Origin of the sequence: Rhodococcus sp. IEGM 1306 (genome assembly GCF_036541985.1) — a bacterium.
Taxonomy (GTDB): Bacteria; Actinomycetota; Actinomycetes; order Mycobacteriales; family Mycobacteriaceae; genus Rhodococcus_F; species Rhodococcus_F qingshengii.
In genome coordinates, this window is record NZ_JAZHFF010000001.1 from 740,712 (window position 1) to 797,563 (window position 56,852).

The following is a 56,852-nucleotide window of genomic DNA, read 5'->3' on the forward strand; positions in this document are numbered from 1 at the left end:
GGCGCATACATTCATCGCGCTCGGTATCGGGCGTGGCGCACGGGTTGCGTTGCTGGTCAACAACTCTCTTGCCAGCGAGCCTGTCGATTTTGCGTGTGTCAAAGCCGGCATCAACAGGGTTCCGCTCAACTCGCGACTCTCGCTCGACGAGCACGCACGAATGCTCGAGGACACCGACACCTCGCACGTCGTTTTCGGTACTGACCTTGCCGGCCGAGCTGCTGAACTGTCCGCCAGGTTCCCGGATCGGACGTTCGTCGGGCTGGAAACAGGTGCGGAGGGGCAGCTTTCGCTGTTGGATCGAGCACAGGGCATGTCTTCGGCCACTCCGGACGTCGAGGTAGATCCCGACGACGTGATCCTGACGCTGTTCACTTCCGGGACCACGGGAACGCTGAAGGCCGCGCAGCACACTCAGCGCAGCTACGCCGGAATCTGCCGCAATGTTCTGCTCAATCTGCTTCCGGCGACTCAGGACGACACGATGTTGCACGCAGCATCACTGATTCACGCCAGCGGTGTCTTCGTGCTTCCGTTCTGGCTCCGTGGCGGTAAGACCGTCATCCTCCCCGGTTTCGACCCGTCGACCTTCTTGGACTCGATAACCGAGCATCGGGCTACGGCAATCAATCTGGTGCCGACGATGATTCAGATGCTCCTCGAACGCCCTGATTTTGCGAGCGCAGACATCTCGAGTCTGAAATCCGTGATCTACGGTGCGTCGCCGATGCCGCTGGCCACCATCGAACGGGCGATGCAGGCGTGGGGGCAACACCGTTTTCTCCAGTACTACGGGCAGACCGAGGCACCGCTGTGTATTGCAGTCTTACGGCCCGAAGATCACACGGAAGATCGCCTGCTGTCCTGTGGTCAGCCGGCCATCGACGTCGAGATCAGGCTGCTCGACGGTGAGGGAAACGAAGTGCCCCAGGGAGAACCGGGTGAAATCGTGATCCGATCGCCATCGGCGATCGCCGGATACTTCAATGCACCGGAACTGAATGCGGAGACCTTCACCGAAGACGGCTGGGTTCACACCCGTGACATCGGTCAGTTCGACGCCGAAGGATTCTTGTTCTTGAAGGACCGAGCTTCGGACATGATCATCAGCGGCGGATACAACGTCTACCCCCGTGAAGTCGAGGATGCACTCCTGACGCATCCGTCTGTCCGTGAGGTCGCCGTGGTGGGTACCGCCGACGCCAAGTGGGTGGAGGCGGTCACGGCTGTGGTGGTACTCGAGGACGGGACCGTCGAAAACGACGTACTGCAAGCATCATTGGTCGCGCACGTCAGCGAGCGACTGGCGTCGTACAAGAAGCCGCGTCGGGTTGTTTTCGCAGAATCCATACCGAAGACGGCCGTCGGCAAGCTCAATCGGAAGGCGCTGCGAGACGAACTCCGCGACGCTATCTAACTCCGCGAGTGCGGAATTGAACGCTGATTCTCGGCCCGAGGGCCCGCGCACTCTTCGGGACACAGTGTTCCCACGTGCGTTGGCAGGATCCGCCCATGACGAGTAGATCTCCGTGTCCGAGATTGAAGCGGATGGATTCGCCGCCCCCACGAGGGCGCAATAGGAGCGGGCGAGCCGCACCGAGAGACAGGATGGCCACCATCGTGTCCTCGGTGCGACTTCGTCCCGTATCGTCCCCGTGCCAGGCAACGCTGTCGGAACCGTCGCGATAGAAACAGAGACCCGACGTGGCGAATGGTTCGCCGAGTTCGTCGAAGTAGTGACTGCTCAGCGCGTCTTTGGCTTCGGTGAGAAGTGCGTCCGGCAGTGGTTGATTCTCTGCGTAGAAACACACCAGACGAGGGACGTCGACAACGCGGTCGTACATCTGACGCCGTTCGGAACGCCACGGCACCGTAGCTTCCAGATTGTCGAACACGGCCTCCGATCCGGTCAGCCAGGCCGGGCGATGGTCGACCCATGCGCCGGCGGTGAGGATACGTCTCTGCACCGTGCCCTCGAGATCGCCCAAAGAGACGCCCAGGTCACCGTTGTCGAACAGAGACGGTTGCATCGTGGCGGTCATAGACTCCACCGTACACCGAAATCGAACATATGTTCCCATGAAATTTGATTGCAGTGCTGGACGGCTGTTCATCCTTGCTGGGTGATGTCCGGCGGCGTGAACCTTTGAATACTGTTCTCACGCTATTTCGCCGAAGAAGGGGATGTCATGACTGCTTCGCACCAATCTCATGCGAACCACCCTGTCCGACAAGGCTTTGCCATCGGGACCACGGTGGCGGCAGCATGCCTGCTCTTCGTCGCGGGAATCGTCGCGTTGCTGCAGGGCATCGCGGCTCTCGCGGACAACGATCTGCTGATCGTCGGAGTCAATTACACCTTCGAATTCGATGTCACGACATGGGGTTGGATCCACATCGTGCTCGGAATCATCGGCATCGCGGTGTCGCTGGGATTGTTCGTCGGCATGGCGTGGGCCCGCGGGATGGCATTCGTCATCGCGGCACTTTCGATCGTGGCGAATTTCCTGTGGATGCCGTACTACCCGCTGTGGTCGATCGTGATCATCGCCCTCGACGTCGCTGTGATCTGGGCCGTCACGACCTGGCGACCTGACGAGGTGTGATCCTCTGACCGAAAGTGAGTGGTTCACCTGCGGTAGGTGAACCACTCACTTCGCTGTGTCCGGGCCTCCACGGTTGGCCTCATCCCTACGCGGCGTCAGCGCCGTTTCGGTGACTCGCGATCCTGGTTCTCGCGCGGACGCATGTCCTTCGTCGATCGGTGTGGGAAGCCATGGATCATCGAGCAAGAGATCCAGCAGATCACTACCGTTGCGATTCCGAGTCCGATCGACGCGAATGGTTCCTGCGTAGCCAGCCAGACGCTCAGTCCGATTGCCGTCCCGACGATCAGAATCAGGATGGTGTCGAGTCGTGTCGTTTGCATCGAAATCATCGCCTGGCACAGATAGTTTCTGGCGGCCCGCTGGTTTTGGCGGCCCGCCGCCCGGCGAGTGACAGCCGGGGGCAGACCTTGCGCGGCTGACCCCTCGCTCTGGAAATCGCCGCCGCAAGTGATCAATACCCGCGAAATTCGTCTGCGAAACTCCACACAGGAAGAACAGGACCTTATGCCTCAAGGCCCGACATGCCGGGCCTTGACTATGACGTAGCGTCATAGTTAATGCTGTTCGTATGCGAATCAGCGACGTGGCCAGTGCGGCAGGCACCACTCCGCGGACCGTTCGGCACTATCACCGACTGGGGTTGCTGGCCGAGCCGAGACGACTGTCCAACGGTTACAGAACTTACGAACTTCCCGATCTGGTCAGGCTGATGCGCATTCGTTGGCTCACCGCCGCCGGCGTTCCACTCGGATCCATTGCCGCGATGATCGAACCGACGCCGATCGATGCACGAGAACCGGACGACTTCGCCGAAGATCTTTCCTCCTTGATCGCGGAGATAGACCGGAAACAACGAGTCCTCGCAGACCAGCGAGTGCGCCTCCAGGAAATGCTCTCGGCGCGTGGCGCCGGCCGGGTGGTCTCGCCGCTTCCGGTGGAGTTGCTGTCTGCGTTCGACGAGTTGATCGCGTCGTCCCCGACGGATTCGGTTCGGCGTCTGTTCGAGCGTGAACGCGACATGTGGGAATTGGTGGCGATCTCGGGAGCAGCGCCACACGAACTGTTCTCCACGGCTGCGCGATTGCTGTCCGACGAGGGCGACCGGAAGAGAATTGTCGATCTGTACCGTCGTTTCGCCGCTCTGGCTGGGCGCGAGGTAGCCGAGGTTGTAGACGAGATCGCGTACTTGTCGGACGAACTGGAGGAATCACTGGACGGGGTGCTCGGCGATGTGTACGCAGACGGAGACTCCGCAGGCGTGGGATTCTCGGTTGGGATCGCGGATCTGGTGCCTGATCCAGCGCAACGTGAAGTGGTCGCGCGCGTCGCAACACGTCTCATGTCAGGCGGTACGGCGTGATCCGATCACTGTGGTTGCTCTCGACGGGTCGGAGAGACGGAGGTTCCAGTGATACAGCGACTTTCGGCTACGCGAGGGGGACCATGTCGATACCGGTGGCATTTGTTGCGGCGAGTGTGATCGAGGCCGTGGCGATTCACTTCCTGGTGCCGTGGCAGTGGCTTCGCGTCGTGCTGCTCGTTGCAACGGTGTTGTCGCTGATTGCGATTGGCGGTTGGCTTGCCGGACGCGTCGTGCACCCGCATCTCGTGTCCGCTCGAACGGTGGTGTTTCGTTCCGGCACGGGCATTCGAGTCGAGGTGGACCGATCACGGATTTCGCGGGCGAGCATGGTCCGAAGATTCGGTGAGACAGCAAATGCGATTGTCGACGATCGCTTGGTTCTGCCGGGGCCCGACGGCACTGTCGTGGATGTCGACTTCGATCAACCGCTCTCGGTCACGCTCCCGAAACGGCTCTCGAAGGCCACTCCCACCACGATCGGTGGGCTGCGGTTGCATGTCGACCAACCCGGCGAATTCTGTGCAGCGTTGTCGCGGGACTGAACTCGCAAAGATCGTCTGGAGTCGGTCAGAGCGGAGACCTAGATGGAAGACCTTCAGGGAATCGGCTCGACAACCAGCCACTGCACCGTGCCACCGACATTCCATAGTGCGTCGGGGTTGTCGAGCGAGGCCGCGTACGTTGTCGCGGCTTGGTCGCCGGCGATCTCACCGCTCTCGCCCGACGGCGGGTTGGGCTCGAGGAATTCGGAGGGGTGCGGGCCTGGCCATGCAGGCACGTCGAACGGGGAAATGCTGGTGTCGATGAGGCCAGGTCGATGCACGGTCACCCGGTCGGGAACTTGCTTGGTTTCCGCCGCCACGGCGATGCCTGGTCCTTCGGCAGCTTCGCCGTCGCCGCCACCGCAGCCTGCCACTGCAAGAACAAGTCCCGTGATTGCCACACCCACTACCGCATGACGTATCCGCACCGTTTTCTCCTAGCCGGGGCTCACCCCGTTCGAACTCCACTATTGCATCTCGCCAACTCCGCGGGATGCGTCTTTCGATAAATGTGGGAAACGCACTGAATGTGCTCGACAGGAGAATTGGATTGTACTGTGAGCCATGCCGACCCTGCTTCGACGTGCAATCAAGATCGGCGCGGTAGCGCTGGCAACGATTGTGGTGGCGGCCTACCTGTATCTGGCCTTCACTTATCGCAGCGCTGATGTCTTTGCGCCGCCAGGGCGCATCGAGTCTCTCGGCCGGACCTACCTGATCAGCAATTTCCCGCCGCGCACTCGTGAAGATCTCGAACAGCGATTCGCGCAGGGCCATCGTGAGCAGTACACCTTGGAACAAGTGAGTTCCGTATTTCCGTGGCGCGCTGTCTACCAGTGGCAGAACGACCAGATCCGCGGCCAGGCGACGTCGAGCGCGTACCTGAAATGGGGCGAGACGTACATCAGCTATTCGCTTTCGGGTGGCCCATGATTCTGCGTAGACCGAGTCGAACTCACATCGCTTCGTCTGCTGTCGCTCGTCGGGCTACTGCTGCACCGGACTGAGCCTGCCACCGTTCTTCGATGCGGCCGTACCGCCACACGAGGAGGGCGATCAGCCAGGTGACAACAAAGAGTCCGACGATGATGAAGCCCATCGCGCCGAGATCCAAGTTCCCGATTGCGCCGAGAATCCCGTCGTGGATGTCGAGTTTGTCGGTGAAGATCGAGATGATTTCCTGGGACCCGATCAGCAGGGCGACTGCCACCGAGAGTCCGGTGATCACCATGTTGTAGTAGATCTTTCGGACCGGCTGAGCAAATGCCCAACCGTAGGCGAAATTCATGAACGATCCGTCGATCGAGTCGAAAAGCGACATCCCGGCGCAGAAGAGGATCGGCAGAACGAGGATCGAATACCACGGGAGCCCTGTCGCCGCCGCGCCGCCGGCGATCACCAACAGCCCGACTTCGGTGACGGTGTCGAATCCCAATCCGAACAGCAGACCGACCGGGTACATGTGCCAGGGCTTGCGAACCATCTTCATCACCGGGCCCAGAATCTTGTTCAGGGCGCCGCGGCTGTCGAGTTCCTTCTCGAGTTGTTCCTCGTCGAAGGTTCCGGCCTTGTACTTCGTGTACACCCGATGAATTCCGATGAGAGAGAAAAGATTCAGGAGGCCGATCAAGATCAGGAACGTTCCGGAAATGGTTGTGCCGAACAAGCCGGTCCACTTTTCCAGATCGGAGTTGTCGTCGGAAAGGCTGGTGGCAAGTTGCCGCACACCCAACGCCAGAAGTGCGACGAGAACAAAGACGATGGTGGAGTGTCCGAGTGAAAACCAGAAACCGACGGACATCGGTTTCTTGCCGTCCGCCACCAACTTCCGAGTGGTGTTGTCGATGGCGGCGATGTGATCGGCGTCGAAAGCATGGCGCATGCCGAGCGTGTACGCCGTGACACCGAGTCCGATGCCGAAGACACTGCCTTCGATCGTGTAGTGGCCGGGGACAACCAGACCGAGAAGAACTGCCCACCCGACGACGTTGAGTGCAACGACGGTGACGGTCATTCCGATGATGCTTCGACGCTGGCCTCGATCCAGACTGTGCCAAGCGCCGGCGATTCGGGTGCCCGTCGTGGTCATTGTCGTGGACATCGAACCTCACCGATCTTTCAGTCGCGGCCGGCGGCCACGCTACTGAAATCGTATAAGTGTTCAACTGTTCAGATAAGCGCCTGGAGGTTACAAATTGCCCATTCGGGAGTAAAGATATTTTGCTCGTCGATGGGAAATGCTCAGGCGAACACGGTATTGACCAGCGCGACGTAGATCGTCGTTCCGACGACGATGCTCAGGACGGCATTCTTTCGCCAGAGGTGCGCGGCGATCGTGGCGCACACTGCAATCAGTTCGGGTAGGCCATGAGAAGGGGCGGTGATCGACACCCCTTTGAGTGAATACATGACGAGAATCAACATGACGCCTGCCGGCATGTAGATGCCGAGGTAGCCGACCAGGGCGGAGGAGCGCAGCGGCATGAGCGCGGCGAAGGGGATTGCGCGCAGCGCGAAGGTGACCACGGCCATGACTGCGACCGCCGCAAAGATGTACGAGGTGTCAGGCATCGATCTTCGCCTTTCGTGAGTCGTAGACAAAGCGCCCGATCAGGAAGAGCACGAAGGCGCCCATCGCAATTGGCAGCATGTGGTCCGGCGCTGCGAGCCGGGCGACCAGAGCGCAGGTGACCGCGGCGACCGGCACCGCGAATCCGTTTTGTGCGCGAATCGCTTCGATCGAGAGGACGACGAACAACGCCGTCAGGGCGAAGTCGAGGCCGACGATCGAATCCGGAATCCACTGTCCTGCCGTCGCGCCCAGGATCGCGCCACCGATCCAGTAGCCGTGCAGGTACAGCTGGGAGTAGACGATGACGCGTCCGGTGAGTGCCTTGGGATCGGCAGTTACCGACATCGCATAGGCCTCGTCGGTCAGCGCGAACATGCTGTAGAAGCGGGCGAAGGGGTTGCGAATCTTTTCCAGCGGAAAACTCAAGGCGTAGAACACATGTCGAAAGTTGACCAGCAGTGCGGTCAGAGCGACGTACGGCAGCGGTGTCATGGCCGCGACCATTCCGACCGCGAGAAACTCCAGCGATCCTGCGTAGATCAGCGAGGTGAAAGCGACTGCCCACCAAGGGCTGAGCCCTTGTTGGACCACAAGAACGCCAAGTGCGATCCCGAGTGGGAGCAGGCCGAATCCAACCGGTAGCGACAGCTGGAAGGCGTGCCGCCACGCCGGGGTTCGCGGTGGGAGTTCGACGGCCGGTGCGGCCGTCGACGATGCTGGTTCGATCACGACGCAAATCTATAACAAAGATCGAGGTGATCGATTGCTCAGAATGCCCACATATTGAACAGTGCGCAATAATAGTGCGATGGATGCCATGGATGACGCAATTTTGTTTCACCTACGCCAGGACTCGAGTTTGACCAACACCGAGTTGGCGGATCTGGTGGGTCTGACACCCTCACCTTGCCTGCGTCGGGTGAAGAAGCTCGAAGCCGACGGAATCATTACCGGGTACCGGGCGATCGTCAGTCAGGAAGCGCTCGGTCGAGGATTTCAGGTGATCGTCACCGCCGAGATCGGAGTCAACGACCAGGCCACCATCGAGGACTTCGAATCCCAGGTCGCCGCCTTCGACGAAGTGATCGAATGTCGGCGGTTGTTCGGAATTCCCGACTACTTCATTCGGGTCGCGGTGAAAGATCTCGCGACGTATGAGAACTTCATGGTCACCAAGCTCAGCGGGCTTCCGGCTGTCTCGCGGGTGACATCGTTGATCACCATGAAGACCATCAAGAGCGTCGACTGACTCCCGGGCTCGGCTGAACCTTCACTAGGTGTCGGTGGTCGGCGTTAACGTCGGAACATGGGATACGAATTTCAAGTCACAGTAGATTCGGCACATCCGCACGAACAGGCGAAGTGGTGGGCCGCAGCACTCGGGTGGGCAGCGGAGCCCAGCGACGAAGACTTCATCAGGGGCCTCGTCGCCGCTGGTCACGCCAAGGAATCCGACACCACGACATTCGAGGGAGTCCTCGTCTGGCGCGAAGGTGCGGCCATCAGCGATCCGGAGCATCCCGAACGTCCCCGCGTTCTGTTCCAACTGGTTCCGGAATCGAAGACGGTGAAGAACCGGCTCCATTTCGACATACGAGTGGGCGACAAGCGCGAGGATGTCGCAGCGCACCTCGAGACGGTGGGGGCGACGATCCTGCACCGAGGTGCGCAGGGGCCGAGCGTGTGGATCACGATGACCGATCCCGAAGGAAACGAGTTCTGCGTCAGCTAGCGGTACGAACTCGGAGTGTCGCCGGTCCATCGTTTGAAGGCCCGACGGAAGGCGCTGGGCTCGGAGAACCCCAATCGCGCCGAGAGTACTTCGACGGATTCTCCGCGCCGCAAACCAGCGATGGCTACGTCGCGGAGCACTTCCTCGCGTAGTTGATTGAGTGATGTTCCGTCACGCCGCAGCAGTCGACGCAGATGGGGAACGCTGATCGAGAGCATCTCCGCGATCTCCTCGGCCGTGGAGGTTCGCCCCTTCACCCCGAGTTCCAGGACCCGTCGTACCTGCGCCGACGCAGTGCTGTCGTAATCACGTTCGGACATGAGCTGAATCGGAGATTCTCGGAGGTACTCCTCCAACGTCTCCTCGGTTTGGATGATCGGTGCACGCATGGCCGAGTTGTCGAACTCCAGTGCCGCGCGCTTCGCGCCGAAGGTGACCGGCGCTCCGAAGATGTAGTCGTAGTCCTGCGCCAACCGTGCATCCGGTGCCGAGTACGGAAACTCGACCGCCCGAAGTCGGACGCGCTTTCCGATCAACCATGCGGAAAATCGGTGCAGCAAGATCAGGACGAAATCGGTTGTGACACGTTCTGCGACATCAGGTTCGGCGACGCCTTCGCGAGCTCGGACAGCGAAACTCACCCGAGTGCTTTCCTCGCCCTTCTCGATCGACAGTGGGGCCAGAGCCGGTAGCGCACGGATCACGTCGGACATTCGAGCGAAGGCCGATCCGAGATCAGGGCAATGGATCAACGTCAGGCAGATCAATCGGAAAGTGCCACGGGGGACCGGGGCGGATCCGAGGCCGAACAATTCGTCGTCGGTGATCTGCCAGGTGGATTGGATGAACGTGGTGACCTGAGTCGGGGTCAGCCGGGCGCGCGGGTCGGACAGTGTCTCGAGGTCGATCCCGGCAGCGCGCAGTGCACCCGACAAGTCGACGTCGTTGTCCGGCGAGAACGCGAGATAGCGGTGGACGAATGCGGTCGGGATGGTCCGCGCTGTCATGGGTGCGCTGCTCCTTGGAGCAGGTGGAGACGGCGTGCAGCTTCGGACAGAATGTGGTCCTGCTTGCAGAAGGCGAAGCGCACCAGGTGCTTCCAATCGTCGCGGTTGTCCGCGAACACGTCGACCGGAACGGCCGCGACGCCGATCCGCTCGGGCAGTGCGCGGCAGAAATCTCCCGCATCGGTTTCGCCCAACGGTCTGATGTCGGCAAGGAGGAAGTACGTGCCGCCACCGGAATGCACCGTGAAACCGGCCTCGGTCAGAGCTTTACCGAGCACGTCGCGTTTGCCTTGCAAGCTCTGTCGAAGTTCGACGACCCACGGCTGTTCGTTGGTGAGCGCGTAGGCAACGGCCGGTTGGAACGGTGCACCGGCAACAAATGACATGAACTGCTTGGCGGCACGGACTCCGTCGATGAGTTCGCGCGGGCCGATCGCCCAGCCGGTTTTCCAGCCGGTGACATTGAAAGTCTTTGCGGCACTGGACACCGTGACAGTGCGCTTACGCATGCCCGGGAGCGACGCCATCGGTGTGTGGGTGAGGCCGTCGAAGACCAAGTGCTCGTAGACCTCGTCGCTCAACACGATCAGGTCGCGTTCGCACGCGAGTTCGGCGATCGCTCGAAGTTCGTGATCGGTGAATACGGTGCCGGTGGGGTTGTGAGGACTGTTGACGATCAGCATCTTCGTCTTGGCGGTGATCGCGCCGCGCAATGCATCGAGATCGACCGCAAATCCGTCTCCCGCGGTTACCAACGGAACTGTGCGACGTACAGCGCCTGCCAACGCGACGGATGCAGCGTAGGAGTCGTAGTACGGCTCGATCAGCACTACTTCTTCGCCGGGTTCGACCAGTCCGAGAATCGCAGCACTGATCGCCTCGGTGGCGCCGACGGTGACCAGAACTTCGGAGTCGGGATCACTGTCGAGTCCGTAGCGGATGCGCCGATCCTCCGCGATGGCCTGACGCAAGACGGGCATGCCCGGACCGGGCGGGTATTGATTGACGCCCTCGGCGATGGCTCGGCGCGCTACCTCGAGCATGGCCGCAGGACCGTCGGTATCCGGAAAGCCCTGACCGAGGTTGACCGCGTCGTGAAGTGTGGCCAACGCTGTCATCTCGGCGAAGATCGTGGATGCGAACGGCTGCAGACGCGAGACGGTGCGGTTGCGGGGCGTCGAAGGCATCTTTGCAGCTTAGTCGGCTGACACCGCATCCTCACATCCGCTCGGACGCGGTGCTTGTCACGTTTGAATCGCCGCCATCGTCCAACTCTGTAGAGAGCATCGAATCCGGTGCCCCAGAACATACGGAGGCTTGCCATGACTCGCATTCCCGCAGTGACACCGTCAGAAGCCAGTCCGTTGATCAAAGTGGCATACAAATTCGCCGCCAGGCAGTACGACGAAGTCCCCGAGCCCTTTGCCGTCCTGGCCAACCATCGGAAATTGTTCGTAGCGGCTGCCCGCCACGAAATGGCTGTGCAGAAGGCGTCGAAGGTGCTGCCGTCGAACATTCGTGAACTGGCCGTCTATCGCGTCGCCTGGACTGTCGGCTGCTCGTGGTGTGTCGACTTCGGGACGATGCTCTCGCGCTTGGACGGTTTGGACATCGACAAGTTGAAAGAGATCGCGAACTACCGGGATTCATCGAAGTACAGCGAAGACGAGCGGGCCGCGATCGCCTACGCCGACGCCATGACCGGTGACCCCCATGGGGAGAACGGGGTGACGGACGAACAGGTCGCGGATCTCGAGCGCAGGTTCGGGCGAGCGGGCGTCGTGGAACTGACCTATCAGATCGGGCTCGAAAACATGCGCGCCCGGATGTATTCGGCGTTGGGGATTACCGAGCAGGGGTTCAGCACCGACTCCTGCCGTGTGCCCTGGGCAGAAGAATGATGCGCTGATTCGTCTACGGCAACTATCGACAATGCTCCGCAGATACGTGATCATGATTGACTAGTTCACGCATCTGCGGAGCATTCCGGCTTGTTAGGTCCGCACTTGCGACCTACGATCACCTGGTGCCCAACATTCGAATCCGCGAAGCTGCCGGCCTGCTCGGTGTCAGTGACGACACCGTCCGGCGGTGGGTCGACGGTGGGCTTCTCACCGCGACGACGGACGACTCCGGCCGCAAGGTCATCGACGGTGCCGAGTTGGCGGGCTTCGCCCGGTCCAACGCCGGACCCGCACCGGCCGATCCGCTCACGGGTGCGAGTTCGGCCCGCAACCGGTTCGCCGGCCTCGTCACCAAGGTCGTCACCGACAAGGTGATGGCTCAGGTCGAAATGCAGTGTGGGCCCTTCACTGTCGTCTCGTTGATGAGTACCGACGCGGTTCGGGAGCTCGGACTCGAGGTCGGGAGTATCGGAGTCGCAATCGTGAAGGCCACCACGGTCATCGTGGAAACGCCGTAGTTTTTGAACATACTGGAGGAAATTCGTGAAGCGTGTAGTCGGACTTGTTGCAGCAGGTGCCTTTTCGCTTGCCCTGGTGACCGGTTGTAGTTCCTCCGACAATTCTTCGTCGGAGACGTCGTCGGCCGCTCCGACCACAACCACTTCGAGTGAGAGTGCCACGGGAAGTATCACCGTCTTCGCGGCGGCGTCACTCAAGAACAGCTTCACCGAACTCGGCAAGGAATTCGAGTCCGAGAACCCCGGTTCATCGGTCACTTTCAGCTTTGCCGGGTCCTCGGACCTCGTCGCTCAGATCACTCAGGGCGCACCGGCTGACGTGTTCGCCTCGGCTGACGCCGCCAACATGACCAAGGCCACCGACGCCGGCGTCGTCGCGGGGTCGCCCTCGGACTTCGCGAGCAACACCTTGACGATTGTTGTGCCGCCGGGCAATCCGAAGGGCATCGCGTCGTTCGCCGATCTGGCAAAGGAGGGGACGCAACTGGTGATCTGCGCTCCGCAGGTCCCTTGTGGCGCGGCTACGAAGAAGGTCGAGACGGCCACAGGCGAGACCCTCTCGCCCGTCAGCGAAGAATCGTCGGTGACCGACGTTCTCAACAAGGTGACGTCCGGGCAGGCCGATGCCGGCATCGTTTACGTCACCGACGCGAAGTCCGCTGGTGACAAGGTTCAGACCGTCGCGTTCCCGGAAGCCACCACGGTGGTCAACCTGTACCAGATTGCGGTGCTGAAGGATTCGAAGAATTCGGAAACGGCAACGAAGTTCGTCGATCTCGTGAAGGGCCCCAAGGGCTTGGCAGTTCTGGGTGACGCGGGATTCGCTGCTCCGTGACACGCCTACGACCGTCAGCCCGAGCCCCGCTCGGGTTGCCGGTATGGATTTACCTTCCCGCGCTGATCGGCGGGGCGTTTGTCATCGCGCCCTTGGCGGCGATGCTGGCCACCGTGCAGTGGTCGCAGTTCTGGGAACTCGTGACTTCCGAATCGTCGGTTGCCGCGTTGAAACTGAGTTTGAAGACAGCAGCGATGAGCACGCTGCTGTGCATCCTGTTCGGGGTACCGATGGCCGCGGTGTTGGCGCGCAGTCATTTTCGGGGACTGTCCGTTCTTCGATCCTTGATTCTGCTCCCGCTGGTTCTGCCGCCAGTGGTGGGCGGTATCGCGTTGCTGTACACGTTCGGGCGCAAAGGGTTGATCGGTGAGCAGTTGGAAGTGCTCGGCATCCAGATAGCATTCTCGACAACCGCGGTGGTCCTGGCGCAGACGTTTGTCGCGCTACCGTTCCTCGTCGTCAGCCTCGAAGGTGCGCTACGCACTGCGGGCACACGATACGAGGCTGTAGCCTCGACGCTCGGAGCCCGCCCGACCACCGTGCTTCGCCGGGTGACTTTGCCGCTGGTGCTTCCCGGTCTGGTGTCAGGGGCAGTGCTGGCTTTCGCTCGCGCACTGGGGGAGTTCGGTGCAACGCTGACGTTCGCGGGAAGTCTGCAAGGGGTCACGCGTACCCTGCCGTTGGAAATCTATCTCCAGCGTGAGACCGATCCGGATGCAGCGGTAGCGCTTTCGCTGGTGTTGGTCGTAGTCGCGGTGGTCATCGTGGTTGCGGTGCGTGGACGCGGATCGGCGGGTTCGTTGTGAGTGGCCTCCACGTCGACATCGAGATTCCGGAGCGCGATGTCGTTGCGACGTTCGACGTCGCGGCCGGTGAGGTGACCGCTGTCCTCGGACCGAACGGCGCAGGCAAGTCGACGGTACTGGCGGCGGTTGCCGGACTACATCACCCGCGGCGTGGGTTGATCGAACTGAATTCTCGCGTTCTCACCGATACCGGTAGGGGAGTCGCGTTGGCGCCGCATCGGCGCGGCACTGCTCTACTCGCGCAAGAGGCACTTCTCTTTCCCCACCTCAGTGCGGCCGCGAACGTGGCGTTCGCGCCGCGCAGTGCAGGGCGGTCGCGTCGCGATTCCGCCGATTCCGCGCGCCACTGGCTCGACGCAGTCGACGCCGCCGAATTGGCTGACCGCAAGCCGTCACAGCTCTCCGGCGGTCAAGCGCAACGGGTCGCAGTGGCGAGGGCATTGGCTGCTGAACCCGAACTACTCCTGCTCGACGAACCGATGTCTGCGCTCGACGTCGCCTCCGCCCCGGCATTGCGGTCGTTGCTGCGTAGAGTGCTCCGAACAGGAGATCGCACGGCCGTGCTCGTCACGCACGATGCTCTGGATGCGCTGGCCCTTGCCGACACCGTTGTCGTGCTGGACGGCGGCCGGGTCGTCGAACGTGGTGACGTACGAACAGTTCTGACTCGCCCGCGTAGTGCATTTGCAGCACGCATCGCAGGGATCAACTTGCGCAGCGGCACGATGGCCGGAGACGGAATGCTCAGAAGTCCGGTCGGGGTGGATATCGCGGGCCAGACGGAGACCGACCTACCGGCCGGCAGTGCCGCCGTGGCAGTCTTCGAGCCGCGAGCAGTGTCGGTCTACCTGGATCCGCCTCACGGGAGCCCACGAAACGCGTTTGCGGTCACGATCGCGGAGATCGAAAATCGAGGCGATGTCGTCCGAGTCCGAGCCGAGGACGAAGCCGGCCAGCCGGGCTTGTCTGCCGACATCACGGCGAGCGCAGCGGCCGAGCTCGATCTGGTTCCGGGATCGGCCGCTACGTTTGTGGTCAAGGCCACCGAGACGCTGATCTATGCGCAGGGCGCAGGCTCGTAGACGTCCTCTACGACCGAATCCGCATAGAGGGCTGCAATTTCGGACGCGTACTTCTCGGCTATCGGCTTGCGCCTGAGCTTCATCGTCGGTGTCAGCTCGTCGCCGCCTGGCTCCCAGAACGTGGTGAGTACGTGAAACCGCTTGATCTGCTCGGCCCTCGACAGACGCGAGTTTCCCTCGGCGACAGCAGTTGCAACGATGTCGACGATCCGAGCGTCCTTGGCGAGTACCGCGGCCTCGGCCGCAAGTCCCAGTGAGCGTGCCGCTCCGACCGCGGCGTCGGCGCTGAGAGTGATCAACGCTGTGTTGAACTTTCGGCCGTCTCCGATTGCCACGACCTCACCGATCAACGACGACGACGTCTTCACTGCGGTCTCGATGGCAGCGGGGGACATGTTCTTTCCCGACGCATTGATGATCAGCTCCTTCTTGCGATCGATCACCGTGAGGTATCCGTCTGCGTCGGCCGTGACGATGTCTCCGGTCGAAAGCCAACCGTCTGCACTGATCGCTTCGGCTGTTTTTGCCGGTTTGCCGCGGTACCCCTTCATGACCAACGGTCCTCGAACCAGTAGCTCACCGTCCGCCTCGATGCGCATTTCCATGCCTGGAAGCAACTTTCCGACCGTTCCCAGCTTGGTCGGCTCGGCCGGTGCGGTGCTCGCAATGCATGTCAGCTCGGACATTCCCCAGATCTCCGAGATCGGAACTCCCAGGGCTGCAAAGAATGCCAAGGTGTCCGGCGGAATCGGTGCGGCGCCAGAGATGGCCCACTTCAGTTCGGCAAAACCGAGTTTCGCACGCAGAGCGGAGAGGACCATTGCATCGGCTCGGGCGTAGTCCGCTTCCAGTTCGGCGGGGACTGTTTCACCGGCTCGCAAGTGTGCGAGCCGAGTGCGACCGACGTCGAGTGCCCACTGCAATGCCGCTCGCCGCGCGTCGTCCGGTTCGTTGGCGACGGCCGATTCGACTGCAACCTTCAGCTTTTCCCACACACGGGGGACGCTGCCCCAGATCGTGGGGCGACAGTCCGGAAGCGCAGCCGCTACCTGGCTCGGATCCGGCACGACAGTGATCTGGGTGCCGAACACCATTTGCATGTACAGGCAGGTGAGCCGATCGGCGATGTGCGCCGACGGCATGTACGAGGTGATGCGGTCACCGAACTCGACGGGGAGTACAGCACTGACGGCGGTGGTTTCGAACAACAGACAGGCATGAGTCGTCTCGACGCCCTTGGGGTTGCCGGTCGTGCCGGAGGTGTAGATCAACGTGGCGACGTCGTTCGGTTTCACCGCACGCCAGGTGCTCTCGAAATCGAAATCGGCGGCAGCAGAGGACTTCATCTGCTCCAGCGTCAGGGTGCCGGACTGCTGGGCAGACGGTTGCGCGTCGACGACCACGATCGTGTCGAGTGTGGCACCGGAGCGGCGAACGGTATCCACGTACTGGGCCTCGCAGACGAGCACTCGCGCACCGGAATTGGCGAGGATGTACTGGATGGCTTCGGGTGCCGACGTGTTGTAGATGGAGAAGGATGTCGCGCCGAGGTGTTGGGCGCCGACGTCGATCGGGTAGAACTCGATGCGGTTACTCATCATCAATGCAACCGTATCGCCATGTCCCACGCCGATTCCGGCCAATCCCGCGGCAACATCGCGAACCTGTTCGCCGTACGCGCGCCACGTCAGTGTTCGCGCATCGCCGATGTCTCGCAAAGCCACCGCGTCGGGCGCTACCGCCGACACTCGCTGGAAGGCTGCACACAACGTAGTCATGATGTTCTCCTGGATGCCTTTGGCAGGGCTGATGCATTCGTCGGGGCCGCAGCGGTGGTTCTGTCTTCGAGTTCGCGGATCAGGTCGTGTGCCTGTTTGTCTTTTGCCAGGTAACCGTCGGCAAGGACATTGATGAATCCGCGTCCCCACGCCCAGGGTTCCCAGGCAGCGGGGGCAAGGGTCCGGGCGGCGCGGCGCGCGATCGCGTCGGCGATCACGGTGGCGGCACGGTCCGGGGAGATTCGATGACGGAGGGGACCGGGTAGTCGAGCGTCGAGTTTGCGGCCGATCTCGTCGTCGTCGAGTGTGGCGCGTGCAAGTTGTGTATCCACCATCCCGAAGTACGCGATGCCGGCAGTAGCGCCGTAGCCGGCAACCTCGAGACGCAGCGCCCGGCCGAGCGCTTCGACCCCAGCCTTGCTGATCATGTACGAAGCGCCGCCCAAACCGGGGGCGAACGACGCCGCCGATGACACGACGACGATGTGCCCACTGTTGCGGATCACCTCGTCGATGGTCGGATGCACGGTGTTGAAGACGCCGGTGAGATTGACGTCGAGCACACGATCGAAGGCGTCGGGATCGATCTGGCGCAATGTTGCCGGGGGAGGGGTGATTCCGGCGTTGGCCACTACGACGTCGATTCTGCCCAGCTGCTCGATGATCGTTTGCACGGCTGCGGTCATGCCGTCCCGATCTCGGACATCGGCCGTCACCGTCACGACTCGCTGTGACTCGAATGAGCGCTCGGCCGTTGCCAATGAACTCTCGTTGACGTCGACCAGTGCCACGGCGGCCCCACGCCGGTGGAGAGTGCGCGCCAGCGCTGCACCGATACCGTCGCCTCCACCGGTGATCAGTACGACCTTCCCGGCGACGTCGTAGTCGATTCGGCGTCCGGGCAGTGGAATGCCCAGATCGCGGACTGTTCCCGCAATTGCGGACAAGCGTCCCGTCATTGCTTCAGTGCCTTCCGTGTAGCGCGCGGATGAGAACCTTGACCAGCCAGTCGATTCGGGCGGTCCTTCGAAACGTCGTCAGTGGTAGGGGCGAACGGAATCGTTGCCGAGTCGTCGAACGAGCGTAGGTGAACTCCTTCAGACCATCTGGGCCGTGAACGCGTCCGAAACCAGATGCTCCGACCCCACCCAGTGGCAGGTTGGGAACCGCGGCATACATCACGTAAGAGTTCACCGACGCTCCTCCGGATCGGAGCCGATCGGCAACAGCCGCTCCGTCCTTGCCGAACACGCTTGCTCCCAATGCGTATGGCGACGCATTGACCAACTCCACCGCCTCGTCCATCGAGGCGACCTTGGTGATCGTCATCGTCGGGCCGAAAGTTTCCTCCGTGACGGCGAGGCTGTCTTCGGGGACGTCGACCATGATGGTCGGTTGCACGTACTGGCCGGAGATCGAGCCGAGCCCTCCGAGAACGACACGTCCACCCCGCGACATCGCGTCGTCGATGTGGCGCCGGATTACAGCCACTTGCGAGGGCATGGTGATCGGACCGATCTTGTCTTCGGCACCCGGACCCGCATGAACTCGGGCAGCCAAAGTGATTGTCTTGTCGATAAACTCGCCGTAGACATGTTCGTGCACGTATACACGCTCGACGCCCAGACAGGTTTGACCGGAGTTGGACAATGCTCCCCACACCGCAGCATCCGCGGCGGCACCGACATTTCCGTCGGCATCAAGGATGAGCGCGTCCTTACCACCACATTCCATCAATACCGGTGTGAGGGTCTCGGCGCACGCTGCCATGACTTTCTTGCCCGTCGCGGTCGATCCGGTGAACCCGATCTTGTCGACACCGGCCAGGCACAGTGCCGCGCCGACCGAACCATCGCCCGTGACGACCTGCAGCACAGGATGTTCAGGGACGACCTCGGCGAAGGCGCGGCCCAACCATTGCCCGACTGCCGGTGCGAACTCACTCGGCTTGTAGACCACGGCGTTGCCTGCAGCCAGCGAGAACGAGAGCGAACCGAGTGGGGTGAAGACCGGATAGTTCCACGGACCGATCACACCGATCACCCCGAGAGGTCGATACTCCACCGAGGCGGCCTGATTGACCGTCAACAAACTGGAGCGGACGCTGCGCCTGCCCAATACCTTTCGGGCATTCTTCGACGCCCACGCGAGATGTTCTAGTGCCATGGCGATTTCGAGCATCGCGTCAGGGTGCGGCTTGCCCATGTCCCGGTGCACGACGTCGGCGAGTTCGGATGCGCGACGAGCGATGATTCCTCGCCACCGATCCAGTCGACGAGCGCGTTGCTCGAATGTCAGTTCTGCCCACCATTCGGAAGCAGTACGGGCGTCGCGCACTGCCTGTGTCACCGTGTCGTCGGACGCCTGTGTGGTCGTGTCGATCTCGGTCGCCGTCATCGTGGAGTTCCTTGAAGTGTGTGGTGGACGGCGCCGTCGGCCCAGCCGCGGGTGACGCGTTGGAGGATCGGTCGGGACAGAGTCAGAATGGGGGCGAACCACGGCTGCGCTTGCACAGCGAACGTCCAGGTGAGGCGGCTGCCAGTCGAAGTCGGTTCCAACACCAGATCTTCAGCGAAGCGTTTGAACCCCGGAAGTGACGCCGACTCCACGTAGAACGACATCCGGCGCCCCTCGTCCCAGCGGAAGAATCGCTCGTTCAGTGCAGCAAAAGCGCCGGCTCGCACGGTTCGCGTAGTCCCGACGCCGAATGGTCTGTCCGAGGTCCAGTCGGCTCCGGTGATCCCGTGCGCCCACGACGTGAGCGCTCCGTCCGAGGTCAACGTCTGCCACAAGCTTTCACATGTCGCTTCGGATTCGATCCGGTGAGTGATCACCAGCGGAGCGGAGCGGATGAAGGCTGCGTCGGCCGCAGAAAGAGAGAATTTTCCCTTCACAGGTCCACCACCAAAGGCCCACCGGTGGAACGTGATCGACAGGTCAACATCGAACCAGTACGTTCGGATTCGGTGAGGAGGGTGTCTCGATGCTCGACGGTCCCGGAGAGCACCCGGACCTTGCATGTACCGCAGAAGCCCTGTTGGCATGAATACGCTACTCCGGGAAGTACGCGTCGTATTGCAGCCAAGGCGCTTTCGGACTCGCCCACATCGACGGTGAGACCGGTGCGCGCCAGATGCACCGTGAACTCCTTGCCGTCGACTACCGGGAGTGGGGAGAACCTCTCGCTGTGCACCGATCCGGTCGGGTTGGCGGCGAAAGTTGCCGCACGCACCGTGTTCATCAGCGGAACCGGTCCGCACGTGTACACCGCGGCACCGGGATCCGCAGCAGCGACGAGTGTTCCGATATCCGTCGGACCCAGCTCGTCGTCGGGTCGGATGGTTACCCGGCCGCTGGAATACTCCTCGATCTCGTTCAGGAATGGCATAGCTGCCCGAGTTCGTCCGAGATAGTCCAATCGCCACGGGACTCCGCGGCGGTGACAGCGTTGCACCATGGGAAGTATCGGAGTGATCCCGATTCCGCCCGCAACAAAGAGGTACGACGGAGCAGTGACAAAAGGAAATGCATTCCGCGGCCCTCGTACGTCGACAACCATTCCGGGTTTCAGCGACTCGTGTATCTCGCGGGAGCCGCCCCCGCCTTCGTCGATCCGCCGGACGGCGATCCGATACGAGGTCAAGTCGTCAGGGTCTCCGCACAACGAATACTGTCGTTGCCTTCCCGAGGGGAGAATGACGTCTAGGTGAGCGCCGGGAATCCACGACGGCAGGGTGATTCCTTCCCTCGGGGTCAAGGTGACACTCAGGACGTCTGCGCACTCGAACCGGACGGACTTCACGTCCAGCGTCATGTCGAATCCGCTGTAGCGGACCGGGTTGGGACGCGAAAGTATCTGCGCTGCAGGACTTGACGCAAAGATTCGACGGTATGCGCTCGTCGCCTGTGCGGCAATCCTCAACGACCGGGTCGGTGTGAAGTCTTGTGCGTCGTGAGGACGGTCGGCAGTCGTCTTGTTCATCCTTCACTCTTTTCGGAAGAACGATTGGCGGCAGGTGAGCGAGCGAGGTAGCGCATGGCTACGTCCATGTCCCCGATCTGGGACGGATGGAAGCTCGGCCGCAGATACGGAGGAATCTCGGTGATCAGGAATTTCATGTTCGGGACCAGGCCGCGGCGAGTGGCGCTGATCAGTTGCAGAGGCCACAGGCGGCCCTTCGCCTTCGACGGGTCCTGCCGGAAGAGGTAGTTCATCGAGGCGATGAACAACACGAACAACGTGAAGCTGGCGAGCAGCGCCGTGCGAACGCGTCTGGCGTAGCTACCGTCCACGTACATGTAGGCGTCGAAGGCCACGTTGCGGTGCTCGACTTCCTCGGCGCCGTGCCACTTGACCATGTCGAGCATCGTCGGGTGCATGCCGGCATCTTCGAGGGCGGGATCGGTGAGCAGCCATTCCCCGACCACCGCCGTGTAATGCTCCATCGCGGCAAACAAGCCGAGACGTTCACAGAGCCAGGCGTGCTTGGCTTTTCCGGTCAATCCTTTGTCGCCCAATATCTTGTCCACGAGCCAGTCCATCCGGCGTGACATCGGTTTCATGTCCATGCCGAGGTCCGCAAGATGCTCGCGTGCACCTTTGTGCGACGACGCGTGTGTTGCTTCCTGTCCGACGAATCCCACCACCTCTTCGTGCAGGCGGGGGTCCTCGATGAGCGGGAGCGCTTCGGCGAGCGTTGCGGACATGGCCCGCTCTCCCTCGGGCAACACGAGATGCATGAAGTTGATGACGTGGGTGACCATCGGTTCGTTCGGCACGTAATGCAGTGGTACGCCGTCCCAGTCGAATTCGACGTCACGGGCGGCGATCGCATGTGCTTCGTCGGTGTAGCGGCGCGCGCCGGACGGTGCGACGACGGGTGTGCCTCGGAAGGCGTTGATGCCGAGCATTATCGGCTCCTCACGGTTTCTCGGGCAGTGGTGAGTGATTCGGACGAGACGGGTTGTACTTGCGCGTAGTGAGCGAGGTCGGCTCGTTTGGTCCTGGTGCGGAAGGATCGGTTGAATCCGGGATAGAAGGTGTAATTGCGGCCGCCGTCGACGAGGTAGTAACTACTGCACCCGCCGGCGTTCCATACGCTGGTGGCGAGTCGGCGGTCGGTCGCGCGCACGAACTCTCTCTGCACGTCTGCCCGGACGTCGATACTGCCGATGCCGCCCTCGTCCATTTGAAGAATGCAGCTCACGATGTACTCGACCTGCGCTTCGATCGTGACGACCTGCGAGGTGTAGACCACGGAATTGGGGCCGAGGATCATGAAGAAGTTCGGAAACCCGCTGATGGTGGTGCCGAGGAAGGCCTCGGCACTGCCGTTCCACGTCTGCGCGAGGCTGCGGCCGTCCTTGCCCCGGATGATGTCGAACGACGGGTTGTCTCCCATACGAAAGCCGGTTCCCATGACTATGGTGTCGACTTCCCGGAAGGCGCCGTCCGCGGTGAGGACTCCGCGCTCCTGCACCTCGACGATTCCGTCCGTCACCACCTCCACATTGGGTGACGCCAGCGCGGGATAGTAGGTGTTCGAGAACGTCGGACGCTTGCATCCGAATGCGTAGTGGGGGAGCAGCTTTGCGCGAAGCTCCGGGTCCCGCACCTGCCGGCGAAGGTGTGCTCGGCCGAGTGCGGCCAGCCCTTTGAGCAGTGACGGCTTGTACACGAATCCGGGTACCAGGGCTTCTTGGAGCAGGTCAAGTCCCTTGCGTGCCAGTCGTTGGGTGAGCGGCACCCGCTCGAAGAGAGCGCTCGGCCAGCCGGTCATCGGCTGATCCGGGTGCGGCAGGATCCACGTCGGTGTCCGCTGGAACACGGTCAACGTGTCCGCGAGCGGTTGCAGTCTGGGGATGATCTGCACCGCAGAGGCGCCGGTGCCGACCACGGCTATCCGCTCACCGCGAAGGTCGTGGTCGTGGTTCCAGTCCGCGGTGTGGAACATCTGACCACGAAACGATTCGAGCCCGGGAAGGTCGGGTGTGGCGGGGGCACTGAACGGGCCGGTGGCCGCGACCAGGAACTGTGCCTCCCACACGGTTTCCGCAGTGTGTACCCGCCAGATCTGGGCTTGCTCGTCCCACGAAGCTTCTGTCACGTCCTGGTTGCAGTGGAAATGACCGGCCAGTCCGAAGCGATGGACGCAATCCCGGAGATAGTCGTAGATCTCGGGCTGTAGCGGATACAGCCGCGTCCAGTTCGGATTGGGCGCAAATGAGAACGAGTACAGAATCGACGGGATGTCGCACTGTGCACCGGGGTAGGTATTGACCTGCCAGGTTCCCCCGGGCTCCGCGGCACGTTCCAGAACGACGAAGTCGTCGATCCCGGACTGCTTCAAGCGGACAGCCGTTCCGATGCCGCCGAAACCGGCTCCGATGACGACGACTCGTGTTCGGCGAGTTCGAGTTTCCTCGTCACCGGCCGATGGCCCCGAGGTTGGGTCGATGTCGACCATGTGTGACGCCTCCTGATTGGTGCGTGAACAACTGAACGAAGAGTAAGTCTGACATCAAGTGATGTCAACAGCGGTTGATGTCAGAATTCAACTGATTGACATCGGGCGATGTCAGTTCGCTTGCCGAGGTCGCCGCGATAACCTGAGGTCGAGAGCGCTGCCGGTCAGTGAGAACATGGGGACATGACGGATACCGAGGCTCGGCGCACCGGACCGCGCAGGTGGCGTGGGCAGGAACCGGAAGATCGCCGCGCCGCGCGCCGGACACAGCTGATCGAAGCCGGGTTGCAGATCATGGGCACCGAGGGAGCGGCCGCCGCGACCATGCGTGCGACCTGCCGCGAGGCCGCGCTGACCGAACGGTACTTCTACGAGAGCTTCGCCAACCGTGACGAACTGCTGGTCGCCGTGCTCGACGAGGTCGTTCTCGGTGCGCGTGACACTATTCTGGACGCTCTCGAGGCGGCGCCTTCCGAACCGTCGGCCCTGATCCGCCACGTGGTGAAGGCCTTCACCAACTACGTATTCAAAGATCCTCGACGTGGACGCATCATGTTCGTCGAATCCCAGGCGGAACCTGCGCTGTGGGATCGAGGGCGAGAATTGATGGCGGAGTTCACGAATCCGATTTCCGCGTCGCTCGAGCTGATGTACGGCGGCGAGGCAACCGACTCCGCGAACTCCGAACTCAATTCGGTGGGGCTGTTCGGTGCCCTCGCGTTCATCTATCAGGCGCACACCCCGTCCTCCAAGATCTCTCGAAAGCGTTTGGTGGAGCACATTTCGCTCATGGTCGAGGCGCAGGCGACGGTCAACAGCACGCCCGCGAGAAAAGAATGACGTCCGCGTCGGCCACAGGCGGAAGGCGTCTCGGTCCCGAAGACCGGCGTGAGCAGATCATTGTCAGCGCGGCAAAGGTTTTCGAGGAGAAGTCTTTTGCCGACGTCTCGATGACCGAGTTGGCCAAGGCGGCTGGGGTCGGACGTCCGCTGCTCAATCATTACTTCGGCTCCAAGCGGGAGTTGTATCTCGACGTCGTGCGGCGGTTCGTCTTCATTCCCGAAGTGGCGGTGGACCGCATTCCGCGATCGGCGAGCCAGGAGAAGCGGATCGGCGCCGTGATCGATCGGTGGCTCGACGTCGCCTGGCGTCATCGCGACATGTGGATCTCGACAGTCATGTCCGACGACCTCCGCCGTGATCCCGAGATGGATCGGATCCTGCAGGATGCTGACGACGTTGCTGCGCGACGCATGATGGATGCGCTCGAGATTCGACCGAGTGAAGGCAGCGAGGCTGCTGTTCATTCGATGATCGTGGCGTACGGAGGCTTGGCGAAGGCTGCCAGTAAGCAGTGGTTGGTGACGGGAGCGCTCGACCGCGAACAGGTGCACCTTCTGCTGGTACGCAGTTTGCTCGCCATCGTGCGTGACGTTCTGCCGGCGTGCGAGGCGGATTCCTGATTGCTCAGAGTGATCTCGCCACGAGGTCCTTCATGACTTCGTTCGATCCGGCGTAGATTCGCTGAATACGAGCGTCGGCGTACATCTGAGCGATGGGATATTCGAGTATGTAGCCGTACCCGCCGTGTAGTTGCACGCAGCGGTCGATCACGGCGCACTGCTGGTCGGTGAGCCAGTACTTGGCCATCGCGGCGGTAGTCGCATCGAGTTGCCCGGCAAGGTATTTGACGATGCAGTCGTCGATGAACGTTCGTGAGATACGAGCGATGGACGCGCACTCGGCAAGTTCGAAGCGCGTGTTCTGCAGATCGAAGAGCTTTTGCCCGAACATGTTTCGGGATTTGGTGTACTCGACGGTGAGGGCGACTGCACGCTCCATTGCCGCAGTGGCTGCAACTCCGCAGATCAATCGTTCGGGCAGTAGCTGCTGCATCAGCTGGGCAAACCCTGTGCCTTCGCGGTCCCCGAGCAGGTTTGTTGCAGGCACCCGCAAGCGGTCGAAGAACAGCTCGGTGGTGTCCTGGCCCTTCTGTCCGACCTTCTCGAGTATTCGCCCGCGCTCGAAACCCGGTGTGTTGTCGTCGACCTCGGCCACGATGAGCGACACTCCACGCGCTCCGAGGCTGGGATCGGTCTTGGCGGCAATGATCACCAGATCACAATTGCGACCGTTCGAGATGAATGTCTTTGCGCCGCTGATCAGATAGTCGTCACCGTCGCGGACGGCTCGGGTGGTGATGTTCTGCAAGTCGGATCCGGTGCCGGGCTCGGTCATGGCGATTGCGCCCACCCACTCGCCACTCACCAGCTTCGGTAGCCAGCGCAGTTTGTGCTCGTGATCGGCGTAGGCATTGAGGTAGTGCGGCACGATTCCCGAGTGCACGCCGAGTTGGAGTGAATGATCACCCGCCATGACCTGCTCGTGGAACAGCACGGCGTCGTGCGCGAAAGTTCCTCCTCCGCCGCCGTACTCGGTGGGGATCGACATGCCGGCGAGCCCGAGCGCCCCGAGTTCTCGATATGCGGATTTGTCGGGAAAACCTTGGGACGCGAAGCGTTTCTGATGCGGTGTGACGTGTTTGGCGAAGAAGTTCCTTGCCAGGTCGGCCACGGCCTCCAATTCGTCGTCCATCCACGGGGACCGTCGTTCTGCGGTCCGGGTTGCGGTAGATCCTTGCGTCATCGTGATTCTCCCGATCGATGAAGTGCGACCCGCGAGCGGATCCGACTCCACCTATCATCCACACTGTTGACATAGTGTCAATAAAGGGGTGGTCGAATCGACCTTCGGACCCGCCTCGAATTCCACGTCGGCCGCCCGCAAGAATGGGAGGACACAGACACGAACAGGCCGGCGCGAAGGATGGGCAGTGGACCCCGAAGAAACATCAGCGGGTCACGAGTCCAACCTCCCGGCTCCGCGGCCGGCGCGCAGCGTCCTGTTCGGATTGCCGCCGGTGGGAAACAGGTACCCCGGAGCGGTTCGCGTCGCCCTAGCCCTGGCGATTCCGGCGGCCATCGCCACACTGCTCGGATTCGGGTCTGCTTCGCTCCTGGTCGGCCTCGGTGCATTTGCATCGATCTACGGTGAGGGTCGTCCGTACCGGAGCAGGTGGAAGGCAGTCGGTATCGCTGCGACGGCGCTGACGATCCTGTCCTTCGTCGGGGCATCGGTGGGTGAGCCCGTCCACCGAGCCATCGCTGAGGGAGCGCCGACGGTGCTGCTGGTCTTTGTCGTGCTGATCATGGCCGTCGTGGTGTCGACCTGCGCCTTCACCGTCGACGCGCTTCGATTGGGTCCACCGGGCGCGTTCTTTCTGTTGCTCACCACCGAGATCAGTTCCGTGATCGCCACTCCCGGTCAGCCGCCGGTCGAGGTCGCGATGTGGACGGCAATCGGTGGGATCAGCGCGGTGGTCGTCTCGATGACGGGAATCCTGTGGGCACCGAGAGCTGTCGAACGCAGTGCTGTACAGGCAGCCGTCTCGGCCGTTGCGGAGTACACGGACGCTCAGGCGAGGTACGCCCCACCCGAACTCACGCGAGACAAACGCCACGCTGCAGCACTTCGGCTGCATGACGCGTGGCAGTGCCTTTACCGCGGCGCAATCGTCGGGAAAGACCACCCGTTGACCCGTGAACTCGAACGAGCGCAGATCTCGATGGCCAGAGCGATCTCCGACGACCACGATCCGGAGCTCATGGCGGACCCCGCGTTCGACGTCGACGAGGTCGGGGCCCACCCGCCTCTGCCCGACCCGACGATCCGATATCGGTTCCTCCGCGCCTGCAATCCGTCCAGCCGAGCGTCGGTGACGGCACTTCGGCTGTCCATTGCCTGTATGGCGGCGGGAACCCTCACCGTCCTGCTCGGCATCGATCGCCCGGACTGGGCGGTGATCGCCGCGGCGATGGTCCTTCATCAAGGACCGGATCGAATACTGGGCACCTATCGCGGAATCCACCGCATCGGCGGAACCGTCCTCGGGTTGATTCTGTTGGGTGCCATCTACGCCTGGAGTCCGACCGGTCTGTGGTTGGTGGCGGTACTTGCCGTCCTGATGGCGGGGATCGAGCTGTTCCTGGTGCGGAATTACGGGATAGCCGTCATCTTCATCACCGCCCTCGCGATTCTCCTCGGCGCGGCCGGTGGTGCGCACGGGACCGTCCGACATCTGATCCTCAGCCGCATGCTCGAGACGGCAATCGGCGTCGTCGTGGCGTTGGTGGTCCTGTGGACGGTGGGGCGCGGTGCGCATCGACGCACTCTGATCTGGGTCGACGAACGGGCGGGTAGCGTCCTGTTCAAGCTGCTGACCGAAATTCGCGCGAGGCACTATGCACCACAGGCGAATTGGTCGGAGCTTTCGGAGCTTCGTCGGGACCTGGACTTCGAACTGCGAGGTAGCGCGATGGCCGGGATCGACGCCGCCCACAACGAACCCGAGTGGGCGTCGCAGCAGTGGAGGACGCACACCGAATTGCATCATCTGGGATCGGATGTACTGCACCGACTGTGGTTCGGCACGCAGGTGTCCAGATCACACCTCGAGGAATGGGAGTCTCGCTACTTGCGTTCGGGTTCGGTGTGATCGAGCATCGGCACAGCGCTGAACTTGGCTGGATTCGCAATGTCGTAGGCTGCGCACACAACTCCGTCGCGGACAGTGAAGCCGGCAACGCGAGCGGCGAACTGCGGGTACTGGTCGTCCCCCGGTGAGCCGGCGAATACACCGCCGAGCTGTCCGTTGACGAGAACCGGTGACATCGAGAACACCGCTGCCGGTCCGTACTTGCGGGCCAATCCCAGATAGAACCGCGCGACACGATCGCTGCCGCGCACAATGTTGACAGCCGTGCGGGTAGTTCCGCCTGCGTCACCGATCAGGACGGCATCGGGATCGAGTGCACCTATCACGGCGTTCAGATCTCCACTCGCGATAGCCGTCACCAATCGCTCGACGGCAGCAGCATGCTCCTCGCTACTGACCGGGACCGGCGCCGACGCTGCGGCTTTACGGGCCCGCGAGGCCAACTGACGGGCAGTGGCTACTTCGATGTCGAGGATGCGCGCAACCTCGGCGAAGGGCACGTCGAAGCCGTCATGCAGGACGAAGGCAACGCGTTGAGCGGGAGTAAGGGTGTCCAGGACGACGAGGGCAGCAAAACGATTCTGTTCCTGCGTCACGACGTACTCCAGCGGATCGGGTGTCGCTGAGGGTGTGCCCGAGGTGGCGTCGACGGGCGTGACGATCGGCTCCGGAAGCCACTGTCCGACATAGCTTTCTCGTCTGACCGCGGCCGATTTGAGATGATCGAGGCAGATCCGACCGACAACAGTGGTGAGCCATCCGCGCAGCTCGCGGATCTCGAGGTCGCTTCCTTGTCTCGATTGTGCGACTTGCAAGCGTATCCATGCCTCCTGCACCGCATCCTGAGCGTCGCTGAAACTTCCGGTGAGACGGTAGGCCACCGACGTCAGGTGGCCACGGTGTTGCTCGAAGTCCTGCGCAGTCGTCGGCGAAAGCATGCCCTCATGATACGGACCTCACACATTAAATCCGGCATGAATGTAACCGTTGACCCAGGTAGTGGGTGCCGACGTATGGTTTCGGCACTGCTCACGGCTCGATCCTGTCTGCACATTCATTGGAGTCTCACGTGTTTCGGTCTTTCCCGCTCATGTCGCTCAACTGTTGTCGTTGAACTGACATTCCCACACCTGCCTGTGCCGAGCGCCGCACACGGCGCTCCGGACAGGTGTAGCCGAGAACTGAACCAATCATCTTCTACAGGAAGCAACTTCATGATTCGCCCTCGTTTCGCGCGCTCGGTAGCCGCGGTCGTCGCTCTTGTCACTCTGTCCAGTTTTGCCGTTGCCTGCTCGGGCTCCTCCGACGAAGTGGTCAAGACCGCCGACGGCAAGACCGTCCTGCGGTACGAGGGCAGCACCGGACAGGTCATCTACCCCGAACTGGCCGCTGACCTCGGCTACTTCAACGACGTGGAGCTCAACTGGATCGGCGATACGACCAGCGGCCCTCAGAGCATTCAGAACGCAGCGACCGGTCAAACCGAGTTCGGCGGAGCGTTCAACGGGGCGGTGGTGAAGTTGGCTTCCGCGGGTTCACCGATCACCTCGGTCATCGGGTACTACGGCTCGGACAAGGAGAGCTTCAACGGGTACTACGTACTCGACGACAGTCCGATCAAATCGGCGAAGGACCTGATCGGCAAGAAGGTCGGGATGAACACCCTCGGTGCGCACCACGAGTTCGTCGTCCGTGAATGGCTTGCGCGGCAGGGACTTACGCCGGACGAGATCAAGCAGGTGGAATTGATCGTCGTTCCGCCGGTCAACACGGAACAAGCGTTGCGGCAGGGACAGATCGACGTCGCCACCCTCGGCTCGGTCTTCCGTGACTCCGCGCTAGAACGTGGTGGCCTTCGTGAGCTGTTCACGGACGAATCGTTGTTCGGCTCGTTCACCTACGGCACGTTGGTGTTCCGTGACGACTACATCGCGCAGAACAAGGAGGCGGTCGCCGATTTCGTGCAGGGAACAGCGAGGGCCATCCGCTGGACGCAGACACACCCACGAGAAGAAGTGGTCGCGAAGCTGACGTCGATCATCAACAGCCGCGGACGCAACGAGGACACCAAGCTCATCAGCTACTGGAAGAGCCCGGGGGTCGCCGGTCCAGGCGGAACGATCACCGATGCCGAGATCAGCACGTGGATCGACTGGCTCACCCGTAACGGCGAACTCGAAGAAGGAAAGTTGAAGCCGTCGGACATCTACACGAACGAATTCAACCCGTACGCCAACGGAACGTATTCACCCGACAGCGGCGCTGACGGACAGGCACTGGAGGCAGCAAAATGAGCACAGAACCGAAACTACGGCTCGAGCACGTCACCAAACAGTTCGACATTCGTGGGACCGACGAAGTTTTCACCGCGGTCGAGGACATCAACATCGACGTGGCGCCGGGGGAGTTCCTGGTCCTCGTCGGGCCGAGTGGTTGCGGCAAGTCGACTCTGCTGGACCTCCTCGGAGGACTCAGTTCGCCCACTTCCGGTCGAATCCTTCTGGACGGCAAGCAGATCACGGGCCCAGGCTTGGATCGGGGAATCGTCTTCCAGCAGTACGCGCTGCTTCCATGGCGAACTGCACGTCACAACATCGAGTTCGGACTCGAAGCGAAGGGCGTGAAGAAGAGCGAGCGACGCGAGCTCGCCGAGCATTACCTCGAACTGGTCGGTCTGCAAGGTTTCGCGGATCGCTATCCGCACGAGTTGTCCGGTGGAATGAAGCAGCGAGTCGCGATCGCCCGCAGCCTGGCATTCGACCCCGAAGTGTTGCTGATGGACGAACCATTTGCAGCGCTGGACGCACAGACGCGAGAGTCGCTGCAGGACGAGCTTCTGCGCATCTGGAAGGCCACCGGCAAGACGATCCTGTTCATCACCCACGGAATCGACGAGGCCATCTACCTCGGGCAACGTGTTGCAGTACTGACTTCGCGCCCGGGGCGCGTCAAGACGATCGTCGACATCGACATCGACCGGTCCGGCGACGACGTGCGATCAGGTGAGGAGTTCCGTGTGTTCCGGCACCGGATCTGGACGCTGCTGCACGGTGAAGTCGAGCGCGCTCGGGCCGGCGAACTCGATCCTGCCAAGGAGGTTGCACATGTCTAGCGCATTGGCGACGCCGGAGGTGGTCGCCACCCCGAAACCGTTGGCCGACAAAACACCTGACGTTGCGCAGCGGAGCCAGGCCGGCGGCAAGGCGGCGCGCTACATTGGTTCCACCGCCTGGCGGATTGCCAAGCCGTCGATTGCGATCGCGATCTTCCTCGGGATCTGGGAAGCGGCACCTCGGCTCGGGCTGGTGGACAAGGTCTTCCTCCCGCCCTTCACCGAAGTTGTGTCCGCATTCTTCACCCTCGCCGAGAACGGACAATTGCAAGAGCATGTTTCCGCCAGTCTGACGCGTGCGCTGACCGGCTTCTTCGTGGCCATCGCGATCGCGATTCCGTTGGGAATTGCGATCGCCTGGTACCGCCCGGTCTCCGACTTCCTCAACCCGATTCTCGAATTGTTCCGCAACACAGCAGCCTTGGCGCTGCTTCCCGTCTTCGTGCTGATTCTCGGAATCGGTGAGGAATCGAAGATCGCCCTGGTGATCTACGCCTGCACCTTCCCGATCCTGCTCAACACCATTTCGGGTGTGCGCACGGTCGATCCGCTGCTGATCAAGTCCGCTGCCTCGCTGGGGTTCTCCTCGATTCGGCTGTTTCAGAAGGTGGTTCTGCCCGCCGCTGTTCCCACGATCTTCACGGGTATCCGCATGGCAGCCGCGTCGTCGATTCTCGTGCTGATCGCCGCCGAAATGGTCGGGGCCAAAGCCGGTCTCGGGTATCTGATCACCGCTTCACAACTCAACTTCCAGATCCCGAACATGTACGCGGGCATCGTCGCGATCTCGTTGTTGGGTCTGACAATCAACGCGATTCTGGTCCTGATCGAACGTCGGCTCTCGCGCTGGCGCGTCACCACCTGACCACACATTCACGGAAAGATTCTGCGAACTCATGTCCGAACGACAATTTCATCTGAACGCCTTCCTGATGGGCGTCGGCCATCATGAGGCGGCGTGGCGCCACCCACGCACAAACGCGGCCAACCTCCTGGACGTCAAGCACTTCCAGGAATTGGGGAGAATCGCCGAGCGTGGAAAGCTGGACTCGGTGTTCTTCGCCGACGGTCTAGCAGTCGGCCCGCGGGTCAAGTACAACACCCAGGCGATCTTCGAACCCGTCACCTTGCTGTCGGCGATCGCTGCGGCCACCGACAAGGTGGGACTGATTGCAACCGCGTCGACCAGTTACAGCGATCCGTACACTCTCGCAAGGAAGTTCGCTTCCCTCGATCACATCAGTGGTGGACGAGGCGGGTGGAACATCGTGACGTCGGCCGGCGCCGACGAGGCCGCGAACTTCGGCCTCGATGCGGTACCGACGCACAGCGGTCGTTACGAGCGCGCCGAGGAGTTTCTCGACGTGACGCTCGGACTCTGGGACAGCTGGGAAGAGGGGGCAGTTGTCCTGGACGAAGAGACCGGAATCTTCGCCGATCCTGATCGTGTCCATCGCATCGACCATGACGGTCAACGATTCACGGTGGCTGGCCCGCTCAATTCGCCGAGGTCTCCACAGGGACGTCCGTTGCTCGTGCAAGCCGGTTCCTCCGAGAGCGGTAAGGACTTCGCGGCGAAGTATGCCGAGGCCGTGTTCACCGCTCAACGAACACTCGAGCAGGGGCAGGATTTCTACACCGACCTCAAAGCGCGGCTGATCAAGTACGGGCGTAGTCCCGACGAGATCAAGGTGCTGCCAGGCATCGTTCCCTTCATCGCGGATACGGAAGAAGAAGCCAAGGCACTGGAGCAGTCGTTCACGGATCTCATCTCACCTGAGTACTCGCTGCGCCAACTCTCGAACATGGTGGGCGTCGACCTCACCGAGCATTCGCTGGATGCCCCGTTGCCCCCGTTGCCGGACATCGATCGCATCCAAGGAAACAAGAGTCGATACCAGCTCGTCAAAGACCTTGCGGAGAGCGAAAACCTCACCGTCCGTGAACTGATCGGCAAACTCGGCGGTGGCCGTGGGCATCGGACATTTGCCGGGACACCGGAGCAGGTCGCGGACGAGTTGACCGAATGGTTCGACAAGGGCGCCGCGGACGGCTTCAACATCATGCCGCCCTATCTGCCCGGAGGGCTCGAGGTGTTCGTCGACCGGGTCGTGCCGATTCTGCAGGCGCGTGGGCTCTTCCGGACCGAATACACGGAATCCACCCTGCGGGGTCACTACGGCCTCGATCGTCCGGCGAATCGGTTCTCGCGGGCCGCTGACGCGGCAGAAGTGAGCGCGTGACGGAAACACTGCCCAAGGAACAGCCGGCGATTGCCGGTCTCAAGCCACTGGTCACAACGGTTTTCGTACCGGCGGCCATCTTCGGGATCGGTCAGGGTGCGGCTGCCCCCATCATGGCCGTCACCGCGCGCGACCTGGGTGCCTCGGTTGCCGTCGCCGGCCTGATCGTTGCACTCGGTGGTTTGGGCGCCGTACTCGGTGACCTCCCCGCCGGCAGGATCGTGTCGCGTTTCGGTGAGCGCAGGTCGATCATCGGCGGAAGTTCCTTGGGTGCAACAGGAGTGGTGATCTGTCTCCTTGCACAGACTCCGTGGATGCTCGGTATCGGCGCACTGTTGACCGGATTGGCGAATGCGGTGTGGGGCCTTGCGCGGCAGAGCTACCTCGCCGAGACCGTGCCACTCGGTCTACGGGCCCGAGCAATGTCGTCGTTCGCTGCGATGTGGCGGTTGGGTTTCTTCCTGGGACCGCTCATCGGGGCCGGCGTGATTCTCCTGGTGGGAGCGCGCGGAGGATTCCTCGTCCAGTTGGTGGGCGTCGTGCTCGCCGGGGCGCTGATGGCCCGCGTTCCCGACCCGCCACGAAAGGTGCAGGCAGGCAACAGCGATCACGGACACGTTACGCTCCCGGAGATCCTTCGCCGTCATCGTGCCGCTCTGTCGACGCTCGGGACAGGCTCCCTTCTGATGGGCGCCGCCCGCGCTTCGCGTGAGGCCGTTCTTCCATTGTGGGCATTGCACCTCGGATTGGATGCAGCCCAGGTGAGTGTGATCTTCGGTATCGGTGCGGCCGTGGACCTGCTGTGCTCGTACCCGGCCGGACACATCATGGACCGATACGGCCGCAGGCTGGTCGCGGTGCCTTCGCTGACGGTGATCGGTGTGTCGTACCTACTGTTGCCGTTCTCGACGGGTGCAGTGGGATTGACCGTGGTCGCTGTCGTGATGGGGATCGGCAACGGGCTGGGCAACGGCGTGATCATGACCCTCGGTGCCGATATCGCCCCGCCCGAAGAACGCGCCGAGTTCCTCGCTGCATGGCGATTGACTCACGACACCGGCATGTTCGGTGGGCCGCTCGCGATCGGTCTACTCGCCGCGGTGCTCCCACTCGGGTGGGCATTCGCCGCTCTGGGCGCGACGTCGTTCGCCGGCGCGGCGATGATGTTCCGCTTCATTCCGGTCTACTCTCCGCGGGTGTCACCCCGGTCGCGCGTCGGGAAACTGTAGGTAGGCTCGCTACATGCGATTCGGACTGTTCGTACCTCAAGGCTGGCGTCTGGACCTGGTCGGCATCGACCCCGCGAAGCAGTGGGAGGTGATGCGAGACTTCACGCTGCGCGCGGAGGCAGGGCCGTGGGAGTCGGTGTGGGTCTACGACCACTTCCACACCGTTCCCCAGCCGACGGAAGAAGCGACTCACGAGGCGTGGACGTTGATGGCCGCACTCGGTGCGTCGACCTCGCGTATCCGACTGGGCCAGATGTGTACCGCCATGAGTTACCGAAACCCGGCGTACCTCGCCAAGGTCGCCGCGACCACCGATCTCATCACGGGTGGACGCGTCGAGATGGGCATCGGCGGCGGTTGGTACGAGCAGGAGTGGCGTGCGTACGGCTACGGTTTCCCCTCTGCCGGTGAGCGTCTGGGCCGCCTCGACGAAGGAATCCAGATCATGCAGCAGGCGTGGTCGACCGGCAGTTCGACGCTCGACGGCAAGTACTACCAGGTCGACGGAGCGCTGTGCCGTCCACTTCCGTTGCAAGAGGGCGGAATTCCCATCTGGGTTGCCGGTGGCGGCGAGAAGGTCACACTCAAGATCGCGGCCAAGTACGCGCAGTACACGAACTTCGACGGCACCCCGGCCGGCTTCGCGCACAAGTCCGAGATCCTGAAGAAGCACTGCGACACCGTCGGTACCGATTTCGACGCCATCGTCCGTTCGGCCAACTACAACGTGGCCATCGGCGCGACGGAATCCGAGGTGGCTCAGCGGTTGGAGACACTGAAGGCCCGACTGACGCCGTTGGTCGGCGAAGCTGCCGCCGATGCGTCGCTCGATGCGTTCCGCGGAATGCCCGCCGTGGGTACGCCCGAGCAGATCATCGAGAACCTGTCGGCGCTCGAGGCGCAGGGACTCGAGTACGGAATCTTCTACTTCCCCGAGGCCGCGTACGACACGTCGGGAATCGAGATGTTCGAGAAGGAAGTGCTGCCCGCGCTCGCGTAACCGTTTGGACTAGCGCAGCGAGTCAGGAAGATCGGCCGGGTTGATCAGAACCCGGCGATCGGGGTGGGTGCGAACTTCTTCGGAATCGGGAATCCGGCTCTGCAGGAAGTTCCACTCGCTCGCACTGACAGCAGCGATCGCGCGTGCCAGCACTGCCGAGTCCTTGGTCCCCCACTCGATCGGCATGGGACTGACCATCTGCCACGTGTCAGCCTTGCTGCGGGTGGAACGATCCGAACGCAGTGCGACCGACGGAATGCGGTCGCCGACTCGCCACTTCGGATTGAGTCGAACATTGCGGCTGACGAGCGCGTACTTCGGTGCTCCGGCCGCCGGCTTCGCGATGTCGATCAGTGCCGTCAGGGTCGCCGCTCGAGGGTGAACCTCGGTGACGATCGCGGGAACCAGTGGGTTGTCCGCATACAGAGATTCGACGCTTCCCACCTTGCGAGGTGCCCACAACGCGACCCACAGTGAACTGGCCGCACCGATGGCGAGGACTGCGCCGATGATGATGGACCACACCTCACCCATGCTGATCAACCAGGCCCCGACCGCGGCGAGGACGATCGCGAAGATCACCGCAGAAATCTGCAGGCGGCGTACATCGGCCAGTGTGTCGTTGACCGACTTGGCGTGAGCCTTGTCGACAGTGAACTGGAAGTCAGCCACGAAAAATTCCTTCGGGTGGTGCCGGACGATCTAGGACCGGCCCCCGATCGCCCGGGGACCGTCCACCAGCGTAGCTAGTTTCGCGCGCGCTCCCACATCTGCAGGTAAGCCTCGGCGCCACGGCTCATGTCCTCGATGATCGTGTCGCCGTCGGCGCCCGCAGCAATACGCATGTCCGCGATCCAGTCGGGAATCATCCCGTACTGGGCAACGCCGTCGGTGTTCACGTCGAAAACCCGGGTGCCGGCGCGCTGCTGGTCCATGACGGTGCCGTCGAAGGCGGTGTACGGATATTGCAGCGGATTTTCTGCGGCGTCGCCGCGCGGTGCGGCCTGCGGCCCGAAGCCGTTGGTGTCGGCGCCGTAGCCGAAACCGAAGTAGTAGTTCTCGCTTCGCATCGCCCGTGCGTCCCGCCACTGGTCGATGAACCCACGCTCCTCGGGCTTTTCGTCCGATGCGTCGAGTTGTCCGGCGTACAGGGCGACAAATCCGCCGAGTGCGTAGATCCGCTTGTACAGGCTCGGGTCGCTCCAGCTGTGACTGGAAACGACGCCGGAGTAGTTCGCAGCTTCGAGAATATCGAGAGCCGCTTCGGCGGTCTTGACGCTCATGTGATCGATGTCCACGATCATCCCTCGGTCCATCAAACCTCGGATCGTGTACGCGCCGAGGTCGGTCAGGCCGTGCGAATTGCATTGCGGACCAGAGGGGTACACCGGAAGCGTCACTCCGGGTGGGAGTACCGCGAGAAGATTCTGTGCGCCGTCGACCTTGGTGGGCAGCACATTGTCCTCGGCAACGCCGGTGCATGGTTCCGACTGCCAGAACTCCCCGGTGCCCAGGTAGTTGCCGATGTTGACGGCCACTCCGGTGACGCCGCCGTCGAAACGGGCACCGCCGAGGGCGTTGTCGAACTTGTGCGTGACGATCATCTGCCGGACACCGAGGTCGTACAACTCGTCCAGGCCGCGGTCGATGTCGTCCTCGGTGCACTGCGGAATACCGTTGCGCACAGAGCAACCGAAGGGTTCGGACACCTCCACCCCGAGGGTGACGGCCAGCTTTCCGTCGGCGGCCACCTGCCTGGCCTGTTCCGGCGAGCTCACGATGCGGAACCAACCCCGGCCGGGACCGCCGTACTGGGCGTCGATGTAGTCCTGGAGTTCGCGTGTCTGCTGCGCCTGGATCCGGACGGTCTCCATCTCGTCACAGGGATTTCGCTTGCTCGGATACAGCTCGCACAGGACACGATTGGCGACAAAGAGATTGGTGAAGATTCGCAGCCCGCCGCGCCAGGCCCGCTCGACCCACTTGTAGTACGTCTGCTCGTGCGTCAGTGAATCGTGCGCCGGCCAGTCGGCGAAACTCGGCCAGCCGGTGGTGTCGTGAGTTTCGAAGGGATTGCCGTACGACAGAACGTTTTCGAGGAGCGCCGGTATCCCGTCAGGTTGATGGTCCGGGCAGTCGACGAGCGCTGCGGTGACGCCCTGAGGATCGAAAGGTCGGCCGCAGTGCAGGTTTCCGCCCATGAACTCGGAAGCGTTCATGTGCACGTGTGTGTCGATGAATCCGGTGACTTCACCGTTCGGTCCGATTTCTCCCGGAACGCCGTTTGCGCCCACCTCCGCTTCGGGGAAATCGGCGCAGCCGTCGCGCGGGATCAGCGTGAACGCAGATTCGGGAACGTCACCGGGATCGGACATCGTGAGCATCAAGTCGCGCGAGATCAGTTGACGGCCGTTCGAGGTCGCGGTCAGAACGAACGGTTCACCGGTGGACATCACGGTCCAGTCGGTGGAGGGAGTTGCTTCGGAAGTGGCGAGTACCGAGTCCGCGCCGTCGTGCGAGAGCATCGACCCGTCCGGGCCGTACAGCATGAAACGACCCAACTGGGCCGCATGTAGCCGGAACGGTTCGGCGTCTGCGGCTTTCGTTACGTCGGTGAGGTACGCCGATCCGTCACGACGGACGAAATCACCAGACTCGGTGCGCAGCGCGAAGCAACCGTTCGCAAGTGCGTACACCGAGTTCTGCGCAGTAGGAGCAGGACTCGGTGCCGCGGCGCTGACGCCGGTCGTGGCGACGACGACGGCGGCAGTCAGCAGCGAGATGGTTCCGGCGAGCCGACCCCGTAGACGTGGAACTGAGCGCATGGTGCTGGTGACCCCCGACCGATGGACACGACTGTGACAGGGGACACTCTACAGACAACTGGACGTATGTCCATTTGATTCTGCAACGTGTTGCAGAAATGCTCAGCCGATGGCAGGTCCGAGCAGGTCATCGGCGTCGGTGATCCGATAGGCGTAGCCCTGTTCGGCGAGGAATCGCTGACGATGTGCCGCGTACTCCGCATCGAGAGTGTCGCGCGAGACCACCGAATAGAAGTGAGCCTGACCGCCGTCGTGCTTGGGTCGCAGTAGGCGTCCGAGTCGCTGCGCTTCTTCCTGTCTCGACCCGAAGGTTCCCGAAACCTGCACGGCGACAGACGCCTCCGGAAGGTCGATCGAGAAGTTCGCGACCTTACTCACCACCAGCGTCTGGATCTCACCGTTACGGAACTGATCGAAGAGGATCTCGCGTTCCTTGTTCTTGGTGGATCCCTTGATCACCGGGGCGTTCAGGGCTTCGCCGAGTTCGTCGAGCTGATCGAGATACGCACCGATCACCAAAGTCGGAGAATCGGGGTGCTTGGCCAGGATCGACTTCACGACCGCAATTTTCGTGTGAGCCGTCGAGCACAGTTTGTAGCGCTCCTCCGGTTCGGCGACGGCATAGGACATGCGCTCGGCGTCCGTCATCGTCACTCGCACCTCGACGCAGTCGGCCGGCGCGATCCAGCCCTGCGCTTCGATGTCCTTCCACGGAGCGTCGTAGCGCTTGGGGCCGATGAGCGAGAAGACGTCGCCTTCGCGGCCGTCCTCACGAACCAGCGTTGCGGTCAGGCCGAGACGGCGGCGCGACTGCAGATCTGCCGTCATCCGGAAGACAGGCGCGGGCAGCAAGTGGACCTCGTCGTAGATCACCAGTCCCCAGTCGCGGGAGTCGAAAAGTTCGAGGTGCTTGTACTCGCCCTTCGTGCGACGTGTGATCACCTGGTAGGTCGCGATCGTGACCGGCCGAATCTCCTTGCGCTCGCCGGAGTATTCGCCGATTTCTTCCTCGGTCAACGATGTACGCGCGATCAACTCACGCTTCCACTGACGACCGGCAACGGTATTGGTGACGAGGATGAGGGTGGTGGCCTTGGCCTTTGCCATCGCTGCGGCGCCCACCATCGTCTTGCCGGCGCCACACGGCAGCACGACGACGCCCGAGCCGCCGGCCCAGAACGAATCCGCTGCCATCTGCTGGTAGTCGCGCAGTTCCCAGTGGCCCTCTTCGAAAGCGAGATCGATCGGGTGCGCTTCGCCGTCCACGTAGCCGGCGAGGTCCTCGGCCGGCCAGCCCACCTTGAGCAGCATCTGCTTGAGGCGGCCGCGTTCGCTCGGGTGGACGATCACGGTGTCGTCGTCGACCTTCTCACCGAGCATCGGCGAGATCTTCTTGTGTCGCATCACCTCGGTGAGGACTGCGCGGTCGAGGCTGACCAGGATGAGGCCGTGCACCGGGCTCTTGACCAGCTGTAAGCGTCCGTACCTGGCCATCGTGTCGACGATGTCGACCAGCAGCGGTTGTGGAACCGCGAATCGTGAGTACGACACGAGCGCGTCGACAACCTGCTCGGCGTCGTGTCCGGCGGCGCGGGCATTCCACAAGGCCAGGGGAGTGATGCGATACGTGTGGACGTGTTCGGGGGCCCGTTCGAGTTCCGCGAAGGGGGCGATTGCCTGCCTGGCATCGCCGGCGCGCTCGTGGTCGACCTCCAACAGCAGCGTCTTGTCGGATTGGACGATCAACGGTCCGTCGGTCACGGAATCCTCCTAGTGAAGCAAACGCGGCAGCCACAGAGCGTTGCGCCGCGTTGTCGGCTGACGCCAACCCTGCCATTGTCCTGGTATCGGGGCGCAGACGCCAACAGGCGACGCTCGCACAGCCCGAAGTAGAGGTGCCCGAGTGCGAGCACCCCTACGTCAACAGGGCAGGATCGACCGCTATTCCGGGAGGCCCGCGGGTAGTACGAGGATCTTCACGTGTTCGTCGGGTGCGCGCAGAGCTGCGAAAGCGTCCGAGACTCCATCCAGACCGACCCTGCCGGTGATGATCGCTTCGGCGTCGATCTCGCCGTCGGCGAGCCTCTGCAGGGTGATGTCGTAGGCATTCTCGTAAGGACCGTGACCGAAGTTGATCGAGATCCTCCGGAACTGCCCGACGACGGGAATGATCGTCTCGTCGCCGAACGGCGCAGCCAGAACCTGAATCCGCGAGTTGAACGGCAGAGTGTGCATCAGTTCTCCGATGACTCCCGCCCGCCCGCTGCATTCGTAGGCGATCAGAACTCCGTTCGCGGCCTGGCCGACAAGCTGGTTGCCTTCGGCGATCATTCGATTCCACAGTTCGATCGGATCCTGCTCGGCCGGATCGACGACGATGTCCGCGCCCATCTTCGCGGCGAGCTCGCGTCGTTTGGGGGAGGGCTCCGACGCGATGACGATCTGCGCTTCGCGCGCTTTCGCGGCGACGATGGCGCCCAGTCCGATCGTTCCGCAACCGATGACGAGCGCCGAATCGGCCGAGGTGAGGCCGGACTGTTGGAGATGCATCTCGCCGACGTGGAGAGGTTCGGCAAGTGTGGCGTGCTCGAGTGACAGGTGGTCGGGAACTTTGCGGACCCAGAACGCGTCGACGACTATGTGATCGCCGAACGCGCCGTGGTACTCGTTCGAGTAGCCGATGATCGTCGGGATCCCTGTAGCGGTGTCGGTGGCCAAGCCGATGCCGGCCACCCGATCGCCGATCGCGAAATCGTCTACTGCAGAACCGGTCTCGGAGACGATACCCGCGTATTCGTGCCCCAGTACCACTGGCGCGTCCGGATCGAAGGTGGCGAGCGGGTAGCCCCCGTCGTGCGCGACCTGAACGAAGCGGCACGGGTCCTTCGACATGCTCAGGTCACTGCCGCAGATCCCGCAGGCGACGACGTCGATGCGGATCTGATGGGGTGCCAACGGCGGCGGGTCGGCGATCTCGGTGACCGCGAATTCTCCCTGCTGGAAACGGACGGCCCTCATGCGCGCACGGCTCCCGTCCCGGCCGGCCGGCCGTAGTAGTCGGTATGGGCTTTGGTGATCGCTCCGACCAGCCCGCCGATCAGGTACTCGCGATTGTCCTCGGCGAACTGCATGCTCGCCTGACGCCCGACATTTCGCTTCCGGAAGTGCGGGACCACCTCGGAGGCGAACAATTCGTAGCTGCGTTTGGTGTCCTCCCAGCTCGCCATGTCGACGTGAAGGATCAAGAACGTGCCGAACCCTCCCGTCTTCTCGATCAGACGCTCGATCTGTGCGATCGCATCTTCGGGGGTACCGATGATCGCCTGACCGAACTCGCCGAGCGTGTCGTTGCGCCACTGATCGATGACTCCGGCCGGTGTATCTGCCCAGGCCGGGTTCTGGCCGGTCTGTCGATTCACGTAGGAAGCCATCGATCCGATCCGTCGGCTCACGGCGCGCTCGGCCTCCGCTCGGGTCTCGGCGATGAACATTGGAGTGACCACACGCCACGTCGCTCGGTTGGCGTGGTGGCCGTGCTCGGCCGAGACCTTCTCGTACACATCCCAGTTGCGATCCAGTGCGTCGAAGCCGCTGGGTGAACTCGCCGCGAGTGAGAGCAGGGAGAGGCCGTTCTTGCCGGCGAGCACCGAACCGTTGGGGGAAATCGTCGACGCTGTCACGGTCTCGATGCCGTCCGCACGGTAGGTGGGCAGTTGCGCACGTGCGTCACGCAACGTGAACCAGTCGGTTTCCATGTTGACGACCTCGCCGCGAAGCAACGCGAGAATGGCCTCGAGCGCTTCGCCCTGGCGACGACGCTGGTCCGACGGGTTGATGCCCATCATGTGCGCATCGAGGGGGATCTTGCCCGGGCCGGTGCCGAAGATGAGTCGTCCGCGCGTCTGCAGATCGAGCTGAGTGATGCGGTCGGCCGTGATCAACGGGTGGTGATAGGGCAGAGACGTCACGCCTGTGCCGAACTGGATGCGCTCGGTTCGCTCTGCGGCGGCCGCGATGAACATGTCCGGGGCAGGCACGATCTCGGCGCCGGTCGAATGATGCTCACCCATCCACGCTTCTTCGAATCCGAGGTGGTCCAGGTGTGTCATGAGGTCGATATCGCGTCTGAGTTGCAGGGCGGGATCGGCGTCGAGCGGATGGTACGGGGCGAGGAAGGCTCCGAAGCGGATGGACGATGCGGACCACACGATGACAACTCCTGTCGACAGGGGAGTGATTTGGATCACTCGCTCTGATCGAGATGTCTAACATGGATCAACTGATCCAATAAGTTGAGCCTCCCGCACAGTGGGAGATTTGTAATCACCTGTAGTTCAACGTTATCTGGTGCAATGACGTCGGATATCGTTGTTGCAAGTCGATCGACTGAACCAAGTACTTTCCGAAGGAGTATTGAAGAGGTATGCAACTGGACGTCACAATCACCCCCGACTCCTCGACCGTCGAACTGAACAGTGTCGACGACTTCACCAGTCTCTCGGTCGTCGTTGGCGGCGACGATCGATCCGAGACTCTGAGTCGGGTACTGGAACCGTGGGGGGAACTCGAGGGGGATCACGTCTGGCTCGACATCGGCCACTTGGAGCAAGCCGTCGCTGCCCGGATCGGAAACACCGAGTGGAGACAGAAGTTCTCCGCGATGGTGGTCTACGCACGCGCCCACGGCTGGGTGGATCGCGACAACAGGGTGCGAGCACACCGTGAATCACTCTGACTCCGCGTTCGCCACGGTTGAGACGTTTGTCGAGCCCGTGCGAAGCTCGTTCGTATGACCGACTCCCGGCAGAACCGTCAAGGCGACGCGACGCGTCTGCGTTTGCTCAAAACTGCTGAAAGGCTTTTCGCGACAGAGGGATTGGATGCAGTTTCGCTGCGCTCGGTCAACGCCGCGGCCGGTCTCGGGCCGTCATCGGTCCACTACCATTTCGGAACCAAGGACGATCTGGTCGCAGCGGTGCTGTTGGACATGGGAACGTCGGTGCGAGATCAGATCAGCGCGAACGTCGACGCCCTCTCCGCCGACAAGACGCCGCCGACGGTGGAGGCGCTGGTACGGGCCGTCACTGCGCCCTACAAGGCATTGCTCCTTCGCCATCGCACGCGGGGAATGCGATGGATCAGAATCGTCACGCAGATCTCGCAGCCGCAGATGTCACGACCGGGCCATCCAGCCCTCGAGGCGACCGAGCTGCACCTGCGTGAACATCTTCTCGACCAGGTCCGTCGTACTTTTCCTGCTACCGATCCCGAACGGCTCGAGACTCGCTGGGCGATTGCCTTGATGGGCTTCCTCCAGGCGTTGAGCCGGGCGGACGATTGGAGCGGAAGCGGCAAGCCGCTCGCGCCGGAGCGGCTTGCCGACTTCTACGAGGACCAGGTCGTCTTTCTGGTGGGTGGTGTGCGGCAGTTATTGGGGTGAGCGCCTAATCGATGCGTCTCCTATTTCTGCGCGACCACTGACTTCCGCATTTCCATTACATGAGTAATAGCTTCGGAAATTCCGGACCGGTAACCGATATTCTTTTCGGAATCACCCGGAGTGGAATCAAGCTCCGATTCGAGTCTCGTTTGAATGCGGTCCAGGGTATGGATTGTTCTTTTCACGATGGTTGATTCTCTTTCTGCGGTAAATCCGATAGAAGTATTCCGGATTGCCGAGCGTGTTCGTCGAGGACGCAGAGTGAAGCGAGGGTCATGCCCGCTGCGTACCCGCGCGAGCGTGCGTCAGTTCCTCGATTACGTGACTTGAACAGGTTGAACGTTTCGTGCAGGTGCACGAGGGTGTCGGTGGAGGCAGGCATTGGTCAGCTTCGCAATCAGCTCGTCTTCTCTGGACTTTGCTGTCAGCTCCGCTTCCGCTTACGGATGAACTCGGAAGACTCCGCAGTTTTCGCCCGCTTCTCCGCGCGGCGTTCCTTGATCGACTGGGCGGGTTTCTTCATGTTCTTACCCGGCGCCTTGTCAGCCATTGTCGCTCCTCATTTTTCGAAGTGGCAATCACAAACTGACCTCGACCATACTTCATTTACAGAAAAAAGCCAGTTGCTTCTTTTTTGCTACTTTTTTCCGGAGTCGACGGGGCTGACGGAAGTAATTCGGTGCAACGTGAAACGGCGAACCGCGCCGCTCGCGGGGTCGAAGGCGTCCAGCTGTCCGCCGCCCACGCTGACGGGGTCGACGATGCGATGCGTCGCGACCCCCTGGGCGTCGACGTAGCCGATGTTGACGCTCGAATTGTCTCGGGCCGCCGTGGCCAGCAAGGCGATGGTGGCGGCGTTGTTCTCCCGTGAACCGTCCGTTCGCACTCCGCCGCGGCCGGGGGCGGAAGCACGATCTCCGGCCCGCATCGTGCGGACCAACGACGCCAGCTGATCCGCCGACGGGCTCGCCGGCATCCTCGACGCCGGTCGGCTGCGACGGTTGGGTACACGTGCCCCACGTGGGCGGAGATCGACCAACGTGCCCGAAGAGTCCTCACCTGCCGGCGCGAATCCGGCGGCTCGCAGCTCGGTCAGGACTTCGCGGAGAGGGGCCTGCGAAATCGCGACGGTGGGAGCCAAGGCGCGCAGTGCCAACGGCTCGGCCACTGCGGATGCGAGGACCTCCGCCAGCAGTGACGCGTCCTCACATCGAATGAACGACGCCGCCACTCCGGCACGCAGTCGTCCGTGTCGACGGGCGACATCGTCGATCAGATACGAAAGTGATTGGGGGACAGGAGTCTTCGATTTCGAAGCGAACATCGCATGCAGTTCGGTGGCCGTCAGACCGGCGTCGAGCGCACGACGCACGCTGTCCTCGCTGATGCGGTACATGGACGCCGATCCGGCCGACTCGATGTCTGCGACCAGGCTCACCTGCTCGAGCAGGTCCGGTACCAGCGGGCCGGGCGCAACCAGAGTCAGATCTGCCTGGACCAGGATGTAGTCGATGGGCTCGGGTAGGGCGGACTGCATTTCGGCTTCGGCGTCCCCGCCGTGCAGCAAAGCTCGTCCAGGTGACGACAACGCGCCGCGGGCCACCAGCCCGAGCGCGGCGGCCTCGTCCAGAGTCCGCTCGATCGCGAACGTCCGTAGGCGCCCGCTCCATCGCGGGCGTCGCCACGCCAGCAGCCGACTTACCTCGACGGCCGATGCAGTCTGGCCGCTGTCGAGTTCGGAGAGCAGCCCCAGAATGGCCTGACGATCTCGCGGAGCCGCCGGAGCGCGGCCCTCCTCGGACAACGCCGCGATCGGCTTGTCGGTGGAATCCCTCAGCCCGATCATCCACGGAACTCGCGGTACGTCGACCCAGGCGGACGCCAGCACCTCCCACCGTCGCGCTGTGGATGCGTTCAGCCAGCCGTCGACCGCGAGCGTGGGCGTCCAGTATTCGTCCGCGTTGTCCGAGACCGGCGCCGGGTCTGGTGTTCCACTGGCGATGAGTCCGGCTGCCGAGAGCAACTCGACAAGTAGGCTCACGCGCGCTTCGTCGAGATCGGCCGTCTTGGCCACGCGTCGTAGTTCTCGAACACCGAGCCCACCGGCTCGCAGTGCGGGGGCCGGCGCTGCGCCCAGAACAGCGATCACGTTCTCGCATTGGCGTACCAACTCGAGCGCCTCGCCGGCTGCTGCGGCGTTCACGTCCGCCGGCTTGAGTTTGTCGCCCCCGATGACAGGTGCGGTCAGCGTCGTCGGATCGAAAACCGGCTCGCCGCGGATGACCTGACGAACCGTCGCCGGAAGCTCGACGGTCTGCTCGTCGAGCCACCGCAGCAGGCCGGCCGCCAGCAGTCGTTGAACCGGGCGCTCAGGCGGCGTTCCGGGGGCAGCGTCGCGGGTGCGACCGATCGGGCTGGAGTTGGCGAGTGTCTCGAGGAGATCCCGCTCGCGGGTGTCCAGAGCGTTGAGCGCAGCCGCGATCTCGGTCTCGGTCATCGCCTCGGCAGGTTCGAGGGCGCGCCCCACACGCCACGGAATCATCCCGATGACTGCCGGGACGACGCTGATGGGATCGACACCCCAGATGAGGGCGGACGCGCGCATCTTCGACAGAGACTTGTCGACGGCCTTCTTGGTGACCTTGCCCTTGCCGGTCAGGGCGCGTTCGGCGATCGCACTGTTGAGCTCCGCCCGCGTCATCGGAGTTTCCTCGGCGCCAGCCAGTGCCAACAATTCGAGAAGACCGAAATCGAGGGTGTCGAGTTCGTCCGCGGCTCGGCTGACCGACGCGCGTTGCTGTGCCCGACCGCTGAGAACCACCATCGTGCTCGGCGGCGGTACGGCCAGATCGGGGCGCAGACGCAGCAACTCCGTCAACTCGGCGTCACTGCGCGCCGAGAGCCAATCGGTCAGACTTTCGGCTGCGGAACTGCCCGCCGGGGTGCCACGTGTTTCGGTCATCAGGTATCAGATTAGAGACCTGGTCTGTACGGCGTAACGGCGTCCTGTCAAAATGACTTCGTGGCCAACAATTCGAAGCAACACTATGTAGATCCAGGATGGCCGGAAACTGCAGACGGAGATCACGCAGTGACCGAATTGTCATCGACCCGCGCAGGTGGACTTTCACCCTTCGGCGAGGACACCACCTTTCCGGTTCCGGTGGAGTCACTTCCTTACGTACACCCGCACACCGTCATCAACCGATAACAACTCGACACGAAGAAGGCCCGCACCGAATCGGTGCGGGCCTTCTTGATGTTCGAGCGTCCGAGCGGACAGTCTTGCCGGTGTTACTTGAGGAACGACTTCGCGGTGTCGGCGACTGCGAGGATCTGCGGGTCGACCGGGATGCCGTTGGCCTCGGCGAATGCGATTGCCTGATCGATGGCGTCGGCGACCGGGTGTGCAACGGTCTGTGCGACCTGCTGCGCCGGAGCCGGAGCTGCCTGAGGAGCCGTGGTGGCCGGAGCGGAACGCTCGGTGGCGCCGCTGCTCAGCCCGAGGCTGGAGGAGCAGGACGGCCATGCGCCCCAACCCTGGTTTGCGAGAACACGCTCGGCAACAACGATCTGCTGCTCGCGAGTGGCCTGGTTTGCGGTGGCTGCGTACTGTCCGCCGCCGTGTGCGTTCCACGTGCTGGGGGAGAACTGCAGTCCGCCCTGGTAACCGTTGCCCGTGTTGATGGCCCAGTTTCCGCCGGCCTCACACTGGGCGAGACGATCCCAGTCGGAGTCGGGGGCAGCGTTTGCGGTTCCGGTGGCTGCAATTCCTGCTACGCCCATGATGGCGCCGGTGACGGCGACCTTGGCGACAGTGCGGCCGGTGGTGGTGGGCTTGCGATGGCGTCCGCTCATGATGGTCGAAATCCTCTCCACACGCGCCTGCGAGGTCAGCTGTCGGGTTCGGGCTGAGAGGTCGCCCGGCCTCGCCTTTCCTGGCTGGAAAGGGTCTGGCTTCACCCCAAGATTCGGTCTTGCGATCGAACCGGTGTCCACTGGAGAACTTTTCTGTTCTCACAGAGGACTTTGGGTCCCCCGTCCTCGTCCCTGGAATGCTCTGTCGGAAGTCCGGTACCCGCGGGACAAGGCTTGGCGCGGCGGGCCGGAGGTGGCCGAGTTTCCCGGCCGAAAACGACGGTAACGGCTCGAGTCGCTCGTGTCACCATTTGATAACGCGGCGTGGCGAAAGCCGTACAACGCGTCACACAAAGCGCAGGAGACTCTTCCCAGGTAGGTGGGGGTGCCCGAGTGAATGTCCGGTTGTGTCCGTTCCGTTATCCATCCGTAATGTGAGCAAGGTCACACGTTATGTGGAAATACAATTTCGGGCGATTGAGAGGTGTGTCGATCTGGACCCAAGGTGTGGCCCGTGTCTCAACATCGAGATCGAAACTTAGGTTAGGTTTGCCTGACTTGCCTCGATTGGGCAGGTTTCGCAGAGTCTTCCAAAGAAGTAGGGCACCCCTCATGAAACTGCAATACCGTCGGCGTGCGGTCACCGCATCACTCGCCGTCGCCGCTGCTGCTGTCGGCCTGGCCGTCACTGCTCCCGCTGCACACGCCTCACCCGAGGATCCGACACACGGTGTCGTCGGAAGCTATTCCGCAACCCAGCCCGGCGACATCGTCGTCGACTCGGCAACCCACCGCGGATACATCACGCAGTACGGCGGACCGACCAGCTCGTTGTCCGTCGTCGACACGAACACCGGCAAGTCCGTCGGCACCATCGACGGCGTCGTCGGTTACCCGTCGGCACTTGCCGTCGACTCAGGCCTCGGACGCGCATACGTGTCCTCCTCCTACGGCGGCGCGATCTCGATTGTCGACACGAAGACCGGGAAGGTCGAAAAGACGGTCACGCTGAGCGAGAAGAACCCCGACGGCTCGCGTCCGCAGATCAACGATGTCGTCGTCGATCCCACAACACACCGCGCGTACTTCTCGGACTACAAGTCCGGCAACATCCGAGTCGTCGACCCCAACGCCGCCGACGCCGTGTCGAGCATTCTGGTCCACAAGTCGGCAACGCCGACCAAGCTCGCCTTCGACAGTGTCCGCGGCTTCCTCTATATCGCGGACACCAACTTCTTCGACGAGAATTACGGCCGCACGCTGTGGCAGGCGGACGTACGCAAGGGCGGAGCACTCAAGTCGATCGTGCGTGCCGACAACCTCTACCCGGTCGACGTCGATGTCGACACGAACACCGGCAACATCTACATGACCGACACCCGGGCAACCAACCTGTGGGCGATCACCCCGGCCGGCGCGGTTCTGTCGAAGACCACGCTGTCTCCGACCGCGATTCCCAACGGCGTGGTCGTCGACGCTGCGGCAGGCATTGCATATGTCGCGGACGTCATGAACGGACACCTGTGGTCGGTCGATCTGACGACCCGCGCCACCACCGCTCTGACCGATACCAAGGTTCCGGCACTGGAGAAGGTCAAAAACCTCGCGCTCGACACCTCGACCGGCGCCATCGCGTCGACGACCAACGGGGGCAAGGTGACAGTCGTTGCCGCGTATCCGCTGCCCGCGACCGTCGAATTACCTGCCGCTCAGGTCGGTAAGGCATATTCGCACAAGCTCGCTGCCGCCGACGCGCGCGCAACCTTTGCACTCACCAGTGGCACTCTGCCCGGCGGACTGTCCCTCGCACAGGACGGCACCATCTCGGGTACCCCCACCGCTGTCGGCAGCGGCAGCGTCGAGATCACTGCGAAGAGCGTGCTTTCGCGTGCTTCGAGCGTGACCATCGTGGTCTCCGAGGGGCCGGTCGGCCCCGTCGATCCGGGCAACCCGGGAACTGGTACCGGTTCGCTCGGTAACCTCCCCGGACTCGGTAGCCTCGGGCGCTAGATCCGACCTGATACGAGAGAACCCGACCACAGCACCTGCTGTGGTCGGGTTCTTCGGTCTGCGAGGCCGCTTTCGCGTAACGCGATCGACGACTATGCGTAATTCACCCGGTCCACGTCGACGATCTCCTTGCCGAGCGGCATCAGCGAGATCGGAATCATCTTCAGGTTCGCGACCGCGAGCGGAATTCCGATGATCGTGATCGCCATCGCGACGGCGGTGACGATGTGTCCGATCGCCAACCAGATACCGGCGATGATCACCCAGATGACATTGCCGATCATCGAACCGACACCAGCGGTCGGCTTGTCGACGACGGTCTTACCGAACGGCCACAGTGCGTAGATGCCGATGCGGAATGCCGCGATTCCGAAGGGAATCGTGATGATGAGGATGCAGCAGATGATGCCTGCGGCGAAGTAACCCAACGCCAGCCAGAAGCCGCCGAAGACCAGCCAGATCACGTTCAGGAGGATTCTCATGGTCAGTGACCTTTCGGTTGGAGGCGGGAGTGATCAGCGCACGCGTCGACCGGATCTGAGCGTGTAGACGATGGCCAGAAGGAAGCCGATCGGGCACGCGAGTGCTACCAGGTACAACGCCAGGCCGGGTGGGGTGTCGCTGAAGATATGGACTGCGAAGATGGCCACGATCGCCAGGAATCCGACGATGAACAGTGCCATCGCCGTACGGAACAGACCGTTTCCGGTGCCGGAAGTGCGCGGGTTCGGTTGAGGGTCCACACCTACGAGGATAGTGCCTGTAAACCTGGGTGCCGACCCGGGTTCGTCACAGGTAGACTGTTAACAGACTGCGCGCCCCGCTGAAGCAAGTGTGGGGCGCGTTCTTTTGCATTCTTCCACCGGAAGCGATGCGAGCAAGGCCATGAGGCTCTTCCGAGAGCCTCCCGAGCACATTGGGGCAGACGCCCCAGTCGAGTGATGAGCAGGTGAACGCGGTGCCGACCGGCAAGGTGAAGTGGTACGACGTCGAAAAGGGTTTCGGCTTTCTGTCGCAGGAAGAGGGCGAGGACGTCTACGTCCGTGCTTCCGCTCTCCCCGAGGGCGTCGAAGGCTTGAAGGCCGGCCAGCGCGTCGAGTTCGGAATGGCTGCGGGCCGCCGCGGTCCGCAGGCACTGAGCCTGAAGGTACTCGAGCCGGCGCCGTCGTTGCGCGGCGCGACGGCGACGCGTCGTGAGCCCGTCGAGCGTAAGCACACCCCTGATCAGTTGCACGGCATGGTCGAGGACATGATCACGTTGCTCGAGGCGAAGGTCCAGCCGGATCTGCGCAACGGCAAGTACCCGGACCGTAAGACCGCTCAGCGGATCTCCGAGGTCGTCCGGGCCGTCGCTCGCGAGCTCGACACCTGATCGCTCGATAGGAGCTGCCGTACACGGCTTCGAAACAAAATGCCCTGCACACCAATCGGTGTGCAGGGCATTTTCGACGTTCCGGGGATCAGGCGGTCTTGATCGACCAGATCAGCAGTCCCTGTTCGCTTCCCTCACCGACGGCGAGGTGGATTTCGACGCCGACGAGTTGCTTGACGGGATCGCTCGAAGACTCGACCGTCACTGCCAGGGCCTCGCCGGGCTCGAATACTCGGGGCTCACCGGTCTGGTTGCCGTCGGCATCCTCGTAGACGGCGAGCAGTGCCCACTGCGCATCCGAGACGTCCGTCGACAACGACAGCTGCAGCGGGTAGCCCGCTGGAACGTCGAGTGCGTAGATGTCGCCCACCTGGGCGCACTGGGACAGGTCGATGGTGCAGAAACCGGCAGGGTTCGTTTCGATCGTCTTGCCGTGTGCGTATGCAGTGATGACCGGCAGCTTGTCGGGGTCGTCGTTGATGTTCTTGATGATCACGAAAAGAACGGAGACGTAAGCAACCAGTGCCACCACCATCAGGACACTGATCGCTGCCACGATCTTCTTTGTTCTCGAGCGCATCATCACTGCGGAGTACTTCCTTGTCCTCGGTTGGATTTACCGGTGTAAATCACTTCGGTCACTTCTTGTTCGGCCAGATCGGGTCGCTTCCCGCCGAGGCCGGGCAGGAGGCTGCTTCCTCGGTAGCTCAGGAAGGTCTGCAGAAGCCCGATCGTCAGGAACACCGATACAACAGTGAACCCGATCCAGTATTCGGTCGGAAGCAGAACCCCCAATGCGCCGCCGAGTACCCAGCTCAGCTGCAGAACCGTCTCGGATCTACCGAATCCGGACGCGATCGATTCCTCGGGCAGGTCGTGCTGGAGTGACGCGTCGAGTGAGACCTTGGCGAGCGCGCTGGCGGCCGATGCGATGAGCGTGGCAAGCGCGGCCGTCATGAGGTTGTCCGTCAGCGCTGCGATCACCGCGATGATCCACACCGACGCAGTGCACCGGAGCACGATCAAGGCAGGCCGGCCGAGCTTGAGGCGCGCACCCGTGGCATTTCCGGCGAAGTTACCCAGACCGGCTGCTGCGCCGACCAGGCCGAGCATCATGGCCTGCTGGAGCGGCTCGTGATCGGTGCGTGATTTGGCGACGAACGCGATGTAGAGCGTCAGGAAGCCGGTGAGCACGCGAATGGTGCCGTTGCCCCAGAGTCCGATGATCACGGCGCGTCCGAGAGGCTGACGGACCTTGGCAGGTTTGGCGTCCGGCTGCGGTGGGGCGCTGCCGGCGTGATGCGCTTCGTCCGGGTGGTAGGTGATGGTCGCGGGAACCTCACCCTCGGTGACCTCGACCCACGACGGGATTCGCATGCTCAGATATGCGCCGAACACGGTGACGGCGACCGCGAACCACAAGGCGCCGGTGGAACCGAAAGCCAGCGCGAGCGCACCTGCGACAGCGCCGGCCCCGATCGTTCCACCGATCAGCCCGAAGACCGTCAGACGCGAATTCACTCGCACCAGGTCTATTTCCGGTGGTAGGACGCGTGGTGTCACTGCGCTCTTGAGCACCGAGAACGATTTACTGAGCACCATCATGCCGAGCGCGGCCGGATAGAGGATCCAACTGTCGAAGTTGAAGACCAGGATCACCGCGAGGAGCGTCCGGATTCCGAACGACGACGCGAGTGCGATGCGGCGTCCGCGCTGCAACCGGTCGAGCATGGGGCCGATGAGCGGTGCGATGACCGCGAACGGTGCGATCGTGATCAGGAGATAGAGCGCGACCTTGGTCTTGTCCTCGCCCGTCGCGGCCGAGAAGAACAGCGTGTTGGCCAGAGCGACGGAGATCGCCGCGTCGGTCGCGTTGTTCGTCATCACCGCGTAGGTGAGAGCGGTCAGACCGGACTTGTCCGCGCCGTCGGCCTTCGCCGCGCGCTGGAAGGTCGCGATGCCCTTGTTCGTCAGTTCGCGGCTGCGCATCGCTGCGACGCGAGTGACGGTGAGCTTGCGAGGCATCGGTGGAGCCTTGGGAGCGTCCGCCCCCGGCGTCTTCGAACCGGCCGCGGATTCGGAGTCTCCCCGCGATTCGGGAATCGGATGCAGCGGTGGCAAAGGCGTGCGACGGGCAGCGGGACGGGCCGAAGGTGGGTAATTGTCCGGGCGGGCCGCGGGTGGGTAATTGTCGTAACCGGGGTGCACCTGTTGCCCCTCCGGCTCGTCGTGGATTCGCCGAGTTTCGGGGTCGTAGGGTTCGCGCGGTCCGGTCACCACTCAATTCTGTCCTAGTGTCGGCGCGGCTACCACGCACACCCCTGCGAGTCCTGTGTCATGTCGGACTCAGTTAACAAAACGGACTTCGAACATCTGCGGCCAATACTTGCCGGTGAGCAGGAATCGATCGGTACCGGGAATCTGCGCGATGCCGTTGAGAACGTCGACGGTGCTGGTCGATCCGTCCGCGACGAGTTCTTCGCGTAGCGGCGAAGCGTCGTACACGTTCGTGACGCTGCCGTCCGATGGGTCGATTCGGACGACGGTGTCCGTGGTCCAGACATTGGCGTAGACGGAGCCGTCTTCGGCGCATTCCAATTCGTTCAGCTTGCCGACGGACTCCGAAGATCTGGTGACGTCGACGGTCGAGATCGGCGCAAAGGTTTCGGGATCGCGAAAGGTCAACGTGGCCGAACCGTCGCTCGAGACAATCCGATCCCCGAGCGAACAGATTCCCCATCCCTCGGTGTCGAGTGGGAACCGCCCCCGTTCGGTCAAGGTGTCCTTGTCACGGGCGATGGCAACGCCGTCTTTCCAGGTGAGTTGCCACAGTGTGTCTCCGGCGACCGTGATGCCCTCACCGAACAACGGCGGGTCGAGATCGGCACGCGCAACTTCCGGTCCCGAAGCGGGGGACTGCTCGTCGGAGATCTCGCTCGAGCGCACCCAGGACTGCCCGACGCGTCCGGTGCTTTCGTACAACCGGTTTCCGTCGATCTCGAGGCCCTGCGTGAACGCGTCGGGATCGTGCGCGGACACTCGAACGATCTCGACGGAGCCGGTTTCGGACGTGAGGTTGTCGGGAGCGCCGGGGGAATCGGAGCACCCCGCCAAGGCCGAGGCGATCACGGCGACCACTGCAAAAGTGCGCACGGAATTGGCGTGTGACCTACTCATCTGCCCAGCATGGCAGCCCAGTGCGTTGCGGACTTGCGGTGGTGCGGCAAACTGGAGGAGTGAGTGTTGCTACTTCTCCAGAGCGTGCAGTGCCGCGCCCAGTACTGGCCGATGCGGTCGAGCTTGCCCGAAAGGCAGTCGTCGACCTGCATGAAGGCGGTGTGGGGGCATACCTCGGCGTGACGTCGGAGGACGAATTTGCCGCCACCCATCGATTTGCAGCAGACATTCCGGGATACCGCGGTTGGCAGTGGGCGGTTGTCGTCGCTGCCGGACCGGAGGACACCCACGCCACGATCAGTGAGTTGGCGCTGTTGCCGGGTCCCGACGCGTTGGTTGCGCCGGAATGGCTGCCATGGGATCAGCGGATTCGTCCCGGCGATCTGTCCGTCGGTGACCTACTCGCCCCGCCGGCCGAGGATCCTCGCCTCGTTCCCGGCTACGTCGCCACCGGTGACCCGGAAGTCGACGAGGTAGCTCTCGAAATCGGGCTCGGCCGCAAACAGGTCATGAGCCGCGAGGGCCGACTCGATGCCGCGCAGCGTTGGTTCGACGGTGACTTCGGCCCGGAGTCGGAGATGGCGAAGGCCGCGCCGTCGACGTGTGGACTGTGTGGATTCTTCCTTCCACTCGCCGGTTCGCTGCACGCAGCGTTCGGTGTGTGCGGAAACGAACTCTCCGCAGACGGCCGTGTGGTCAGCGTGTCCTACGGTTGTGGCGCGCACTCGGACACCAGCCTGCCGCTCGGTGCGGGCTCGCCGCAGTTCGACGCATTCGACGACGGGGCCGTCGAGCTGATTGCGGTGCCCGCTCGCCCGTCGAGCGCTGTTGCAGTTGAGGATTCGGTATCCACCGAGTAGAAGATCCGTTCGGTACGGACGCACTCCGCGAGGCGACGCTGCGCGCGTGGTCGGAATCTCCGACGCGATTGCGTGAAGACGCGGCTGCGGAATCCGACCTCGCAAAGGCCGGGTACCGCGACCGTCTGCTCACCGAACTGGCGCAGAACGCTGCCGATGCAGCTGCACGCGAGGGCGTCCAGGGCTCTTTGTGGGTGGATGTGGACGGTCGGACGCTGACGGTGGCGAACACGGGCCGTCCACTGGACGAATCCGGTGTACATGCGCTGACCGCGCTGCGCGCGTCGAACAAGGTCGACGCCGACGAAGGTGTGACGGGACGGTTCGGCGTCGGATTCTCGGCAGTTCTCTCGGTCAGTGACGAGGTGGAACTGCGCTCGTCGACGGGATCGATTCGATTCTCTGCCTCGCACACTCTGCGCGAGATCGAGTCTCGCGAACTCCCGGTACCGGAAACCAGTGTCCCCGTACTTCGTTTGGTGTGGCCGTCTGGCGAATTGCCGAGCGATGGTGCTGATTCGGAAGTGGTGCTGACGCTTCGGCCGGACGTCGATGCCGCGGCGCTGCTTTCGCAGATGACACGTGAGGCAGTCGACCTGCTGCTCGAACTCCCGGCTCTCGGATCAATTCGTCTGGGTGAGAAAACTTTTCGGCGATCGGAACGGGTGCTGGATTCCGGCCTCGTCGAGATCGCGATCGGTGATCGCACGTGGTGGCAGTACACCGCGCCGAACGCGCGATGGTTGGTGCCGGTCCGCGACGGGGTCGTCGAGCCGGTCGCAGACGACGTCCTGCGGGCGCCGACGCGATCCGACGAGGAGCTGTCGATCCCCGCGATCATCATTGCCGACATTGCAATGCAACCCGATCGGCGACGCATCATGCCCGCTGCACCGATCGCTCCGCTTGCCGAGGGGTACGCGAAGTTCCTTGCTGCACTACCTCCTCGGCAGCGAACGGCACTCGTCCCGATCCCTGCCTTTGCCCGCAGTGAAACGGATTCGCTTCTGCGCGAAGCGCTTCTGAAGGAGCTGCAGGAAAACGAGTGGCTTCCGGTGGTCGGTGAACCCGACCGCGCGCCGCAGCGAGCATCCGTGGTGCCCGGGCTCGGTGATGACCTTGCCGAGTTGCTCACCGACATCATCGGCGGCCTGGTTGTCCCCGAGCTCTCCGGCCCCAAGCACGAGCGAGCACTCGCGGCAGTGTCGACGCACCGCATCGGGCTCGCGCGCATCGCGGAACTGCTCAGCGGTTCGGAACGTGAACCGAAGTGGTGGAATCGACTCTATTCGGCTCTCGAGCCCTTGGTGATCGACACTCTTGCGGTGGAAGAGCTTGGAACACTGCCGGTTCCGCTCTCCGACGGACGGACGGTGACCGGGCCGCGGACCGTCGTCGTCGGCGTCGAACTGGGCGAAGACGCGCCGTCGGTGCAGTGGACGAGGTTGGTTCATCCCGTCGCGGTTCACCCGTTGCTCTCTCGATTGGGAGCGCAGACCGCGAGTGCCACCGACCTGCTGTCCGATCCGGCGCTGCGCGCATTGATCGAAGATGCTGCGGACCAAGATGATTCGGTAGCGACGGAGTTGGCGCAGGTTGTACTCGGATTGGCGGCCCACGTGGCGCCAGGAGCGCTGCCGTCGTGGATCGGTGAAGTGCTGCTTCCTGATTCGGAAGGCGAATTGCGGTCCGCCGACCAACTTCTGCTTCCGGGAGCTCCCCTTGCAAGCGTCCTGGTCGAGGATTCTCCCTTCGGCATCGTCGACGCTGATTTTGTTCAGCGGGTGGGGGAGCAGGCGCTACGGGTAGTCGGTGTCGGGTGGGGTTTCACGGTGGTCCGTGAGGAATTGCCGTCCGGCCCCGATCACGATCTCGACGCCGAAGACGCATGGTGGGACACCCTCGACGAGGACCCCGAATACATCGAAGCCGTGCGCGATCTCGACCTCGTGGACG

At 62.7% G+C, this 56,852-nt stretch carries 58 protein-coding genes and 1 riboswitch (1 of these 59 only partly in view); of the genes, 28 read left to right on the plus strand and 30 right to left on the minus strand.

The window, feature by feature from the left end; genetic code table 11:
- Positions 1-1,417 (plus strand): AMP-binding protein (locus V3587_RS03680; protein WP_331699213.1); only part of this gene is annotated, 1,417 nt, incomplete at its 5' end.
- On the opposite strand, the gene V3587_RS03685 is transcribed toward V3587_RS03680, so the two are convergent.
- Positions 1,410-2,042: an alpha-ketoglutarate-dependent dioxygenase AlkB gene (locus V3587_RS03685; RefSeq protein WP_007733562.1), complete on the minus strand. Its 633-nt coding sequence runs from the start codon at positions 2,040-2,042 to the stop codon at positions 1,410-1,412. The two genes, V3587_RS03680 and V3587_RS03685, sit on opposite strands and share 8 nt — an antisense overlap.
- Before the next feature lie 147 nt (positions 2,043-2,189).
- On the opposite strand from V3587_RS03685, the gene V3587_RS03690 reads away from it, so the two are divergent.
- On the plus strand, positions 2,190-2,606 hold the full coding sequence (locus V3587_RS03690; RefSeq protein WP_283376139.1) for a DUF7144 family membrane protein: 417 nt from the start codon (positions 2,190-2,192) through the stop codon (positions 2,604-2,606).
- Between the two features lie 95 nt (positions 2,607-2,701).
- Here the strand turns inward: V3587_RS03690 and V3587_RS03695 are convergent, their stop codons facing one another.
- The gene (locus tag V3587_RS03695; protein WP_020970523.1) at positions 2,702-2,929 is read right to left on the minus strand and encodes a hypothetical protein; all 228 of its coding nucleotides are present in this window, start codon (positions 2,927-2,929) and stop codon (positions 2,702-2,704) included.
- Positions 2,930-3,177: 248 nt separating this feature from the next.
- On the opposite strand from V3587_RS03695, the gene V3587_RS03700 reads away from it, so the two are divergent.
- On the plus strand, positions 3,178-3,969 hold the full coding sequence (locus V3587_RS03700) for a MerR family transcriptional regulator (RefSeq protein ID WP_151098135.1): 792 nt from the start codon (positions 3,178-3,180) through the stop codon (positions 3,967-3,969).
- An 83-nt stretch (positions 3,970-4,052) separates the two neighbouring features.
- Positions 4,053-4,514: a hypothetical protein gene (locus V3587_RS03705; protein WP_003940014.1), complete on the plus strand. Its 462-nt coding sequence runs from the start codon at positions 4,053-4,055 to the stop codon at positions 4,512-4,514.
- A 53-nt stretch (positions 4,515-4,567) separates the two neighbouring features.
- Here the strand turns inward: V3587_RS03705 and V3587_RS03710 are convergent, their stop codons facing one another.
- Complete coding sequence (locus V3587_RS03710; RefSeq protein WP_003940551.1) at positions 4,568-4,942, minus strand: hypothetical protein; 375 nt, start codon at positions 4,940-4,942, stop codon at positions 4,568-4,570.
- 136 nt (positions 4,943-5,078) lie between these two features.
- On the opposite strand from V3587_RS03710, the gene V3587_RS03715 reads away from it, so the two are divergent.
- Entirely contained in the window at positions 5,079-5,447 is a 369-nt protein-coding gene (locus V3587_RS03715; protein WP_054825539.1) for a hypothetical protein, read from the plus strand.
- A gap of 22 nt (positions 5,448-5,469) precedes the next feature.
- On the opposite strand, the gene V3587_RS03720 is transcribed toward V3587_RS03715, so the two are convergent.
- The 3 genes from V3587_RS03720 to V3587_RS03730 all read right to left on the minus strand — a co-directional run bounded on the left by V3587_RS03720 (position 5,470) and on the right by V3587_RS03730 (position 7,815).
- Entirely contained in the window at positions 5,470-6,615 is a 1,146-nt protein-coding gene (locus V3587_RS03720; RefSeq protein WP_214926767.1) for a HoxN/HupN/NixA family nickel/cobalt transporter, read from the minus strand.
- A gap of 140 nt (positions 6,616-6,755) precedes the next feature.
- Complete coding sequence (locus tag V3587_RS03725) at positions 6,756-7,085, minus strand: branched-chain amino acid transporter permease (protein ID WP_003940007.1); 330 nt, start codon at positions 7,083-7,085, stop codon at positions 6,756-6,758.
- Complete coding sequence (locus tag V3587_RS03730) at positions 7,078-7,815, minus strand: AzlC family ABC transporter permease (protein ID WP_003940360.1); 738 nt, start codon at positions 7,813-7,815, stop codon at positions 7,078-7,080. The genes V3587_RS03725 and V3587_RS03730 overlap by 8 nt, the downstream gene beginning before the upstream one ends.
- A gap of 79 nt (positions 7,816-7,894) precedes the next feature.
- Here V3587_RS03730 and V3587_RS03735 point away from each other — a divergent pair, with 79 nt between their 5' ends.
- Positions 7,895-8,335, plus strand: a complete 441-nt coding sequence (locus tag V3587_RS03735) for an Lrp/AsnC family transcriptional regulator (protein WP_020970517.1) — start codon at positions 7,895-7,897, stop codon at positions 8,333-8,335.
- Positions 8,336-8,392: 57 nt separating this feature from the next.
- Entirely contained in the window at positions 8,393-8,818 is a 426-nt protein-coding gene (locus tag V3587_RS03740) for a VOC family protein (RefSeq protein WP_003940409.1), read from the plus strand.
- Here V3587_RS03740 and V3587_RS03745 read toward each other — a convergent pair.
- Complete coding sequence (locus tag V3587_RS03745) at positions 8,815-9,825, minus strand: AraC family transcriptional regulator (protein ID WP_003940556.1); 1,011 nt, start codon at positions 9,823-9,825, stop codon at positions 8,815-8,817. The genes V3587_RS03740 and V3587_RS03745 overlap by 4 nt on opposite strands.
- Positions 9,822-11,012, minus strand: a complete 1,191-nt coding sequence (locus V3587_RS03750) for a pyridoxal phosphate-dependent aminotransferase (RefSeq protein WP_058226133.1) — start codon at positions 11,010-11,012, stop codon at positions 9,822-9,824. The genes V3587_RS03745 and V3587_RS03750 overlap by 4 nt, the downstream gene beginning before the upstream one ends.
- 135 nt (positions 11,013-11,147) lie before the next feature.
- On the opposite strand from V3587_RS03750, the gene V3587_RS03755 reads away from it, so the two are divergent.
- The 5 genes from V3587_RS03755 (at position 11,148) to V3587_RS03775 (ending at position 14,970) form a co-directional block, all read left to right on the plus strand.
- The gene (locus tag V3587_RS03755; protein ID WP_007733549.1) at positions 11,148-11,726 is read left to right on the plus strand and encodes a carboxymuconolactone decarboxylase family protein; all 579 of its coding nucleotides are present in this window, start codon (positions 11,148-11,150) and stop codon (positions 11,724-11,726) included.
- Between the two features lie 125 nt (positions 11,727-11,851).
- Complete coding sequence (locus tag V3587_RS03760; protein ID WP_003940157.1) at positions 11,852-12,247, plus strand: TOBE domain-containing protein; 396 nt, start codon at positions 11,852-11,854, stop codon at positions 12,245-12,247.
- A gap of 25 nt (positions 12,248-12,272) precedes the next feature.
- A complete protein-coding gene (gene modA, locus V3587_RS03765) occupies positions 12,273-13,082 on the plus strand; it encodes a molybdate ABC transporter substrate-binding protein (protein WP_118603320.1) in 810 nt (269 codons plus the stop codon).
- Positions 13,079-13,888: an ABC transporter permease gene (locus tag V3587_RS03770; RefSeq protein ID WP_007733547.1), complete on the plus strand. Its 810-nt coding sequence runs from the start codon at positions 13,079-13,081 to the stop codon at positions 13,886-13,888. Before modA ends, V3587_RS03770 begins: the two co-directional genes overlap by 4 nt.
- Positions 13,885-14,970, plus strand: coding sequence for a sulfate/molybdate ABC transporter ATP-binding protein (locus V3587_RS03775; RefSeq protein ID WP_007733546.1), 1,086 nt, complete (start codon positions 13,885-13,887; stop codon positions 14,968-14,970). Before V3587_RS03770 ends, V3587_RS03775 begins: the two co-directional genes overlap by 4 nt.
- On the opposite strand, the gene fadD11 is transcribed toward V3587_RS03775, so the two are convergent.
- Genes fadD11 through V3587_RS03810 form a run of 7 tightly spaced genes read right to left on the minus strand, consistent with a single transcriptional unit; the run spans position 14,946 to position 23,215 of the window.
- Positions 14,946-16,748 carry a fatty acid--CoA ligase FadD11 gene (fadD11, locus tag V3587_RS03780; protein ID WP_162113737.1) on the minus strand — a complete coding sequence of 601 codons (1,803 nt, stop codon included), beginning with the start codon at positions 16,746-16,748 and terminating at the stop codon, positions 14,946-14,948. The two genes, V3587_RS03775 and fadD11, sit on opposite strands and share 25 nt — an antisense overlap.
- Entirely contained in the window at positions 16,745-17,707 is a 963-nt protein-coding gene (locus V3587_RS03785; protein WP_283376140.1) for an SDR family oxidoreductase, read from the minus strand. The genes fadD11 and V3587_RS03785 overlap by 4 nt, the downstream gene beginning before the upstream one ends.
- A gap of 4 nt (positions 17,708-17,711) precedes the next feature.
- Complete coding sequence (locus tag V3587_RS03790; RefSeq protein ID WP_047270965.1) at positions 17,712-19,145, minus strand: aldehyde dehydrogenase family protein; 1,434 nt, start codon at positions 19,143-19,145, stop codon at positions 17,712-17,714.
- Positions 19,142-19,642, minus strand: a complete 501-nt coding sequence (locus V3587_RS03795; protein ID WP_007733538.1) for an SRPBCC family protein — start codon at positions 19,640-19,642, stop codon at positions 19,142-19,144. The genes V3587_RS03790 and V3587_RS03795 overlap by 4 nt, the downstream gene beginning before the upstream one ends.
- A complete protein-coding gene (locus tag V3587_RS03800; protein ID WP_162113735.1) occupies positions 19,639-20,730 on the minus strand; it encodes a PDR/VanB family oxidoreductase in 1,092 nt (363 codons plus the stop codon). Before V3587_RS03800 ends, V3587_RS03795 begins: the two co-directional genes overlap by 4 nt.
- Positions 20,727-21,659, minus strand: a complete 933-nt coding sequence (locus tag V3587_RS03805) for a metal-dependent hydrolase (RefSeq protein ID WP_003940129.1) — start codon at positions 21,657-21,659, stop codon at positions 20,727-20,729. The genes V3587_RS03800 and V3587_RS03805 overlap by 4 nt, the downstream gene beginning before the upstream one ends.
- Positions 21,659-23,215, minus strand: coding sequence for a flavin-containing monooxygenase (locus tag V3587_RS03810; protein ID WP_054782246.1), 1,557 nt, complete (start codon positions 23,213-23,215; stop codon positions 21,659-21,661). The genes V3587_RS03805 and V3587_RS03810 overlap by 1 nt, the downstream gene beginning before the upstream one ends.
- 183 nt (positions 23,216-23,398) lie before the next feature.
- Between V3587_RS03810 and V3587_RS03815 the strand changes: the two genes are divergently transcribed.
- Both V3587_RS03815 and V3587_RS03820 read left to right on the plus strand, forming a co-directional pair.
- Complete coding sequence (locus V3587_RS03815) at positions 23,399-24,055, plus strand: TetR/AcrR family transcriptional regulator (RefSeq protein ID WP_007733534.1); 657 nt, start codon at positions 23,399-23,401, stop codon at positions 24,053-24,055.
- On the plus strand, positions 24,052-24,678 hold the full coding sequence (locus V3587_RS03820; RefSeq protein ID WP_030535343.1) for a TetR/AcrR family transcriptional regulator: 627 nt from the start codon (positions 24,052-24,054) through the stop codon (positions 24,676-24,678). Before V3587_RS03815 ends, V3587_RS03820 begins: the two co-directional genes overlap by 4 nt.
- Positions 24,679-24,682: 4 nt before the next feature.
- Here V3587_RS03820 and V3587_RS03825 read toward each other — a convergent pair whose 3' ends face one another.
- Positions 24,683-25,861 (minus strand): acyl-CoA dehydrogenase family protein, encoded by a 1,179-nt coding sequence (locus tag V3587_RS03825; protein WP_047271188.1) that lies wholly within the window; start codon positions 25,859-25,861, stop codon positions 24,683-24,685.
- A gap of 187 nt (positions 25,862-26,048) precedes the next feature.
- Here V3587_RS03825 and V3587_RS03830 point away from each other — a divergent pair, with 187 nt between their 5' ends.
- Positions 26,049-27,770, plus strand: a complete 1,722-nt coding sequence (locus V3587_RS03830) for an FUSC family protein (RefSeq protein WP_050654833.1) — start codon at positions 26,049-26,051, stop codon at positions 27,768-27,770.
- On the opposite strand, the gene V3587_RS03835 is transcribed toward V3587_RS03830, so the two are convergent.
- The gene (locus V3587_RS03835) at positions 27,746-28,708 is read right to left on the minus strand and encodes a sigma-70 family RNA polymerase sigma factor (RefSeq protein WP_030535346.1); all 963 of its coding nucleotides are present in this window, start codon (positions 28,706-28,708) and stop codon (positions 27,746-27,748) included. The genes V3587_RS03830 and V3587_RS03835 overlap by 25 nt on opposite strands.
- Positions 28,709-28,984: 276 nt before the next feature.
- On the opposite strand from V3587_RS03835, the gene V3587_RS03840 reads away from it, so the two are divergent.
- The 6 genes from V3587_RS03840 to V3587_RS03865 are packed head-to-tail and all read left to right on the plus strand — an operon-like array spanning position 28,985 to position 35,354.
- A complete protein-coding gene (locus V3587_RS03840) occupies positions 28,985-30,064 on the plus strand; it encodes an ABC transporter substrate-binding protein (protein ID WP_050654732.1) in 1,080 nt (359 codons plus the stop codon).
- On the plus strand, positions 30,061-30,882 hold the full coding sequence (locus V3587_RS03845; protein ID WP_003940477.1) for an ABC transporter ATP-binding protein: 822 nt from the start codon (positions 30,061-30,063) through the stop codon (positions 30,880-30,882). The genes V3587_RS03840 and V3587_RS03845 overlap by 4 nt, the downstream gene beginning before the upstream one ends.
- A complete protein-coding gene (locus V3587_RS03850) occupies positions 30,875-31,747 on the plus strand; it encodes an ABC transporter permease (RefSeq protein ID WP_050654731.1) in 873 nt (290 codons plus the stop codon). Before V3587_RS03845 ends, V3587_RS03850 begins: the two co-directional genes overlap by 8 nt.
- Positions 31,748-31,778: 31 nt before the next feature.
- On the plus strand, positions 31,779-33,125 hold the full coding sequence (locus tag V3587_RS03855; RefSeq protein ID WP_007733520.1) for an LLM class flavin-dependent oxidoreductase: 1,347 nt from the start codon (positions 31,779-31,781) through the stop codon (positions 33,123-33,125).
- On the plus strand, positions 33,122-34,354 hold the full coding sequence (locus tag V3587_RS03860; RefSeq protein ID WP_042451237.1) for an MFS transporter: 1,233 nt from the start codon (positions 33,122-33,124) through the stop codon (positions 34,352-34,354). The genes V3587_RS03855 and V3587_RS03860 overlap by 4 nt, the downstream gene beginning before the upstream one ends.
- A gap of 13 nt (positions 34,355-34,367) precedes the next feature.
- On the plus strand, positions 34,368-35,354 hold the full coding sequence (locus tag V3587_RS03865; RefSeq protein ID WP_050654730.1) for an LLM class F420-dependent oxidoreductase: 987 nt from the start codon (positions 34,368-34,370) through the stop codon (positions 35,352-35,354).
- 9 nt (positions 35,355-35,363) lie between these two features.
- Here V3587_RS03865 and V3587_RS03870 read toward each other — a convergent pair whose 3' ends face one another.
- From V3587_RS03870 to V3587_RS03890, 5 genes are all read right to left on the minus strand, one after another.
- The gene (locus tag V3587_RS03870; protein WP_020970500.1) at positions 35,364-36,026 is read right to left on the minus strand and encodes a DUF3239 domain-containing protein; all 663 of its coding nucleotides are present in this window, start codon (positions 36,024-36,026) and stop codon (positions 35,364-35,366) included.
- A 74-nt stretch (positions 36,027-36,100) separates the two neighbouring features.
- Positions 36,101-38,179 (minus strand): peptidase, encoded by a 2,079-nt coding sequence (locus tag V3587_RS03875; RefSeq protein WP_050654729.1) that lies wholly within the window; start codon positions 38,177-38,179, stop codon positions 36,101-36,103.
- 102 nt (positions 38,180-38,281) lie between these two features.
- Complete coding sequence (locus V3587_RS03880) at positions 38,282-39,940, minus strand: DNA repair helicase XPB (protein WP_003940219.1); 1,659 nt, start codon at positions 39,938-39,940, stop codon at positions 38,282-38,284.
- Positions 39,941-40,120: 180 nt separating this feature from the next.
- Positions 40,121-41,197, minus strand: a complete 1,077-nt coding sequence (locus V3587_RS03885; protein WP_283376141.1) for an alcohol dehydrogenase catalytic domain-containing protein — start codon at positions 41,195-41,197, stop codon at positions 40,121-40,123.
- Positions 41,194-42,387, minus strand: a complete 1,194-nt coding sequence (locus V3587_RS03890) for an LLM class flavin-dependent oxidoreductase (protein ID WP_283376142.1) — start codon at positions 42,385-42,387, stop codon at positions 41,194-41,196. The genes V3587_RS03885 and V3587_RS03890 overlap by 4 nt, the downstream gene beginning before the upstream one ends.
- A gap of 215 nt (positions 42,388-42,602) precedes the next feature.
- On the opposite strand from V3587_RS03890, the gene V3587_RS03895 reads away from it, so the two are divergent.
- Both V3587_RS03895 and V3587_RS03900 read left to right on the plus strand, forming a co-directional pair.
- Positions 42,603-42,914 (plus strand): hypothetical protein, encoded by a 312-nt coding sequence (locus V3587_RS03895; protein ID WP_064073975.1) that lies wholly within the window; start codon positions 42,603-42,605, stop codon positions 42,912-42,914.
- A 54-nt stretch (positions 42,915-42,968) separates the two neighbouring features.
- The gene (locus tag V3587_RS03900) at positions 42,969-43,619 is read left to right on the plus strand and encodes a TetR/AcrR family transcriptional regulator (protein WP_003940633.1); all 651 of its coding nucleotides are present in this window, start codon (positions 42,969-42,971) and stop codon (positions 43,617-43,619) included.
- A 424-nt stretch (positions 43,620-44,043) separates the two neighbouring features.
- Here V3587_RS03900 and V3587_RS03905 read toward each other — a convergent pair whose 3' ends face one another.
- Together V3587_RS03905 and V3587_RS03910 are read right to left on the minus strand one after the other, a co-directional pair.
- Positions 44,044-44,169, minus strand: a complete 126-nt coding sequence (locus tag V3587_RS03905) for a hypothetical protein (protein ID WP_007733507.1) — start codon at positions 44,167-44,169, stop codon at positions 44,044-44,046.
- An 87-nt stretch (positions 44,170-44,256) separates the two neighbouring features.
- Entirely contained in the window at positions 44,257-46,581 is a 2,325-nt protein-coding gene (locus V3587_RS03910) for a helicase-associated domain-containing protein (RefSeq protein WP_283376143.1), read from the minus strand.
- Positions 46,582-46,641: 60 nt separating this feature from the next.
- Between V3587_RS03910 and V3587_RS03915 the strand changes: the two genes are divergently transcribed.
- On the plus strand, positions 46,642-46,830 hold the full coding sequence (locus V3587_RS03915) for a hypothetical protein (protein WP_019744939.1): 189 nt from the start codon (positions 46,642-46,644) through the stop codon (positions 46,828-46,830).
- 83 nt (positions 46,831-46,913) lie between these two features.
- Here the strand turns inward: V3587_RS03915 and V3587_RS03920 are convergent, their stop codons facing one another.
- Complete coding sequence (locus tag V3587_RS03920; protein WP_003939675.1) at positions 46,914-47,477, minus strand: transglycosylase family protein; 564 nt, start codon at positions 47,475-47,477, stop codon at positions 46,914-46,916.
- Between the two features lie 8 nt (positions 47,478-47,485).
- Positions 47,486-47,695, minus strand: a riboswitch (cyclic di-AMP (ydaO/yuaA leader).
- 394 nt (positions 47,696-48,089) lie between these two features.
- Between V3587_RS03920 and V3587_RS03925 the strand changes: the two genes are divergently transcribed.
- Positions 48,090-49,487: a YncE family protein gene (locus tag V3587_RS03925; protein WP_283376144.1), complete on the plus strand. Its 1,398-nt coding sequence runs from the start codon at positions 48,090-48,092 to the stop codon at positions 49,485-49,487.
- Between the two features lie 92 nt (positions 49,488-49,579).
- Here the strand turns inward: V3587_RS03925 and V3587_RS03930 are convergent, their stop codons facing one another.
- Positions 49,580-49,969, minus strand: coding sequence for a YccF domain-containing protein (locus tag V3587_RS03930; protein WP_003939919.1), 390 nt, complete (start codon positions 49,967-49,969; stop codon positions 49,580-49,582).
- Between the two features lie 33 nt (positions 49,970-50,002).
- Positions 50,003-50,230, minus strand: a complete 228-nt coding sequence (locus V3587_RS03935; protein WP_003940194.1) for a hypothetical protein — start codon at positions 50,228-50,230, stop codon at positions 50,003-50,005.
- 215 nt (positions 50,231-50,445) lie between these two features.
- On the opposite strand from V3587_RS03935, the gene V3587_RS03940 reads away from it, so the two are divergent.
- Complete coding sequence (locus V3587_RS03940; RefSeq protein WP_007733502.1) at positions 50,446-50,859, plus strand: cold-shock protein; 414 nt, start codon at positions 50,446-50,448, stop codon at positions 50,857-50,859.
- A gap of 88 nt (positions 50,860-50,947) precedes the next feature.
- Here V3587_RS03940 and V3587_RS03945 read toward each other — a convergent pair whose 3' ends face one another.
- The 3 genes from V3587_RS03945 to V3587_RS03955 form a co-directional block, all read right to left on the minus strand.
- On the minus strand, positions 50,948-51,415 hold the full coding sequence (locus V3587_RS03945) for a DUF2771 domain-containing protein (RefSeq protein ID WP_223304425.1): 468 nt from the start codon (positions 51,413-51,415) through the stop codon (positions 50,948-50,950).
- A gap of 26 nt (positions 51,416-51,441) precedes the next feature.
- Positions 51,442-53,136: an MFS transporter gene (locus V3587_RS03950; RefSeq protein WP_223304424.1), complete on the minus strand. Its 1,695-nt coding sequence runs from the start codon at positions 53,134-53,136 to the stop codon at positions 51,442-51,444.
- 69 nt (positions 53,137-53,205) lie between these two features.
- Positions 53,206-54,036 carry a glutaminyl-peptide cyclotransferase gene (locus tag V3587_RS03955; RefSeq protein WP_073512664.1) on the minus strand — a complete coding sequence of 277 codons (831 nt, stop codon included), beginning with the start codon at positions 54,034-54,036 and terminating at the stop codon, positions 53,206-53,208.
- A 38-nt stretch (positions 54,037-54,074) separates the two neighbouring features.
- Between V3587_RS03955 and V3587_RS03960 the strand changes: the two genes are divergently transcribed.
- Positions 54,075-54,896, plus strand: coding sequence for a DUF3027 domain-containing protein (locus V3587_RS03960; protein WP_030535360.1), 822 nt, complete (start codon positions 54,075-54,077; stop codon positions 54,894-54,896).
- Positions 54,897-54,964: 68 nt separating this feature from the next.
- Positions 54,965-56,852: the 5' portion of a sacsin N-terminal ATP-binding-like domain-containing protein gene (locus V3587_RS03965; RefSeq protein WP_283376145.1), read on the plus strand. Its footprint extends 785 nt past the window's final position; 1,888 of the gene's 2,673 nt are visible here — the first part of the coding sequence; the start codon lies at positions 54,965-54,967; its stop codon lies beyond the right edge, outside the window.

Coding starts and splice junctions, on each gene's coding strand:
- V3587_RS03705 (WP_003940014.1), top strand. CDS start 4,053: ATGTCGATACCGGTGGCATTTGTTGCGGCGAGTGTGATCGAGGCCGTG.
- V3587_RS03800 (WP_162113735.1), bottom strand. CDS start 20,730: ATGAACAAGACGACTGCCGACCGTCCTCACGACGCACAAGACTTCACA.
- V3587_RS03955 (WP_073512664.1), bottom strand. CDS start 54,036: ATGAGTAGGTCACACGCCAATTCCGTGCGCACTTTTGCAGTGGTCGCC.
- V3587_RS03910 (WP_283376143.1), bottom strand. CDS start 46,581: ATGACCGAAACACGTGGCACCCCGGCGGGCAGTTCCGCAGCCGAAAGT.
- V3587_RS03835 (WP_030535346.1), bottom strand. CDS start 28,708: ATGCTTTCGCCGACGACTGCGCAGGACTTCGAGCAACACCGTGGCCAC.
- V3587_RS03740 (WP_003940409.1), top strand. CDS start 8,393: ATGGGATACGAATTTCAAGTCACAGTAGATTCGGCACATCCGCACGAA.
- V3587_RS03825 (WP_047271188.1), bottom strand. CDS start 25,861: ATGACGCAAGGATCTACCGCAACCCGGACCGCAGAACGACGGTCCCCG.
- V3587_RS03750 (WP_058226133.1), bottom strand. CDS start 11,012: ATGCCTTCGACGCCCCGCAACCGCACCGTCTCGCGTCTGCAGCCGTTC.
- V3587_RS03920 (WP_003939675.1), bottom strand. CDS start 47,477: ATGAGCGGACGCCATCGCAAGCCCACCACCACCGGCCGCACTGTCGCC.
- V3587_RS03895 (WP_064073975.1), top strand. CDS start 42,603: ATGCAACTGGACGTCACAATCACCCCCGACTCCTCGACCGTCGAACTG.
- V3587_RS03810 (WP_054782246.1), bottom strand. CDS start 23,215: ATGGTCGACATCGACCCAACCTCGGGGCCATCGGCCGGTGACGAGGAA.
- V3587_RS03925 (WP_283376144.1), top strand. CDS start 48,090: ATGAAACTGCAATACCGTCGGCGTGCGGTCACCGCATCACTCGCCGTC.
- V3587_RS03820 (WP_030535343.1), top strand. CDS start 24,052: ATGACGTCCGCGTCGGCCACAGGCGGAAGGCGTCTCGGTCCCGAAGAC.
- V3587_RS03905 (WP_007733507.1), bottom strand. CDS start 44,169: ATGGCTGACAAGGCGCCGGGTAAGAACATGAAGAAACCCGCCCAGTCG.
- V3587_RS03815 (WP_007733534.1), top strand. CDS start 23,399: ATGACGGATACCGAGGCTCGGCGCACCGGACCGCGCAGGTGGCGTGGG.
- V3587_RS03700 (WP_151098135.1), top strand. CDS start 3,178: ATGCGAATCAGCGACGTGGCCAGTGCGGCAGGCACCACTCCGCGGACC.
- V3587_RS03720 (WP_214926767.1), bottom strand. CDS start 6,615: ATGTCCACGACAATGACCACGACGGGCACCCGAATCGCCGGCGCTTGG.
- V3587_RS03845 (WP_003940477.1), top strand. CDS start 30,061: ATGAGCACAGAACCGAAACTACGGCTCGAGCACGTCACCAAACAGTTC.
- V3587_RS03725 (WP_003940007.1), bottom strand. CDS start 7,085: ATGCCTGACACCTCGTACATCTTTGCGGCGGTCGCAGTCATGGCCGTG.
- V3587_RS03930 (WP_003939919.1), bottom strand. CDS start 49,969: ATGAGAATCCTCCTGAACGTGATCTGGCTGGTCTTCGGCGGCTTCTGG.
- V3587_RS03755 (WP_007733549.1), top strand. CDS start 11,148: ATGACTCGCATTCCCGCAGTGACACCGTCAGAAGCCAGTCCGTTGATC.
- V3587_RS03840 (WP_050654732.1), top strand. CDS start 28,985: ATGATTCGCCCTCGTTTCGCGCGCTCGGTAGCCGCGGTCGTCGCTCTT.
- V3587_RS03900 (WP_003940633.1), top strand. CDS start 42,969: ATGACCGACTCCCGGCAGAACCGTCAAGGCGACGCGACGCGTCTGCGT.
- V3587_RS03785 (WP_283376140.1), bottom strand. CDS start 17,707: ATGACGGGACGCTTGTCCGCAATTGCGGGAACAGTCCGCGATCTGGGC.
- V3587_RS03850 (WP_050654731.1), top strand. CDS start 30,875: ATGTCTAGCGCATTGGCGACGCCGGAGGTGGTCGCCACCCCGAAACCG.
- V3587_RS03865 (WP_050654730.1), top strand. CDS start 34,368: ATGCGATTCGGACTGTTCGTACCTCAAGGCTGGCGTCTGGACCTGGTC.
- V3587_RS03695 (WP_020970523.1), bottom strand. CDS start 2,929: ATGCAAACGACACGACTCGACACCATCCTGATTCTGATCGTCGGGACG.
- V3587_RS03715 (WP_054825539.1), top strand. CDS start 5,079: ATGCCGACCCTGCTTCGACGTGCAATCAAGATCGGCGCGGTAGCGCTG.
- V3587_RS03685 (WP_007733562.1), bottom strand. CDS start 2,042: ATGACCGCCACGATGCAACCGTCTCTGTTCGACAACGGTGACCTGGGC.
- fadD11 (WP_162113737.1), bottom strand. CDS start 16,748: ATGACTACGTTGTGTGCAGCCTTCCAGCGAGTGTCGGCGGTAGCGCCC.
- V3587_RS03805 (WP_003940129.1), bottom strand. CDS start 21,659: ATGCTCGGCATCAACGCCTTCCGAGGCACACCCGTCGTCGCACCGTCC.
- V3587_RS03745 (WP_003940556.1), bottom strand. CDS start 9,825: ATGACAGCGCGGACCATCCCGACCGCATTCGTCCACCGCTATCTCGCG.
- V3587_RS03735 (WP_020970517.1), top strand. CDS start 7,895: ATGGATGCCATGGATGACGCAATTTTGTTTCACCTACGCCAGGACTCG.
- V3587_RS03855 (WP_007733520.1), top strand. CDS start 31,779: ATGTCCGAACGACAATTTCATCTGAACGCCTTCCTGATGGGCGTCGGC.
- V3587_RS03690 (WP_283376139.1), top strand. CDS start 2,190: ATGACTGCTTCGCACCAATCTCATGCGAACCACCCTGTCCGACAAGGC.
- V3587_RS03790 (WP_047270965.1), bottom strand. CDS start 19,145: ATGACGGCGACCGAGATCGACACGACCACACAGGCGTCCGACGACACG.
- V3587_RS03885 (WP_283376141.1), bottom strand. CDS start 41,197: ATGAGGGCCGTCCGTTTCCAGCAGGGAGAATTCGCGGTCACCGAGATC.
- V3587_RS03875 (WP_050654729.1), bottom strand. CDS start 38,179: ATGCGCTCAGTTCCACGTCTACGGGGTCGGCTCGCCGGAACCATCTCG.